The sequence below is a fragment of the Pantoea sp. ICBG 828 genome, from assembly GCF_002928355.1.
In the GTDB taxonomy this organism is placed as follows: domain Bacteria; phylum Pseudomonadota; class Gammaproteobacteria; order Enterobacterales; family Enterobacteriaceae; genus Pantoea; species Pantoea dispersa.
Genome location: NZ_POWN01000005.1, coordinates 286658 through 343669, shown reverse-complemented (window position 1 = coordinate 343669; position 57012 = coordinate 286658). Strand labels below are relative to the sequence as shown.

General features: G+C 58.8%; 54 protein-coding genes (2 of these 54 only partly in view). 29 read left to right on the top strand and 25 right to left on the bottom strand.

Annotated features, from left to right (window positions below; genetic code table 11):
• From bamC to ypfH, 5 genes are all read left to right on the top strand, one after another.
• A protein-coding gene (bamC, locus tag C1Y43_RS14460) for an outer membrane protein assembly factor BamC (RefSeq protein ID WP_104188646.1) crosses the window boundary here: on the top strand, positions 1-337 show its 3' end. It extends 695 nt beyond the left edge of the window; only the last 337 of its 1032 coding nucleotides appear in the window; the start codon falls outside the window, past its left edge; the stop codon is at positions 335-337.
• Between the two features lie 144 nt (positions 338-481).
• Positions 482-1195, top strand: a complete 714-nt coding sequence (gene purC / locus C1Y43_RS14455; RefSeq protein ID WP_031279423.1) for a phosphoribosylaminoimidazolesuccinocarboxamide synthase — start codon at positions 482-484, stop codon at positions 1193-1195.
• A 206-nt stretch (positions 1196-1401) separates the two neighbouring features.
• Positions 1402-2265, top strand: coding sequence for a neutral zinc metallopeptidase (locus tag C1Y43_RS14450; RefSeq protein WP_104188645.1), 864 nt, complete (start codon positions 1402-1404; stop codon positions 2263-2265).
• Positions 2265-4241, top strand: coding sequence for a tRNA(Met) cytidine acetyltransferase TmcA (locus tag C1Y43_RS14445; RefSeq protein ID WP_104188643.1), 1977 nt, complete (start codon positions 2265-2267; stop codon positions 4239-4241). The genes C1Y43_RS14450 and C1Y43_RS14445 overlap by 1 nt, the downstream gene beginning before the upstream one ends.
• Before the next feature lie 73 nt (positions 4242-4314).
• Positions 4315-5010: an esterase gene (gene ypfH / locus C1Y43_RS14440; protein WP_021508041.1), complete on the top strand. Its 696-nt coding sequence runs from the start codon at positions 4315-4317 to the stop codon at positions 5008-5010.
• A 67-nt stretch (positions 5011-5077) separates the two neighbouring features.
• On the opposite strand, the gene C1Y43_RS14435 is transcribed toward ypfH, so the two are convergent.
• The 3 genes from C1Y43_RS14435 to C1Y43_RS14425 are packed head-to-tail and all read right to left on the bottom strand — an operon-like array spanning position 5078 to position 6787.
• Complete coding sequence (locus tag C1Y43_RS14435) at positions 5078-5266, bottom strand: YpfN family protein (protein WP_021508042.1); 189 nt, start codon at positions 5264-5266, stop codon at positions 5078-5080.
• A gap of 23 nt (positions 5267-5289) precedes the next feature.
• A complete protein-coding gene (dapE, locus tag C1Y43_RS14430) occupies positions 5290-6417 on the bottom strand; it encodes a succinyl-diaminopimelate desuccinylase (protein ID WP_010617581.1) in 1128 nt (375 codons plus the stop codon).
• A gap of 1 nt (position 6418) precedes the next feature.
• Positions 6419-6787, bottom strand: a complete 369-nt coding sequence (locus C1Y43_RS14425) for an ArsC family reductase (RefSeq protein WP_021508043.1) — start codon at positions 6785-6787, stop codon at positions 6419-6421.
• Positions 6788-7109: 322 nt separating this feature from the next.
• Here C1Y43_RS14425 and ypfM point away from each other — a divergent pair, with 322 nt between their 5' ends.
• Positions 7110-7241, top strand: a complete 132-nt coding sequence (gene ypfM / locus C1Y43_RS24325; protein ID WP_211072994.1) for a protein YpfM — start codon at positions 7110-7112, stop codon at positions 7239-7241.
• Positions 7242-7349: 108 nt separating this feature from the next.
• Here the strand turns inward: ypfM and acrD are convergent, their stop codons facing one another.
• From acrD to narQ, 3 genes are all read right to left on the bottom strand, one after another.
• Complete coding sequence (gene acrD, locus C1Y43_RS14415; protein ID WP_104188641.1) at positions 7350-10466, bottom strand: multidrug efflux RND transporter permease AcrD; 3117 nt, start codon at positions 10464-10466, stop codon at positions 7350-7352.
• A gap of 195 nt (positions 10467-10661) precedes the next feature.
• A complete protein-coding gene (locus tag C1Y43_RS14410) occupies positions 10662-11294 on the bottom strand; it encodes a response regulator (protein WP_104188639.1) in 633 nt (210 codons plus the stop codon).
• A gap of 41 nt (positions 11295-11335) precedes the next feature.
• Positions 11336-13024 (bottom strand): nitrate/nitrite two-component system sensor histidine kinase NarQ, encoded by a 1689-nt coding sequence (gene narQ, locus C1Y43_RS14405; RefSeq protein WP_104188637.1) that lies wholly within the window; start codon positions 13022-13024, stop codon positions 11336-11338.
• A gap of 239 nt (positions 13025-13263) precedes the next feature.
• On the opposite strand from narQ, the gene C1Y43_RS14400 reads away from it, so the two are divergent.
• The 8 genes from C1Y43_RS14400 to nudK all read left to right on the top strand — a co-directional run bounded on the left by C1Y43_RS14400 (position 13264) and on the right by nudK (position 20628).
• The gene (locus C1Y43_RS14400; RefSeq protein WP_058770823.1) at positions 13264-13536 is read left to right on the top strand and encodes a DUF1471 domain-containing protein; all 273 of its coding nucleotides are present in this window, start codon (positions 13264-13266) and stop codon (positions 13534-13536) included.
• A gap of 290 nt (positions 13537-13826) precedes the next feature.
• Entirely contained in the window at positions 13827-15329 is a 1503-nt protein-coding gene (gene ansP / locus C1Y43_RS14395) for an L-asparagine permease (protein ID WP_031279802.1), read from the top strand.
• 163 nt (positions 15330-15492) lie between these two features.
• Positions 15493-15963 carry a ferredoxin-type protein NapF gene (napF, locus tag C1Y43_RS14390; RefSeq protein WP_104188636.1) on the top strand — a complete coding sequence of 157 codons (471 nt, stop codon included), beginning with the start codon at positions 15493-15495 and terminating at the stop codon, positions 15961-15963.
• Entirely contained in the window at positions 15953-16231 is a 279-nt protein-coding gene (locus C1Y43_RS14385; RefSeq protein ID WP_021508051.1) for a chaperone NapD, read from the top strand. The genes napF and C1Y43_RS14385 overlap by 11 nt, the downstream gene beginning before the upstream one ends.
• Positions 16228-18714, top strand: coding sequence for a nitrate reductase catalytic subunit NapA (gene napA, locus C1Y43_RS14380; RefSeq protein ID WP_104188635.1), 2487 nt, complete (start codon positions 16228-16230; stop codon positions 18712-18714). Before C1Y43_RS14385 ends, napA begins: the two co-directional genes overlap by 4 nt.
• Before the next feature lie 11 nt (positions 18715-18725).
• Positions 18726-19157, top strand: coding sequence for a nitrate reductase cytochrome c-type subunit (gene napB, locus C1Y43_RS14375; RefSeq protein WP_058758336.1), 432 nt, complete (start codon positions 18726-18728; stop codon positions 19155-19157).
• A 7-nt stretch (positions 19158-19164) separates the two neighbouring features.
• Entirely contained in the window at positions 19165-19749 is a 585-nt protein-coding gene (gene napC / locus C1Y43_RS14370) for a cytochrome c-type protein NapC (RefSeq protein ID WP_058758337.1), read from the top strand.
• Between the two features lie 300 nt (positions 19750-20049).
• Complete coding sequence (nudK, locus tag C1Y43_RS14365) at positions 20050-20628, top strand: GDP-mannose pyrophosphatase NudK (RefSeq protein WP_021508055.1); 579 nt, start codon at positions 20050-20052, stop codon at positions 20626-20628.
• Positions 20629-20699: 71 nt separating this feature from the next.
• On the opposite strand, the gene rbsK is transcribed toward nudK, so the two are convergent.
• From rbsK to C1Y43_RS14325, 8 genes are read right to left on the bottom strand one after another with little or no spacing between them, the layout of a single operon-like run.
• A complete protein-coding gene (rbsK, locus tag C1Y43_RS14360) occupies positions 20700-21674 on the bottom strand; it encodes a ribokinase (RefSeq protein WP_104188633.1) in 975 nt (324 codons plus the stop codon).
• A complete protein-coding gene (gene alsK / locus C1Y43_RS14355) occupies positions 21671-22567 on the bottom strand; it encodes an allose kinase (RefSeq protein WP_058758339.1) in 897 nt (298 codons plus the stop codon). Before alsK ends, rbsK begins: the two co-directional genes overlap by 4 nt.
• Positions 22564-23256, bottom strand: a complete 693-nt coding sequence (alsE, locus tag C1Y43_RS14350) for a D-allulose 6-phosphate 3-epimerase (protein ID WP_031279804.1) — start codon at positions 23254-23256, stop codon at positions 22564-22566. The genes alsK and alsE overlap by 4 nt, the downstream gene beginning before the upstream one ends.
• Entirely contained in the window at positions 23256-24305 is a 1050-nt protein-coding gene (locus tag C1Y43_RS14345; protein ID WP_104188631.1) for an ABC transporter permease, read from the bottom strand. The genes alsE and C1Y43_RS14345 overlap by 1 nt, the downstream gene beginning before the upstream one ends.
• Positions 24306-24322: 17 nt before the next feature.
• A complete protein-coding gene (locus C1Y43_RS14340; protein WP_104188629.1) occupies positions 24323-25312 on the bottom strand; it encodes an ABC transporter permease in 990 nt (329 codons plus the stop codon).
• Entirely contained in the window at positions 25305-26810 is a 1506-nt protein-coding gene (locus tag C1Y43_RS14335) for a sugar ABC transporter ATP-binding protein (protein ID WP_104188627.1), read from the bottom strand. Before C1Y43_RS14335 ends, C1Y43_RS14340 begins: the two co-directional genes overlap by 8 nt.
• 1 nt (position 26811) lies before the next feature.
• Positions 26812-27795 carry a substrate-binding domain-containing protein gene (locus C1Y43_RS14330; protein WP_058758342.1) on the bottom strand — a complete coding sequence of 328 codons (984 nt, stop codon included), beginning with the start codon at positions 27793-27795 and terminating at the stop codon, positions 26812-26814.
• Between the two features lie 12 nt (positions 27796-27807).
• Complete coding sequence (locus C1Y43_RS14325) at positions 27808-28638, bottom strand: DeoR/GlpR family DNA-binding transcription regulator (RefSeq protein ID WP_021508063.1); 831 nt, start codon at positions 28636-28638, stop codon at positions 27808-27810.
• A gap of 236 nt (positions 28639-28874) precedes the next feature.
• Between C1Y43_RS14325 and C1Y43_RS24135 the strand changes: the two genes are divergently transcribed.
• Positions 28875-29279, top strand: coding sequence for a hypothetical protein (locus C1Y43_RS24135; RefSeq protein ID WP_233209837.1), 405 nt, complete (start codon positions 28875-28877; stop codon positions 29277-29279).
• Positions 29254-30189 carry a DUF1176 domain-containing protein gene (locus C1Y43_RS14320; RefSeq protein ID WP_233209836.1) on the top strand — a complete coding sequence of 312 codons (936 nt, stop codon included), beginning with the start codon at positions 29254-29256 and terminating at the stop codon, positions 30187-30189. Before C1Y43_RS24135 ends, C1Y43_RS14320 begins: the two co-directional genes overlap by 26 nt.
• Before the next feature lie 277 nt (positions 30190-30466).
• Here C1Y43_RS14320 and ampH read toward each other — a convergent pair whose 3' ends face one another.
• The 3 genes from ampH to tal form a co-directional block, all read right to left on the bottom strand.
• Positions 30467-31636 (bottom strand): D-alanyl-D-alanine-carboxypeptidase/endopeptidase AmpH, encoded by a 1170-nt coding sequence (gene ampH, locus C1Y43_RS14315; RefSeq protein ID WP_031279806.1) that lies wholly within the window; start codon positions 31634-31636, stop codon positions 30467-30469.
• 144 nt (positions 31637-31780) lie between these two features.
• Entirely contained in the window at positions 31781-33790 is a 2010-nt protein-coding gene (tkt, locus tag C1Y43_RS14310) for a transketolase (RefSeq protein ID WP_031279807.1), read from the bottom strand.
• Between the two features lie 69 nt (positions 33791-33859).
• Positions 33860-34810, bottom strand: coding sequence for a transaldolase (gene tal / locus C1Y43_RS14305; RefSeq protein WP_021508067.1), 951 nt, complete (start codon positions 34808-34810; stop codon positions 33860-33862).
• Positions 34811-35162: 352 nt separating this feature from the next.
• Between tal and maeB the strand changes: the two genes are divergently transcribed.
• Entirely contained in the window at positions 35163-37442 is a 2280-nt protein-coding gene (maeB, locus tag C1Y43_RS14300) for an NADP-dependent oxaloacetate-decarboxylating malate dehydrogenase (protein WP_104188624.1), read from the top strand.
• Positions 37443-37542: 100 nt separating this feature from the next.
• Here maeB and hemF read toward each other — a convergent pair whose 3' ends face one another.
• Complete coding sequence (gene hemF / locus C1Y43_RS14295) at positions 37543-38463, bottom strand: oxygen-dependent coproporphyrinogen oxidase (protein WP_104188622.1); 921 nt, start codon at positions 38461-38463, stop codon at positions 37543-37545.
• A 47-nt stretch (positions 38464-38510) separates the two neighbouring features.
• Positions 38511-39368 (bottom strand): N-acetylmuramoyl-L-alanine amidase AmiA, encoded by an 858-nt coding sequence (gene amiA / locus C1Y43_RS14290; protein ID WP_104188621.1) that lies wholly within the window; start codon positions 39366-39368, stop codon positions 38511-38513.
• 209 nt (positions 39369-39577) lie between these two features.
• On the opposite strand from amiA, the gene C1Y43_RS14285 reads away from it, so the two are divergent.
• The 10 genes from C1Y43_RS14285 (at position 39578) to C1Y43_RS14240 (ending at position 48927) form a co-directional block, all read left to right on the top strand.
• Positions 39578-40003, top strand: coding sequence for a GNAT family acetyltransferase (locus tag C1Y43_RS14285; protein ID WP_021508071.1), 426 nt, complete (start codon positions 39578-39580; stop codon positions 40001-40003).
• A 114-nt stretch (positions 40004-40117) separates the two neighbouring features.
• Positions 40118-40738 carry an RpoE-regulated lipoprotein gene (locus tag C1Y43_RS14280; RefSeq protein ID WP_058770813.1) on the top strand — a complete coding sequence of 207 codons (621 nt, stop codon included), beginning with the start codon at positions 40118-40120 and terminating at the stop codon, positions 40736-40738.
• 98 nt (positions 40739-40836) lie between these two features.
• Positions 40837-41739, top strand: a complete 903-nt coding sequence (locus C1Y43_RS14275) for a Dyp-type peroxidase (protein ID WP_104188619.1) — start codon at positions 40837-40839, stop codon at positions 41737-41739.
• A gap of 220 nt (positions 41740-41959) precedes the next feature.
• Complete coding sequence (locus tag C1Y43_RS14270; protein WP_058775688.1) at positions 41960-42976, top strand: sulfate ABC transporter substrate-binding protein; 1017 nt, start codon at positions 41960-41962, stop codon at positions 42974-42976.
• On the top strand, positions 42976-43809 hold the full coding sequence (gene cysT, locus C1Y43_RS14265; RefSeq protein ID WP_058775689.1) for a sulfate/thiosulfate ABC transporter permease CysT: 834 nt from the start codon (positions 42976-42978) through the stop codon (positions 43807-43809). The genes C1Y43_RS14270 and cysT overlap by 1 nt, the downstream gene beginning before the upstream one ends.
• Positions 43809-44681, top strand: coding sequence for a sulfate/thiosulfate ABC transporter permease CysW (gene cysW / locus C1Y43_RS14260; RefSeq protein WP_104188618.1), 873 nt, complete (start codon positions 43809-43811; stop codon positions 44679-44681). Before cysT ends, cysW begins: the two co-directional genes overlap by 1 nt.
• Positions 44671-45759 (top strand): sulfate/thiosulfate ABC transporter ATP-binding protein CysA, encoded by a 1089-nt coding sequence (gene cysA / locus C1Y43_RS14255; RefSeq protein ID WP_021508077.1) that lies wholly within the window; start codon positions 44671-44673, stop codon positions 45757-45759. Before cysW ends, cysA begins: the two co-directional genes overlap by 11 nt.
• A 72-nt stretch (positions 45760-45831) precedes the next feature.
• Positions 45832-46716, top strand: a complete 885-nt coding sequence (gene cysM / locus C1Y43_RS14250) for a cysteine synthase CysM (protein ID WP_104188616.1) — start codon at positions 45832-45834, stop codon at positions 46714-46716.
• Positions 46717-46888: 172 nt separating this feature from the next.
• The gene (locus C1Y43_RS14245) at positions 46889-47569 is read left to right on the top strand and encodes a response regulator transcription factor (RefSeq protein ID WP_021508079.1); all 681 of its coding nucleotides are present in this window, start codon (positions 46889-46891) and stop codon (positions 47567-47569) included.
• A complete protein-coding gene (locus C1Y43_RS14240; RefSeq protein ID WP_021508080.1) occupies positions 47566-48927 on the top strand; it encodes an ATP-binding protein in 1362 nt (453 codons plus the stop codon). Before C1Y43_RS14245 ends, C1Y43_RS14240 begins: the two co-directional genes overlap by 4 nt.
• 244 nt (positions 48928-49171) lie before the next feature.
• Here the strand turns inward: C1Y43_RS14240 and crr are convergent, their stop codons facing one another.
• The 6 genes from crr to cysZ all read right to left on the bottom strand — a co-directional run bounded on the left by crr (position 49172) and on the right by cysZ (position 54125).
• Complete coding sequence (gene crr, locus C1Y43_RS14235) at positions 49172-49675, bottom strand: PTS glucose transporter subunit IIA (protein WP_010617547.1); 504 nt, start codon at positions 49673-49675, stop codon at positions 49172-49174.
• A gap of 42 nt (positions 49676-49717) precedes the next feature.
• The gene (gene ptsI, locus C1Y43_RS14230) at positions 49718-51445 is read right to left on the bottom strand and encodes a phosphoenolpyruvate-protein phosphotransferase PtsI (protein WP_021508081.1); all 1728 of its coding nucleotides are present in this window, start codon (positions 51443-51445) and stop codon (positions 49718-49720) included.
• A gap of 159 nt (positions 51446-51604) precedes the next feature.
• Positions 51605-51862 (bottom strand): phosphocarrier protein Hpr, encoded by a 258-nt coding sequence (ptsH, locus tag C1Y43_RS14225; protein ID WP_007889063.1) that lies wholly within the window; start codon positions 51860-51862, stop codon positions 51605-51607.
• A 178-nt stretch (positions 51863-52040) separates the two neighbouring features.
• Positions 52041-52235, bottom strand: a complete 195-nt coding sequence (locus C1Y43_RS14220; RefSeq protein ID WP_021508082.1) for a hypothetical protein — start codon at positions 52233-52235, stop codon at positions 52041-52043.
• A 16-nt stretch (positions 52236-52251) separates the two neighbouring features.
• Entirely contained in the window at positions 52252-53223 is a 972-nt protein-coding gene (gene cysK, locus C1Y43_RS14215; RefSeq protein ID WP_104188615.1) for a cysteine synthase A, read from the bottom strand.
• Between the two features lie 140 nt (positions 53224-53363).
• Positions 53364-54125: a sulfate transporter CysZ gene (gene cysZ, locus C1Y43_RS14210; protein WP_104188613.1), complete on the bottom strand. Its 762-nt coding sequence runs from the start codon at positions 54123-54125 to the stop codon at positions 53364-53366.
• 217 nt (positions 54126-54342) lie between these two features.
• On the opposite strand from cysZ, the gene zipA reads away from it, so the two are divergent.
• On the top strand, positions 54343-55326 hold the full coding sequence (gene zipA, locus C1Y43_RS14205) for a cell division protein ZipA (RefSeq protein WP_104188612.1): 984 nt from the start codon (positions 54343-54345) through the stop codon (positions 55324-55326).
• A 72-nt stretch (positions 55327-55398) separates the two neighbouring features.
• Positions 55399-57012: the 5' portion of an NAD-dependent DNA ligase LigA gene (gene ligA, locus C1Y43_RS14200; protein WP_058781777.1), read on the top strand. 405 nt of this gene lie beyond the right edge of the window; only the first 1614 of its 2019 coding nucleotides appear in the window; it begins with the start codon at positions 55399-55401; its stop codon lies beyond the right edge, outside the window.

Sequence of the window (57012 nt, the reverse complement as noted above, 5' to 3'; positions counted from 1 at the left end):
CGCGGACGACACCGGTCTGCCACTGCTGGTGCTGCGCTCACCGTTTAATGTCACCTGGCAGCGTCTGCCGGCGGCGCTGAAGCGTATGGGCATGGAAGTTACCGATGACAACCGCTCGCAGGGCAGTCTGAAAGTGACCTACAAGCAGCCGGGCAGCAGCGCGTTTGACGCCATCGGCGCGAAAGATCCGGAACTGCCAAACGGCGACTACAAGTTGCAGGTGGGCGATCTCGATAACCGCAGCAGCCTGCAGTTCATCGATCCGAAAGGACACGTACTCACCCAGGCGCAGAATGATGCGCTGGTGGCGGTCCTGCAGGGCGCGCTGAACAAATAAATGCAATAAAGGCCGGAGATTCTCCGGCCTTTTTGTTTTGGTTTTGGCATAATAGCGCCCGGCGAGGTAAACGATTGCGTCAGGCAGTCATCGCGCGGTGAAACACCGCTGAACACGGGTTCTTTCATGTTTGGAGTTAACAAGATGCAAAAGCGAGCTGAGTTGTATCGCGGTAAAGCGAAAACCGTATACAGCACCGACAATCCGGATCTGCTGGTACTTGAATTCCGCAACGATACGTCAGCAGGAGACGGTGCACGAATCGAGCAGTTTGATCGTAAAGGCATGGTGAACAACAAGTTCAACCATTTCATCATGACCAAACTGCAGGAAGCGGGCATTCCGACCCAGATGGAAGCGCTGCTTTCTGATAACGAAGCGCTGGTGAAAAAGCTGGAGATGGTGCCGGTAGAGTGCGTGGTGCGCAACCGGGCGGCCGGATCGCTGGTGAAACGTCTGGGCGTGGAAGAGGGCATGCTGCTCAATCCACCGCTGTTTGATCTCTTCCTGAAAGATGACGCCAAACACGACCCGATGGTCAACGAATCGTACTGCGAAACCTTTGGCTGGGTGAGCAAGGCTAACCTGGCGCGCATGCAGGAGCTGACCTTCAAAGCCAACGAAGTGCTGAGCAAACTGTTTGATGATGCCGGTCTGATTCTGGTGGACTTCAAGCTGGAGTTTGGTCTGTTCAAAGGTGAAGTGACGCTGGGCGACGAATTCTCGCCAGACGGCGCGCGTCTGTGGGACAAAGAGACCATGGACAAGATGGACAAAGACCGTTTCCGTCAGAGCCTCGGCGGCCTGATCGAAGCGTACGAAGAAGTGGCACACCGTCTGGGTGTCAAACTGGACTAAGCTTCTGCCGGTGTGCGTCACGGTATAACAGACGCAAACCTTTCAGCGCATGAAGGTCGCCCTGGCTGGCGGCCTTTTTTATCGTCTGTTTACGGCCTTCACGCTGCGCCCTGCGCGCAATCTCGCTCCGCTGGCATTGCATTGCTGGTACTAACCTCTGCCGCCAACTAAAATCATGCAAAAGTCATTGATAACAGGAGCAGGCCATGCGCTGGCAAGGGCGTCGTGAAAGCGACAATGTGGAAGATCGTCGCGGCGATTCGCCGGGTTTTAGTTCTGGCGGACGCCAGATTCGTCTGCCGCGCGGCAAGGGCGGCATTATTCTGCTGATTGTGGTCGCGGTCGCTGGCTATTACGGCTACGACCTCACCGCGCTGCTGGAAGGCGGTACGCCGGTGTCGCAACAGCAGCAGCGTCAGGTCAATTCGGCGCAGGATAACGAGGCGGCCAAATTCACCTCGGTGATCCTCGCCACCACCGAAGATACCTGGGGCAAATTGTTCCAGCAGATGGGCAAACAATACGCGCCGCCGAAGCTGGTGATGTATCGCGGTGCGACGCGCACTAACTGCGGTACCGGCCAGTCGGCAATGGGGCCGTTCTACTGCCCGGCCGATCAGACGGTGTATATCGATCTCTCTTTCTATGACGACATGAAAACCAAACTCGGAGCCGGGGGTGATTTTGCCCAGGGTTACGTCATCGCCCACGAAGTGGGGCATCACGTGCAGAAACTGCTGGGTATCGAACCGAAAGTGCGCCAGATGCAGCAGGGCGCCACGCAGGCGCAGGTGAACCAGCTGTCGGTGAAGATGGAGCTGCAGGCGGACTGCTTTGCTGGCGTCTGGGGTCACTATATGCAGCAGGAGAACATTCTTGAGGTGGGCGATTTGCAGGAAGCGCTGAACGCCGCCGAGGCGATTGGCGACGATCGTCTGCAGCAGCAAAGTCAGGGGCGCGTAGTGCCGGACAGCTTCACTCACGGCACCTCACAGCAGCGCTACACCTGGTTCAAACGCGGTTTTGATAGCGGCAATCCGGGCCAGTGCAACACCTTCGCCAGTAACTGATGTTGCACGCTGAACTGGCGGCGGCGATGCAGCAAGCCGGTATCCGCCGTCTGTGCGTGATTTCCGGTGAAGCTGGCTGGGCGCGCCATGAGGCGGCCACATGGCAGGCCGCACTGCCCGGTGACTGGTTAACGGTCAGCGACAGCGATGACTTCCCGCAGCGCGTCGCGCCTGCAGCGCTGCGTACCCTGCTGGGCCGGGAATTCCGGCATGCCATTTTCGATGCGCGCCACGGCTTTCATGCGGAAGCGTTCGCTGCGCTGGCCGGGACGCTGCGGGCCGGCAGCTGGCTGCTGTTACTGACGCCAGACTGGAACGCCTGGCCGGCGCAGCCCGATCGCGACAGCCTGCGCTGGGCCGATGTCGACCAGCCCATCGCCACGCCGCATTTCATCCACCATCTGCAACAGCATATCCTGCAGGATGCGCAGGTGATGCTGCTGCGTCAGTACCAGACGCCGCGCCTGCCGGCACCGCAGTCCTTCGCGCCGTGGCAGTGTCGCGCCCCCGAGCAGCAGGCGCAGATTGTCCGTCAGCTGTGCGCCATGCCACCCGGTGTCGCGGTGATCATCGCCCCGCGCGGTCGCGGCAAATCGGCGCTGGCGGGGATGCTGGCGCGCCAGACGCAAAGCGCGCTGGTGACGGCGCCGGCCAAAGCCGCGACGGAGGTGCTGGCACAGTTCGCCGCTGAGCAGTTTAGCTTTATGGCCCCGGATGCGATTCTCGCTCAGCCGCAGGAGGCTCAGCCGCTGGCAGAATGGCTGATTGTGGATGAGGCCGCGGCGATCCCCGCGCCGCTGTTACAGCAGCTGGTGCAGCGTTTTCCACGCGTTCTGCTGACCACCACGGTGCAGGGCTACGAAGGTACCGGGCGCGGTTTCATGCTGCGCTTTTGCGCCACGCTGCCGCAGGTGCGCTATTTCCAGCTGGATGAGCCGCTGCGCTGGTCGGCGCAGGATCCGCTGGAGCAGTGGCTGAGTGCGGCGCTGCTGTTTGCTGAGGCCGAAGCCTGCGACGCACCCGCGCAGACAGCGATTTTTGCCGCTACGCCCACGCAGCACGCCGACGCCTTACAGGCCGGCTATCGTCTGCTGGCGAGCGCCCACTATCGCACCTCGCCACTCGATCTGCGACGTATGCTGGATGCGCCCGGCATGCATTTCTGGCTGGCCGGGCAGCCGCAGCAGGTCACCGGCGCGCTGTGGCTGGTGGAAGAGGGCGGACTGGATGCCGCGCTGGCGCAGGCGGTGTGGGCCGGCTTACGTCGTCCGCGCGGCAATCTGGTGGCGCAGTCATTAGCGGCACATGCCGGTTTTACTGAAGCGGCGACGTTACGTTCGCTGCGCATCAGCCGCATCGCCGTGCAGGCCGCGCAGCGCCAGCGCGGCATCGGTCGCGCGCTGGTGGCGACGGCGCGGCAGCAGGCGCAGGGCGCGGACTATCTGTCGGTGAGCTTTGGCTACACCGCAGCGCTGTGGCAGTTCTGGCGCGCCTGCGGCTTTACGCTGGTGCGTATCGGTTCACAGCGCGAAGCCAGCAGCGGTTGCTATGCGGCGATGGCGATTTGTGCGCTGACGCCTGCCGGTGAAGCCCTGCAGCAGCGCGCCGCGCAGCGTCTGGCGCGCGACTGGCCTTGGCTGCAAAAGCTGATCGCGGTGCCGCTGACCCTGTCGTCCGCCGACCATCAATCCCTCAGCGCCGACGACTGGCCGCTGCTGGCCGCGTTTGCCTGGGCGCAGCGGCCCTATGAAGCCAGCTATCCGGCGCTGCAGCGGCTGGCGGGTGTCGCATCGCCACCGTTGCTGTGTGCCATACTGCAACAAAAACAAACGCTGAGTGAAGCGGCACGGCTGGCCGGCGTGAGCGGGCGTAAAGCGCTGATGCTCAGGCTGCGCGCGGAGGCGGCTGACGCACTCATCATGCTGGATGCCGCTTCCGCGCAGCACTGGCAGCAGCGCCTCGGCACATTGCAATAAATCCATTATCTCGTTCAAATTTTCCCAATATCACTTTGCCGTCAGCGGCGTATAGTGATTTGAGGAGGACGTTATGGCACTACGATATGTAATTGTTCAGCAACCGGATAACGCCGCGCAGCTGTTTTTGCTGTATCACGGCGTGAACGACAACCCCGATTCGATGGCGCAGATTGGCAGCTGGTTCGCGCAGGCGTTTCCGCAGGCGCAGGTGGTGTCGGTGGGCGCACCTTATCCGGCCAGCGCGCCGCAGGGCCGCCAATGGTATGCCGAGATACCGGAACACGACCGCTCGCAGCAGCAGGGCGTGGATGCGGTGATGCCGTCCTTTGTCGAGTCGGTGCGTCACTGGCAGCAGCAGAGCGGCGTGCGGCCGGAAGCCACCGCGCTGGTCGGTTTTTCGCAGGGCGGCACCATGGTGCTGGAAGGCGTAAAAGCCCAGCCGGATCTGGCGGGACGCGTGGTGGCCTTTAGCGGCCGCTACGTCACGCTGCCGGAGCAGGCCAGCACGCGCAACACTATCCACCTGATTCACGGCGATTATGACGAGCAGGTGCCGATGCAGCATGCGGAAGCGGCGATGCAGCGCTTAACCGCGCTGGGCGGCGATGTGACGCTGGATATCGTTGACGATCTGCCGCACGCAATTGATGAACGCAGCATGCAGCTGGCGCTGAATCACCTGCGCTATACCGTGCCGCGCCGCTATTTTGATGAGGCGCTGAGCGGGGCGAAGCCGGGCGACGATGATGTGGTGATGATGGTGTGAGACCGGCGCGCCATAAAACAAAGGTCGCCGTGCAGGGCGACCTTGTACGCTAAACGATCGGCGGCGACTACTTCTTTTTCGGCCAGTCGTCGTCATCGTCCCACTTATCGTTGAAATCGCGATGCGGTGGCAGATCCGGTTTGTTATCCATATATTTTTTATGATCGATGCGCTTCAGGTCTTTATAGACGTTCATCAGCACGCCCACCATCAGCAGAATCACAATCACCCACCAGTACTCTTTTAACCATTCCATGAGGTTTCTCCTTCAAGGTGCCATCAGGCGATCAGCTGTTCCATAATGCGCTGATACATCCGGCTCAGCAGCTGCAAATCCGAGGCTTTCACGCACTCATTGATCTTATGAATAGTGGCATTCACCGGGCCGAGCTCCACCACCTGTGCGCCCATGCGGGCAATAAAGCGCCCGTCAGAGGTGCCGCCGGTGGTTAACAGCTGCGGCTTGATCTCATTATAGTGCGCCACGGCGTTGACGACCGCATCCACCAGCTTGCCGCGTGAAGTCAGGAATGGCTGACCGGACACATTCCACTCCAGCGTATAGCGCAGCTGGTGGCGATCGAGCAGCGCCGCCACGCGATCTTTGATCATCTGATCGGTCAGTTCGGTGCTGAAGCGAAAGTTAAACTGCACGAAAAACTCGCCAGGGATCACATTGTTACTGCCGGTGCCGGCCTGCACGTTGGCGATCTGCATGCTGGTCGGCGGGAAGAATTCATTGCCCTGATCCCACTCGGTCGCCACCAGCTCGTTGAGCGCCGGCATCGCGCGATGCACCGGGTTATCAGCCAGATGCGGATACGCCACGTGGCCCTGCACGCCGTGAATGGTCAGATTGGCGGTCATCGAGCCGCGACGGCCATTCTTCACCACGTCGCCGACCACTTCGGTGCTCGACGGTTCGCCGACGAGGCAGTAATCCATACGTTCGTTGCGCGCCATCAGGCGCTCAACCACTTTTACCGTACCGTTGACGGCGCTGGCTTCTTCATCGGAAGTGATGAGAAACGCCAGCCGGCCAGCATGATTGGGATGAGCAGCAACGAAGCGCTCGGCCGCCACCACCATCGCCGCCAGCGAGCCTTTCATGTCAGCGGCGCCACGGCCAAACAGCATGCCGTCGCGAATCGACGGTTCAAACGGCGGGCTGATCCAGCGGTTGGCATCGCCCGGTGGCACCACATCAGTGTGCCCGGCAAAGGCCAGCGTTTCGCCCTGGCCGCGCGTGGCCCAGAAGTTAAGCGTATCGCCAATGTGCATCGGCTCGACGTGGAAACCAATCGCCTCCAGGCGCGCAATTAACATGGCCTGGCAACCGGCGTCATCCGGACTAAGCGAGGGGCGACGAATAAGCTGCTGAGCCAGCTCAATGACCGGACAGAACATGTTATGACTTCTCCTGGATAAAGGCGTGATAAACGGGTTCTTTGAAACCCACCAGCAATGTACCGTCTGGCGCCGCCAGCACCGGACGTTTGATCAGCGCCGGGTGCGCCAGCATCAGCGCTTTGGCGCTGGCCGCATCGCGGATGGCATCGCGTTCTGCTTCCGGCAACTGACGCCAGGTGGTGCCGCGCGTGTTCAGCAGCACGTCATACCCCAGCTGGTCGATAAAGGATTGCAGCAGCGCCGCATCCAGCCCGTCAGCGCGATAATCATGAAAATGAAAGTCGATGCCGGAAGTGCTCAAATAGTTGCGTGCTTTTTTTATGGTGTCGCAATTCTTAATTCCGTACATCACCCACTGCGCTGTCATCGCGTATTCCCGTCCTGTGTTAAATAAAGCGCGAGTTTACCATAGCGCGCTGTGGGCTGTGAGGTCAGACGCGCAGCAGCGCTGTTTTTCATCTCGCCGCGACGCCAATAAACGACGCTAATCAGGGCCAGTAAACGCTTTCACTTACCTGCGAAATTGTCGCCTGCGGCATCATTAGCGATCTAAGAATTATCTTAGGTGGTAAAAACGGGCCTGGCGGATTAAGTCCGCGCTTTTATGAGTCGCATTAACAGGTTGCTGAAATGTGCGTCAGTCCGCAGTTTCGGCAAATTCAAGCTTTCTGCGGTAGTTGCCGATAGTGATGAGAGGTGGAAACGTATTCACCTGTAGAAAAAAACGGCGTAAAATCGCCACTACAAGAAGAGAGGGTATTATGGTTGAACACGAACTGGGGAACTGGAAAGAATTTATCGAAGCGATGTTACGTAAGTAATTCGTGAAGAGAAAAGCAGGGCACTTCCCAACTTGCTGTTATTCTTACCGCACACATCAATAAAGCCGCCATTTATCATGGCGGCTTTTTATTTGTCCGGATTTAGCCTCAGTCGTGCGGCTTTGCCCGCAGCGGGAAGCGGCGGCGCACCAGCACAAAGAACAGCGGCACAAAGAAGATCGCCAGTACCGTGGCGGAGATCATGCCGCCCATCACGCCAGTACCGACCGCATGCTGGCTGCCGGAACCGGCACCGCTGCTGATCGCCATCGGCAGCACGCCGAAAATAAAGGCCAGCGACGTCATCAGAATCGGCCGCAGGCGCTGCCGCGATGCCTCCAGCGTCGACTCCAGCAGTTCACGCCCTTTGCTGTTGATCTCATTGGCGAACTCGACGATCAGGATCGCATTCTTCGCCGACAGGCCAATCACCGTCAGCAGGCCGACCTGAAAGTAGATGTCATTCTCCAGTCCGCGCAGCCAGGTGGCGACCAGCGCGCCCACCACGCCCAGCGGCACCACCAGCATCACCGAGAACGGAATCGACCAGCTCTCGTACAGCGCCGCGAGGCACAGGAACACTACCAGCAGCGAAATCGCATACAGCGCCGGTGCCTGCGAGCCGGAGAGACGTTCCTGATAGGAGGCACCGGTCCACTGGAAGCCAACGCCGAGCGGCAGCTGCGCCACCAGTTTCTCCATCTCATCCATCGCCGTGCCGCTGCTGACGCCGTTAGCCGCCTCGCCGACAATCTCCAGCGACGAATAGCCGTTGTAGCGTTCAAGACGCGGTGAACCGGTCTCCCAGTGGCTGGTGGCGAAGGCGGAGAACGGCACCATGCCGCCGCTGTTGTTGCGCACATACCATTTGTTGATGTCGCCCGGCAGCATGCGGAATTCCGGTGCGGCCTGGACGTAGACTTTCTTCACGCGGCCGCGGTCGAGAAAATCATTCACGTAGGTTGAGCCCCAGGCGGTGGTCAGGGTGTCGTTGATGGTGTCCAGCGACACGCCGAGCGCCTGCGCTTTGCGCTGGTCGACATCAATCTGCAGCTGCGGGCTGTCGTCGAGCCCGTTGTGGCGCACGCGCGACAGCGCCGGATTGTTGTCGGCCAGCGCCAGCAGCCGATCGCGCATCGCCATCAGCTCGGTGTGCCCGATGCCGCCGTGATCCTGCAACTCCATATCAAAGCCGGAGGAGCTGCCCATGCCGGTTATCGCCGGTGGACTGCTGGCGATAACGCGTGCCTCTTTGATCTTTTTGAAGGCTGCGGTGGCGCGATCGATGATGGCAAACGAGGTGCGATCGCGACCTGGCCGCTGCTCCCAGTCCTTCAGGCGCACAAACAGGCGCGCCACGTTTTGTCCGTTGCCGCCCGGACCGGCACCAATGGTGGAGAACACCGACAGTACATTGTCCTTCTCGGCAGTCAGGTAATAATCCTCAACCTTTGCCACCACCTGCGAGGTTTGCTGCAGCGTTGAGCCCGGCGGCAGTTGTACCTGAGTAAGAAATACGCCGCGATCTTCCAGCGGCAGGAAGGAGGTAGGCAGACGAATAAACAGGAACGCCATCACGCCGATAATCGCCAGGTAGAGCAGCAGCCAGCGGCCGCTCTTCAGCAGAATGCGCGCTACGCCGCGCTCGTAGCGTTCGGCGCTGGCGTTGAAGCGGCGGTTAAACCAGCCGAAAAAGCCGCGCCGGCCATGGTGCTGGCCCTGCGCCAGCGGTTTGAGCAGCGTGGAGCACAGCGCGGGCGTCAGAATCATCGCCACCAGCACCGACAGCACCATCGCCGAGACAATGGTGATGGAGAACTGGCGATAGATAGCGCCCACGGTGCCGCCAAAGAACGCCATCGGCACAAACACTGCGGACAGCACCAGCGCGATGCCCACCAGCGCGCCCTGAATCTGCCCCATCGATTTACGCGTGGCGGCACGCGGCGATAATCCCTCTTCGCTCATGATGCGCTCGACGTTCTCCACCACCACGATGGCATCATCCACCAGCAGCCCGATGGCCAGCACCATGGCGAACATGGTCAGGGTGTTAATACTGAAGCCGCAGGCGTACAGCACCGCAAAGGTACCGAGCAGCACCACCGGAACAGCAATGGTGGGAATGAGCGTGGCGCGGAAGTTTTGCAGGAACAGGTACATCACCAGAAACACCAGCAGAATCGCTTCCAGCAGGGTTTTCACCACGTCCTTAATGGAGGCTTTGACGAACGGCGTGGTTTCAAACGCCACTTTGGCTTCCAGTCCGTGCGGGAAGTATTGCGCCAGTTCGGCAACACGGGCGCGCACCAGCTTGTCGGTGTTCATCTCGTTAGCGCCGGAGGCCAGTTTGATGCCGAGACCGGATGCCGGCTGGCCGTTATAGCGGCTCAGAAAGTCATACTTTTCGGCGCCCATGGCGATGGTGGCCACGTCGCCGAGCGTCACCACTGAACCGTCGGTGTTGGTTTTCAGCGTAATCGCGCGAAACTGCGCGGGCGTCTGTAGCATCGACTGGGCGTTAACCGTGGCGTTCAGCGCCTGTTTGTCCACCGACGGCAACCCGCCGACCTGGCCGACCGCCACCTGGGTGTTCTGCGATTCGATGGCGCTGACCACATCGTCGGTGGTTAGCGCGTAGTTAATCAGCTTATTGGGATCGAGCCAGATGCGCATCGCGTATTGCGATCCGTAGGCATCGACCTGGCCGACGCCGTCGATGCGGCTGAGCGGATCCTGAATATTACTGGCAACGTAATCGGCAATATCCTGTTTATCCATGCTGCCGTCGGTGGAGACAAAGGCGATCATCAGAATGTTGCTGTCGCCGGTTTTGTTTACCGTGACGCCCTGCGATTGCACCGCCGCTGGCAGTTTGCGCAGCGCGCTCTGCAGCTGATTCTGTACCTGTTGCCGCGCTTCATCCGGGTTAGTGCCGGCGGTAAAGGTGAGGGTGATCTGCGCCTGGCCGGTGTTGCTGCTGTTCGAGGACATGTACATCAGGTTATCGATCCCCGTCATATTCTGCTCGATAACCTGGGTGACGGTGTTTTCCAGCGTCTGCGCGGATGCGCCGGGATAGTTGGCGGTGATGCGCACGTTAGGCGGCGCGAGATCCGGATACTGTTCCACCGGCAGCGAGATAATGGCCAGCGTGCCACACAGGCACAGCAAAATAGCCAGCACCCAGGCAAAAATGGGGCGGTCGATAAAAAAGTTCGACATGAAACCGACACTCCTCAGCTGCGTACTTTGTACTTGTTATTAGTAAAAGCGTGCCGCAGGCTGCGCTTCACGCTGGCGGAGTGCAAGGGCGATCCTGAAAACTCCGGCTGCTGCTTACTGTACGCGGGGCAAATTAGGGAATCGTGGATAAATTATGGAGAAAGTGTAAAAGTCGCAGCAGCTTTATGTGCGCACTCACACATTGCGACTCTCCAGCCACAGCACCGTTGCCGCAACGCGGGAACGAACTTCGAGCTTACGCAGCAGGTTGCGGATGTGTACCTTTACCGTTTCTTCGGAAATGTGCAGCGTGGCGGCAATCTCTTTGTTGGATAAGCCGCGCGCCACTTCCTGCAACACATCCAGCTCGCGCTCGGTCAGCTGTCTGAACGGATTGGCGCTGGGCTGGCGGGTCGCCAGGTATTCTGCCACCACCTCGCTGAACACGTTCTCGCCCTGTGCGCCGCGCATTACCTGCGCCAGCAGCAGTTCCGGTTCGCTGTCTTTGAGCAGATAGCCATCGGCACCGGCATCCACCATGGCGTAAATATCGCTGCGCGCGTCGGAGACCGTCAGCACCAGAATGCGTGCCGCGACGCCCTCGTGGCGCAGCGCCTTCAGCGTATCCAGCCCGGACATGCCCTTCATATTCAGGTCGAGCAGAATCACATCCGGTGCCAGACGGCGCGCTTCGGCCAGCGCTTCGGTACCGTTATTCGCCTCAGCCACCACTTCCAGACGCGGTTCCAGCGCCAGCAACTGGCGGATACCGCGACGCATCAGCGGATGATCGTCAACGATCATAATAGACAGGGAAGGGTGAGCCATAGGTTCTCCAGAGTTTCAATCCGTTTGCTAAGTGTAATGCGTTAAGCCAGCCGGTGCGCGGGGCGGGCGGGAAAACGCAGCGTGACGCAGGTGCCCTGCGCCTGCGGGGTAATCAGTAAGCTGCCGGCGAGACGCGCCGCGCGCTCGGCCATGATAGTCAGCCCGTAGTGGCCCGGCGGCTCTTCTACGCTATTGATACCGCAGCCGTCATCTTCGATGGTCAGCAGGTGCTCATCATCAGCGACACGCTGATAGCGAATCTGAATCTGCTGCGCCTGTGCGTGACGAATTGCATTGAGCAGCGCCTCGCGCGCAATCTGCAGCACGTGCACCTGCTGCTGAGCATCCAGCGTTTGCAGGCCAGGCTGATAGTCAAAGGTAATCGCCGCCTGCGACTGCTCCTGCAGCGGGCCGATCATCGCCTGCATCGCCTGCACTAAATCGGCCTGTTCAATGCTCAGGCGGAAGGTGGTGAGCAGTTCGCGCAGCTGCTGATAGGCCTCGGCCAGCGCGCGATCGAAATCGGCGATGATCGCCTGTGCCTGCGGCTGGCTGCTATCGACATTACGCCGCAGCAGCGTCAGCTGGATACGCAGAAAAGAGAGCGACTGCGCCAGCGAATCGTGCAGCTCGCGCGCAATGGTGGCGCGCTCTTCAATCAGCAGCATCTGCTGATACTGCTTCTGCGTCTGCCAGATCCACAGTGCACGCGCCAGCATGTTGGCCAGGCTGTGCATCAGCTCATCGGCCGGCGGCGCGCGGCGGGTTTGCCAGCACAGTTCGCCGAGGCGCTGCTCCTCCTGCTGCAGCGGCAGCCGCTGCCAGCTGAGATCGTCGGCGGGCACGCCGGCCTGGAAGGCGATATCCTCGCTGGCGATTTGCAGCACCTCCAGCGCTTCCCGTCGCTGCACCAGCCGCAGCAGGCCCTGGAACAGCTCGGGATTGAGCGGGCTGCCGGTGAGAATCTGCGAGCTTTCATACAGCAGCGACAGCGTGCGGTTGGCCTGGGTTAAATCTTCGGTTTTATTGCGTACCGCGCACTCCAGCAGGCGATAGTGTGAATGCAGTCGCTCCGCCATGGTGGTAAACGCCTGCGCCAGCACGCCCAGCTCGTTGGGCTGATGCACGGAAAGCGGCGGAAAACTGAAGTTGGCCTGCTCGACGTACTGACTGGCGGTGACCAGCGAATCGAGCGGACGCACTACGTTACGGCGAATAAAGCCAATGCTCCACAGCGCCAGCGCGACAATCGCCAGAAAGCCGAACAGGCTGCTGGCAGCCACCAGATGCATTTTCAGCTCGGCATAGTGCTGCACCGCCAGCACGAAGCGGTCAATCTCACTGACGTAGCCCGCCACGCGCTGCTGGTAGACCTGCGCTCGCGCCGGCTGCAGCGTCTCCTGCAGTACCGGCCAGCTGTCGCGCAGATAGCGGTAGCGGCTGCTGACTTCAATCGGCACCCACGGACGCTCCAGATGCTGCAGCGCCGGTGACTCCAGCGTCTGCTGATATTGCTGCATATGGTGCGCCAGCTGCTGCGGATCGCGCGTGCTGTCCCACGCCAGCCGGTAGATTTGCATGCGCAGCGAGCCGGCGACATTCACCGCTTCGGCATCGCGCAAACTGCTGGAGAGCGTCATCAGCGCCAGGCCGGTGGTTAACAGCGACAGCAGCACAATCGCGCTCAGCGCGCGGGCAATGGTGCGGGTAACGGGACGTTTCACTATCACAATAATAACCCTTACAAGAGCGGGGGATTATAAGTCAGCCGCAGCGCGGGTGCGAGCGCGAAATTGACACATCTGGTTACTTTTACCAGAGAAACTCACCACGTTTTACGTTTCCCTGGATTAGTCGCGTTTGGCTGGCGAAATATTGAACGCTTTTACCGCCCGCGCAGCCTGGTTTGCAATGGCTCGCCGATACTTTGACGCGTAACCCTTTTCCCGCACGACAACAGGAGCACCTCATGAAGACACGTTATGCCGTAATGACTGCTGCACTGCTTGCCAGCGCATCGTTTACTACCTTTGCCGCCTCGCCGTTGAGCGAGGCACAAACCCAGGACCTGCAAAGCAGCGGCACCGTTTCGGTGAGCGGCGTGCGGGGTTCGCTGGATGACGCCACCCGTCAGCTGTCGCAGAAAGCGGAAGAGATGGGCGCCAGCCACTATCGCGTCATCGGCATGCAGAATCCGGGCGATTCCAGCATGTGGAGCGGCAGCGCCGAGATTTACCGTTAATGCCCTTCATTATTCCCCTCTGGTAGTTTTTTCCTGTAGCCACCGATTACCGGCCACCCCACTGGCCGGTTTTTTTGTGCGTCGCGACGGATTATTACAAATCAACCCGTGCAGTCAGCCAGTATATTTTGCTTCGTTCATGCAGAACGGGTAGGATTCATCGCCGTAATTTCCCGGCTCGCCGCGCGGCATCGTTCCGCCGCTCAGGGGCCGGTTTTACCCCATTTCGCACTGCCCGGCGCAATCGATTGGTTACGCGGTGATTGATGGACAGGACAAACAGGAAAGCTATGAAATCTACAAAAAAAACGCCAGCCGAACAGCGTGCTGCGAGAAGGCGCTGGCTTAACTCTCACGACACGGGTTACCACAAAGCAATGGGTAACCGTCAGGTACAAATGATCGCCATTGGCGGCGCTATCGGTACCGGTCTGTTCCTCGGTGCCGGCGCGCGTCTGCAGATGGCCGGTCCGGCACTGGCACTGGTGTATCTGGTGTGCGGTATCTTCTCCTTCTTTATTCTCCGTGCGTTGGGCGAGCTGGTGTTGCATCGCCCTTCCAGCGGCAGCTTTGTTTCGTACGCGCGTGAATTCCTCGGGGAAAAAGCGTCCTACGTCGCGGGCTGGATGTATTTCGTTAACTGGGCGATGACCGGTATCGTCGATATCACCGCGGTGGCGCTTTACATGCATTACTGGGGCGCGTTTGGTGATGTGCCGCAGTGGGTATTTGCGCTGGGCGCGCTGGCGATTGTCGGCACCATGAACATGATCGGCGTGAAGTGGTTCGCCGAGATGGAATTCTGGTTCGCGCTGGTGAAAGTGCTGGCTATCGTGGTGTTCCTGATAGTCGGCGTGGTGTTCCTCGGCAGCGGTAAACCGCTGGACGGCAACACCACCGGCTTCCACCTGATCACCGACAACGGCGGGCTGTTCCCGCACGGTCTGCTGCCAGCGCTGGTGCTGGTACAGGGCGTGGTATTTGCCTTCGCCTCGATTGAGCTGGTGGGCACGGCGGCGGGTGAGTGTAAAGACCCGAAAACCATGCTGCCGAAAGCCATCAACAGCGTGATCTGGCGTATCGGCCTGTTCTATGTGGGTTCCGTGGTACTGCTGGTACTGCTGCTGCCGTGGAACGCCTATCAGGCCGGTCAAAGTCCGTTCGTCACCTTCTTCTCCAAACTGGGCGTGCCCTACATTGGCAGCGTGATGAACATCGTGGTGCTGAGCGCGGCGCTGTCGAGCCTGAACTCGGGCCTGTACTCTACCGGACGTATTCTGCGTTCAATGTCGATGGGCGGCTCGGCGCCGCAGTTCATGTCGAAGATGAGTAAGCAGCAGGTGCCGTACGCCGGTATCCTGGTGACCATCGGCGTGTACGTGATTGGCGTGGTGCTCAACTACTACGTTCCGTCGCAGGTGTTTGAGATCGTCCTGAACGTGGCGTCGCTGGGGATTATCTCCTCGTGGGCATTTATCGTGGTGTGCCAGATGCGTCTGCGCAAAGCCATCAAAGAGGGCAAAGCAGAAGATGTCAGCTTCAAGCTGCCGTGGGCGCCGGTTACCTCGTGGCTGACGCTGCTGTTCCTGGTGAGCGTGCTGGTGCTGATGGCGTTTGACTACCCGAACGGCACTTACACCATTGCTTCAATTCCGCTGATTGCCGTGCTGCTGGTGCTCGGCTGGTTTGGCGTGCGTAAGCGCGTGCAGGCGGAGGCGATGAAAGAGCACGAGCATCATCATGACGATCAGGATGATGCGGCGCCTAAACTGGCGGAAGACAACGCGCGTTAATCGCAGCGATGCTCACCTGCGGGGGCCAGTCGGCCCCCGTTTTTATTGCAATTCTCCTTCTCTTGATCCCGCATCGGGAATTACACCTTTCGGGTGATATAGCCCTTCATAACCTCAGGTTATTTTACGCACCATCTCTACATCCCCGCATTGAGGTGAGCCGATGGCGCTGTCGCGACGTGAACTCTTTACCGGGCAGCGCGTCATGCCTGCCGGCGGTATCGCGTTGCCGTGGTGGCGGGGAGAGAGCGGCTGTGACGGCTGCGCCCGCTGCGTACAAGCCTGCGATGGCGGCATTATCCGCATCGCCGCTGGCGAAGCGCCGCAGCTCGACTTTCTGCAGGGGGAATGCACCTTTTGCGCCGCCTGTGCCGACGTCTGCCCGCAGCCGCTGTTTCAGCCGCGCGACACTGAACCTTTTAGCCGGCGCATCCGCATCGACAGCCGCTGTATCGCTTTTCTTGGCGTTAACTGTCGCAGCTGCCAGGAGAGTTGTGAGCAGCAGGCGATCCGTTTTCGCCTGATGCCCAACGGCATCGGCCAGCCGGAAATCCTTCCGCAACACTGCACCGGCTGTGGCGCCTGTATCGCGCCGTGTCCGGTCTCAGCCACAGGACTGCATCATGACGAATAACGACAGCTGGCACGTATGTGGCCTGGTGATTCAGGCACGTCCGACCGCGATCGCGGCGGTGCGGCAGGCGCTACTGAACTTTGCCGATAGCGACATTGCGGCGGAAGATGCCGCACGCGGCACGCTGGCGCTAACGCTGGGCGCGGCCGACAGCGCCACGCTGCTGAGCAACATTGAAGCCACCCGCAACATCCCGGATGTGCTGGCGGTATCGCTGGTTTATCACCAGCAAGACGAAATTGAAGAACCCTGTAAGGAAGCATCATGAACCTGAGTCGTCGTGATTTTATGAAGGCCAATGCGGCGGCTGCTGCTGCAACGGCTGCCGGTCTCACCATTCCGACCGTGACCAAAGCGGCCACCAGCCTGGCTGAGCCGATTCGCTGGGAAAAAGCGCCGTGCCGGTTTTGCGGCACCGGCTGTGGCGTGCTGGTCGGCACGCAGAATGGCCGCGTGGTCGCCTCGCAGGGCGATCCGCAGGCGGAGGTTAACCGCGGTCTGAACTGCATCAAAGGCTACTTCCTGCCGAAGATCATGTACGGCAAAGATCGTCTGACCCAGCCGCTGCTGCGCATGACCGACGGCAAATTCGATAAGAACGGCGAGTTTACCCCGGTAAGCTGGGATCAGGCGTTCGACATCATGGAAGCGAAGTTTAAGGCGGCGCTGAAAGCCAACGGCCCGGAATCGGTCGGCATGTTTGGCTCCGGCCAGTGGACCGTATGGGAAGGTTACGCTGCATCAAAGCTGATGAAAGCGGGCTTCCGCACCAACAACCTCGATCCGAACGCGCGCCACTGCATGGCGTCTGCGGTGGTGGGCTTTATGCGCACCTTCGGCATGGACGAACCGATGGGCTGCTACGATGACATCGAGCAGGCCGATGCGTTTGTGCTGTGGGGATCGAACATGGCCGAGATGCACCCGATTCTTTGGTCACGCCTGACCGCGCGGCGTCTCAGCAATGACAACGTCAAAGTGGCGGTGCTGTCGACCTATCGCCACCGCAGCTTCGAGCTGGCCGATAACGCCATCGTCTTCACGCCGCAGAGCGATCTGGCGATCCTCAACTTCATCGCTAACTACATCATTCAGAACAATAAAGTCGATAAAACCTTCCTGCAGAATCACGTCACGCTGCGTAAAGGCGTGACGGATATCGGCTACGGTTTGCGCCCGACCAATCCGCTGCAGGCGGCGGCGAAAAATCCGGACAACGGCGAGTCGACGCCGATCAGCTTCGATGAATATGCGAAATTTGTCGCGGAATACACGGTGGAAAAAGCCAGCGCCATGAGCGGCGTAGAGCAGGATCAGCTGATCGCGCTGGCGGAGCTGTACGCCGATCCGAACGTCAAGGTGGTCTCTTACTGGACCATGGGCTTTAACCAGCATACGCGCGGCGTGTGGGCGAACAACCTGTGCTACAACATCCACCTGCTGACCGGCAAGATTTCCCGTCCGGGCACCGGACCGTTCTCGCTCACCGGCCAGCCATCGGCCTGTGGCACCGCGCGTGAAGTGGGCACGTTTGCGCACCGTCTGCCAGCCGACATGGTGGTGAACAATGACAAACACCGCGCTTTAGCTGAAAAACTGTGGAAGCTGCCGCAGGGCACGGTGCCAGCCAAAGTCGGTCTGCACGCCGTGGCGCAGGATCGCGCGCTGAAAGACGGCAAGCTGAATGCCTACTGGGTGATGTGCAACAACAATATGCAGGCCGGGCCGAACCTGACGCAGGAGCGCATGCCGGGCTGGCGCGATGCGCGCAACTTTGTCGTGGTATCCGACCCGTATCCGACCATCAGCGCCCTGTCTGCCGACCTGATTCTGCCGACGGCGATGTGGGTAGAGAAAGAGGGCGCCTATGGCAACGCCGAGCGCCGTACCCAGTTCTGGCATCAGCAGGTGAAAGCGCCGGGCGAGGCGAAATCGGATCTGTGGCAGCTGGTGACCTTTGCCAAACGCTTCCGCGTTGAGGACGTGTGGCCAGAGGCGCTGATTGCTCAGCAGCCTGAGCTGAAAGGGAAAACCCTGTACGACGTGCTGTATGCCAACGGCCAGGTGAATCAGTTCCCACTGAGCGAAGTGGCCGACGATCGCCTTAACGATGAAGCGCGTGAGTTTGGCTTCTATATTCAGAAAGGCCTGTTCGAGGAGTATGCCAGCTTTGGGCGCGGCCACGGTCACGATCTCGCACCGTTCGATACTTATCACGAGGCGCGCGGTCTGCGCTGGCCGGTAGTGGACGGCAAAGAGACGCGCTGGCGCTATCGTGAAGGTTTCGACAGCTATGTGAAAGCCGGTGAGGGGGTGCGTTTTTACGGTAAGCCGGACGGCAAAGCCACCATTTTTGCCCTGCCGTACGAGCCGCCAGCGGAAGCGCCGGATGCCGAATATGACCTGTGGTTCTGCACCGGTCGCGTGCTGGAGCACTGGCACACCGGCACCATGACGCGCCGCGTGCCGGAACTGCACCGCGCGGTGCCGCAGGCGCTGCTGTATATCCATCCGCTGGACGCCAAAGATCGCGGTTTCCGTCGCGGTGAGAAGGTGCGCGTGGTATCGCGTCGTGGCGAAACCCTCGCCACCGTGGAAACGCGCGGGCGTAATCAGCCGCCGCAGGGGCTGGTATTTATGCCGTTCTTTGATGCCGGCGTGCTGGCCAACAACATCACGCTGGACGCCACCGATCCGCTGTCGAAGCAGACCGATTACAAAAAATGCGCCGTTAAGCTGGTGAAAATCTGAGGCAGGATGCAATGAAACCTTTTATCACTCTTGTAACCGTTGCCGCCCTGATGCTGGGCGGCGTGGTGTACGCTAATAACGGCGTCGATCTCAATCAGTCACCGGAAGTGACGGCAACGCAGCAGGGCACCATTCATCAGCCCAAAGAGCAGAGCCGCAAGCCGCTGAACTATGTTAATCAGCCGCCGGTGATCCCGCACAGCGTGGAGGGCTACCAGGTGACGAAGAACGTGAACCGCTGCCTGCAGTGTCACGGCACCCAGAGCTATCTGACCACCGGCGCGCCGCGCGTCAGTCCGACGCACTTTACCGACCGCGACGGCGTGGTGAGCAGCACGGTATCGCCGCGTCGCTACTTCTGCCTGCAGTGTCACGTGCCGCAGACCGATGCCAAACCGGTGGTGGAAAACACCTTTAAGCCGGCTGACGGCTTTGGGCAGTGAGGTGACGATGAAACAGAAACTTTTACGTATCTGGCGCTGGTGGCGACGCCCCAGCCGTCTGGCGCTCGGCACGCTGCTGATTCTTGGCTTTGCTGGCGGCATCATCTTCTGGGGTGGTTTTAACACCGCGATGGAGATGACCAACCGCGAGCAGTTCTGTATTGGCTGTCACGAAATGCGCAACAACGTCTATCAGGAATATATGCAGACGGTGCACTACAACAACCGCAGCGGCGTGCGCGCCACCTGTCCGGATTGTCACGTGCCGCACGAGTGGGGGCCGAAGATGATTCGTAAGATCCAGGCCAGTAAAGAGGTGTACGCCAAGATCTTCGGCCTGATTGATACGCCGCAGAAGTTTGAAGAGACGCGTATTGAGCTGGCGCAGAACGAGTGGCGCCGGATGAAGAACAACAATTCGCAGGAGTGTCGTAACTGTCACAACTTCGATTATATGGACTTCACCGCGCAGAAAACGGTCGCCGCCAAAATGCACAGCAAAGCGGTGCAGGACGGACAGACCTGTATCGACTGCCACAAAGGCATTGCCCACCATCTGCCGGATATGAAAGACCAGCCAAACGGTTTTTAATCGCGACCCTGGCCGCGCCTGCCGGTACGGTATCAGGGTGTTAGTGCCGACCGGTTGAGGCAGCCGCAAACCACACAACATCGTAGCGGCGCGATTTATCGCGCGAAGTTAATCACTGCACAGCTGCCCGGATGCGCAATAAATTGCGCCGCTACGACACGTGCTATGAAGGTTGAAAAGGCGTAATGCTCAACTGACAGCCTTACGCCATCGCAGGCAACCTGCTCCACAATTCAGATAGTTTTCCCTGCGGCTTCGGCCTATTATCTCAGGCTCCCTCAGCTACGCAGTGGAGCGGCTATGTCGTTAAAGATCAACATCATCAAAGATAAGTTGTTGTCTGATAATTATTTCATTCTGCGCAACTATACCTACGAACTCACCCGCAGCAACGGCGACGTGGTACGTCACAAACGTGAAGTCTATGATCGCGGCAACGGCGCCACCATCCTGCTCTACAACCGTGAAAAAAACAGCGTGGTGCTGATTCGTCAGTTCCGCATCGCGACCTATGTTAACGACAACGCCAGCGGTGAGCTGATTGAAACCTGCGCCGGACTGCTGGATAACGACACGCCGGAAGATTGCATCCGTAAAGAAGCGGTGGAAGAGACCGGCTACCAGGTTGGCAAGGTCGAGAAACTGTTTGAGGCCTACATGTCTCCAGGCGGCGTGACCGAACTGCTGCACTTTTTCGCCGCTGAATACAGCGATGCGCAGCGCGCTAACGACGGCGGCGGCGTGGAAGATGAAGAGATCACCGTACTCGAGCTGCCGTTTCCTCAGGCGCTGGCGATGGTGAAAGAGGGGCGCATTCGCGACGGTAAAACCATTATGTTACTGCATTATGCGCAGCTGATGGGCTGGTTGCAGGCATAACCGCGGCGGTAATTCGCAGGGCCGGCACGAATGCCGACTCTGCCGATGCCGGGGCGCAATGCATTGCGCCACTACGCCATGTGCGTTGTTTCCGGGGCATTTAACGGCGTCACTTCACACTCCGGATGAGCCTGCATGCGCGCCAGCGCTTCGGCGTAGGAGGGCATAGAATTGGCCGCGCCGGAACGCTCGACGCACAGCGAGGCAAACGCCGCTGCAAACAGCGCCGCCTGCGGTAACGCATCGCCGGACGCCAGGCGCGCCGCCAGCGCGCCGTTGAAGGCATCGCCGGCGCCGGTGGTGTCGAGCGGCTGGGCAGGAAACAGCGGAATACGCAGCTGCTGCTCCGCGCTGGAAAGCAGTGCGCCCGCGGTGCCAAGCGTAATAATCACCTGACGCGCCCCCTTGCGGTGCAGCACTTCGGCGGCGCGCTGCGCGCTGGCAAAATCGGTCACTTTTATCCCGCTCAGCTGCATCGCTTCGGTGCTGTTGGGCGTTAAAAGATCCACCTTAGCCAGCAGCGCATCGCTGACTTTCTGCCACGGTGCCGGATTCAGAATGACAAACGTGCCGCCGGCACGCGCGTTGTCGATCATGCGCTGAATGGCGCTGAGGTTGTTCTCCAGCTGCACCAGCAGAATATCGGCGGCAGCCACGGTGGGCTGACAGCGCGCCACTTCGGCCGCGGTCACGGTGGTATTTGCGCCGGGATAGACCGAAATCATGTTCTCGGCATCATCGCCCGCCACGTAAATCAGCGCGTTGCCGGTGGGCTTCTCTTTACAGGTGAACAGCGTAATGGCGTCGAAACCGGTCTTCTCCAGATGGCGACGGGCAAACGTGCCAAAATCGTCATTACCCACCTTGCCGATATAGTGCACGCGCGCCCCGGCGCGCAGCGCGGCGGTGGCCTGGTTGGCCCCTTTGCCGCCTGGCCCCATCATGCTGTTGTGCGCCGTGAGCGATTCGCCCGGCAGGGGGAAACGGTTCATCACCGCCACCACGTCGAGGTTGAACGAGCCAAACACACACACTTTTCCTTTCATTGCGCGCTCCTGAACAGCCGTTCTGCGGCGAGGCAGGCGCCGCGACAGCCGGTGTGATCGGTGGATTGACTGAAGATGATTTTCAAACCATCCCGCGTGGCCGGCGGCCGTAAATGCTGCTGAATCTGGCTGCGCAGCTGCGCCAGCGGGAAATCTGCCATCGCCAGCACGCCGCCGCCCAGAATCAGGTACTCCGGATCGAGAATGTTCATCTCGGTGGCGATCAGCTGCGCCAGACGCTGCACAAACGCCTGCAGCGCCGGGTCAGAACCGTGATGGGTAAACAGCGCCGACATCGGCGTTTGCGCCGCATTGGCCTGCGCCCAGTGGCTTAACCAGTGGCCGGAGGTCACGGTTTCCGCGCAGCCGTGGTTGCCGCACGGGCAGGGCAGCGCGTTACCGGCCACCGGCACGTGGCCGAGTTCACCGGCTCCGCCATGTTGACCATGGTAGAAGCGGCCGTTGATCCACAGGCTGTTGCCCATGCCGGTGCCAGGATACAGACCTACCGCATTTTCCGGCAGCTGCTCCAGCTGCATTAAATCCCACAGCATCAGATGGTTAACGTCTTTATCCATCGCCACCGGCACGCCCAGTCGTTCACTCAGCAGCGCCGCTACCGGCTGGTGATCGAGCGCCTGAATGAACGGCAGTGAAATTACCTGCTGGCGATCGCGGCTGAGAATGCCCGGCAGGCCGAGCATCACACCGCTGACCGGCTGCTGCTCCAGCGTTTCCGCAATCAGCTGCCCCAGTGCGGCCAGCGCATCGGGCTGCTGCGCCCAGCTGGCGGTGGGCACTTTACGAAAGCTGCTCCAGACGCGGCCCGCCTCCATCAACTGCAGACGGGTGCCGGTGCCGCCAATGTCGATACCGAGCCAGCGTGTTGTCATGCCGACACCTGCGCCAGGCCCTGCGCTTCATCAATGCTCTCACGCATCATGTTCCACGCGGTGGCAAGGTCTTCGTGAATGTTAAACAGGCCGGAAGTACCGACAATCAGCACTTCGGCACCGGCACCGACCAGCGTGTTGTAGGTGCGCGTATTACAGGAACCGTCAATCTCAATCAGGTAGCGGTGGCCGTGCGCCTGTTTCAGCGCCTTCAGCTCCTGCACCTTCTGCACCATCTCCGGAATAAACGGCTGACCGGCATAGCCAGGATCCACCGTCATCACGGTGATTTTATCCAGCAGATGAATGTAATGATGAATAAAGGAGACCGGCGTGGCCGGGTTGAGCACCACGCCCACTTTTTTGCCGTAGCTGCGAATCAGGTTGATAACGCGGAACGCATCACGATTGATGGTTTCAGCGTGCGGGCAAATGTAATCGGCGCCGGCGTTGGCCACCGCTTCAATAAAGTCGGTCGGCTCTTCCACCATCAGATGCACATCGATCGCCACCTGGGTATGCGGGCGGATCTGCTCAATAAAGAACGGCGACAGGGTGATGTTTTTAACGTAGTGGCCGTCCATGATGTCGATGTGCAGGAAGTCAGCGCGGGAGTCCAGCACGGCCAGCTGGTGCTTGATCTCCATCAGATTCATACACATCAACGACGGGGAGACTTGAATACGCATCATACTTCCTTTTTTTCGGTCAGAGGATTAAGCGCCGCGGCCAGTTTGCTGAGCCTGACGGCACGGTGATCGTTAAAGCGCGCTTTGAGTTGTTTGAAGGCCAGCACCACCACCAGCACGGCACCCCACATCGCCAGGCTGACATGCTGGCTGATGTTCATCAGGTTGAAGCCGGTGGAGAGCACCTGCAGCGCAATCAGCGCCAGCACCACGCCGGTCACGCGGCCAAAACCGCCGTTGGGATCGGTGCCGCCGAGAATGATGGCCAGCACGGTCAGCAGCAGGTAGGCATCGCCGTAACCCATGCGCGCCGAGTTAAAGCGCGCCATCATGATCAGGCCGGCCAGCACGCACAGCAGGCTGGAGATGACGTACACCAGCATCACCATACGGTGGGTATTGATGCCGCTGAACCAGGTGGCGTTGATGTTGCTGCCGCCCATGTAGATGCATTTGCCGGCGCGGGTTTTGCCGAGGAACAGCGCCAGCAGCGCGGCGGCAACCAGGAATACCCACAGCGGCAGCGGCATGCCCAGCAGTGTGTCTGAGCCGAGCGACTGCACCACCGGCGGCATACCGCTCACCGCCGCACCTTTGGTCAGCCAGATGCCGATGCCGTTGAGCGTCATCATGGTGGCCAGCGTCACCAGAATCGGGTGCGCGCCGATGCGCGTTACCATCACGCCGGTGATCACGCCAATCACGGCGGCAATCACCATCGCGCCGACGATGGCGATAAACAGCCACAGCAGCTGCTGACCGGTACCGGCATCAGCGGGCAGGGCGCTCATCAGGGTCCAGGCGATGAACAGCGCCGTCAGGTTGGCGGTGGCGATGATGGCGAGGTTCAGGCCGCCGCTGAGGATGGCGATAAACATCGCCAGCGTTAACAGGCCCAGCTCCGGCAGCTGAAACGCCATGCTCATGAAGGTCGAGTCGGTGAGAAAGCGGCCCGGCAGCATGACGGTGAACGTGGCCAGCGCCAGCGCAATCAACAGCATCAGGCCGATGTTGGTGCCGTCCGGCCGCAGCGCAGAGAGTGATTTCATGGTGATTGCTCCTTCCGTCAGACGAAACTGACGTCGGTTTCTTTACGTTTTTTGTAATGGGTGACGGCAATCGCCACCATAATCGTGCCGCCGACCACAATGTTCATGAAGTAGTTGGAGACGCCGATCAGATTGAGGCCGTTTTTCAGGATGGCGATCAGGAATACGCCCATCAGCGTGCCGCTGACCGTGCCTTTGCCGCCCATCAGGCTGGCACCGCCCAGCACCGTCGCGGCCAGCACATCCAGCTCACCGCCGACCAGCGCGTTGGGCACCACTTCGCCCATGCGGTATACCTGCACCAGTCCGCCAATCGCCGCCATCGCTCCGAGCCAGCCGTAGGCAAACACGTGAATCAATCCCACACGGATGCCAATACGCCGCGCCGATTCCGCATCGCCGCCCACCGCATACAGCTGACGGCCCAGATTGGTTTTGTTGAGCAGCAGCGCGGTGAGGGCGGCAATCACCAGCATGATTGCCAGCGGTAAGCCAATCTGAAAACTGTTGCCCTGTACGCTAAACGGCAGCACGCTGCGCAGGGTGATCCACCAGTCCGGCAGCGAGTAGAGGCTTTTGCCGCCGGTAACCCACATCAGCAGACCAAACAGCAGCGACTGCATACTGATGGTGATGATGATCGACACCACGCGCAGCGAGGTGATCAGCAGAGCGTTGATCACGCCAAACAGCGTGCCACAGACGATAGCCAGCAGAATGCTGAGCAGCGCGTTATCAAACTGGAACTGCACAAACAGCGAGGCGATCAGGTATTGCACCACCGACGCCACGGCGGCGAAGGAGATATCGATACCGCCGGTCACCAGCACTACAAACAGGCCGAGGGCGAAAATGCCGGTAACGGCGTAGCTTTCCGCCAGATCCAGCAGGTTCTGCACTGTCAGGAAATGATCGCTGGCCAGCGAGAAGAACACCATGAAAGCCAGCAGCACCCAGGCGAGCCAGCCCTGGCTGGAGTGCGGACGTAAACGAGAGAAATCAGGCATTAATCACCTCCGCCAGCTGTTCCTGCGCCACGGTATCGGGTTGGTATTCGGCATGGATGGTGCCGTCGCGGAAGTGCAGGATGCGGTCGCAGTTGTACCAGACCTCCGGCACTTCGTCGGAAATCAGGATGATCGACAGTCCCTCTTTCGCCAGCTCGTGGATCAGCTGATAGATGCTGGCCTTGGCGCCGACATCCACGCCGACGGTCGGCGAGTCGAGGATCAGAATGCGCGGCTGGGTCAGCACCCATTTCGCCAGCACGATTTTTTGCTGGTTGCCGCCGGACAGGGTGGAGATCGCCAGGTTAGGATCGGCCACGCGCACGCCGAGCTGCTGAATCCACTGCAGGATCAGCTTGTTCTTGCGGTATTCGTCGATCAGGTGGAAACGGTTTTGCAGCTTATCGAGGATCGGCAGCACCATGTTGTCGGCCACCGACTGCTGCTGCACCAGGCCGAGCGTCAGGCGATCTTCCGAAACGTAGCCGATGCCGGCTTTGATGGCGTCTTCGTGCCCGCGAAAACGCACCGGCTTGCTGTCGAGCCAGATTTTGCCGCTGTCCGGTTTGGTCATGCCAAACAGCGACAGCGCCAGTTCGGTGCGGCCGGAGCCGAGCAGGCCGCACAGGCCCAGCACTTCACCGGCGTAGAGTTTGAAGTTAACGTCGTGATACTGACCAGCGCGCGTCAGCTTCTCCACTTCGAGAATCGCCCGATCGGCGTTGCGCGTTGGCGCTTTTAACTGGTAGTCGAGCTTCAGGCCAGTCATCAGTTCGGTCAGGTGATGCGGCGTCATCTCCCTGGCTGGCCAGCAGCCCATCTTGCGGCCGTCGCGGATTACCGTCACGCGATCCGAAATCTCCAGCACTTCATCCAGCCGGTGACTGACAAACACCACGCAGATGTTTTTGTCTTTCAGATAGCGCACGGTGCGCAGCAGCTGATTGACCTCGGTACGCGTCAGCGACGCGGTGGGTTCGTCCATGATCACCAGTCGTGCATCGGCCACCAGCGCGCGGCAAATCGCCACCTGCTGGCGCTGGGCAATCGACAGCGCGGCGACTTTCTCATTCAGATCGAGATCGAATTTCAGCTCATCAATAATGCCGCGCGCGGTGTCGCGCAGCCGGGCCTGATGGTGCCAGCCGAGCAACCCGTTGAGGTTATGCTCAAAGGCGATGTTCTCCGCCACGCTCAAATTGGGGAACAGCGACAGATCCTGGTAAATCACCTGGATACCGAAGTCGCGCGCCTGACGGGTGGTCAGACGCGGGAAACTCTGGCCGTCGCCGAGGGTGATGCGGCTGCCACTGTCCGGGGCGTGCACCCCGGAAATGACTTTAATTAAGGTGCTCTTGCCACAGCCGTTGGTGCCAGCGAGACAGTGCACTTCGCCGGCCAGCAGGGTCAGCGAGATATCGCTCAGTGCGCGGTTGCCACCAAATGTTTTCGACAGGTTGTCGAGCGCAATCAGCGTCTGTGGAGTGACCTCTTGCATGTTACAGCCCCATTTTCACCAGTTTTGGCAGGTTCTCTTTATCGAGACTTTCGGTGTTGTTACCGAGAATGGTGTGCGTCGCCTCATCCACCTTCACTTTGCCCAGCCCTTCAATGGTCATGCCGTCGGTGATCGGCTCTTTTTTCTCCATCATGTCGGCGATACGCACAAATACTTCACCGGCGGTCTGCGGATTCCAGATATAACCGCCCTTGATAGCACCGCGCTGTACCAGCGACGCGCCCTGGCCCGGACTGAAGGCACCAATGACGCACACCTGATCGATCTTGTTGCGGTTCATGACCGCGCGGCCGGCGCCAATCGGTCCCTGAGAACCAAAGGCCATAATGCCTTTCAGATCCGGGTATTTAGACATCAGCTCGTTGGTGGTGCGGATGGAGTCATCCAGCGATTCGCCGACGCCGAACTTGTCGGTCACCAGCTGCATCTTCGGATAGTGCTGTTTCTGGTAGTTGAGCGCGGCGTCGGTCCACTCCTGATGCAGTGGCACCGTCAGGCTGCCGACATACATGGCGTATTTGCCTTCTTCATGCATGCATTTCGCCAGTGCTTTCATATGGTTGATGCCGTGGGTCGGTGCATCGACCAGCTCGAAATCCCAGTTGGCGTCTTTCTGGCCGGGCGATTCGTGAGTAATCACCATGATCCCGGCTTCACGCGCGCGCTTCAGCACTGGCTCAAGCACTTTCGGGTCGTTTGGCACCACGCCGATGATATCGACCTTCTGCGCAATCAAATCTTCAATGGCGCGCACCTGCAGCGCCGGGTCAGCGGCGGTTGGCCCCACCATCCACGCGTCGATGCCGCGTTTTGCCGCTTCACTTTTGATGCCCGCTTCCATGGCGTTGAACCACGGAATACCGCCAATTTTTACCACGATGCCCATGCGGATTTTGTCAGCGGCCTGCGCGCCAGCGGCGGCAAACAGGGCAAGCAGAGAACAGGCGATAAGATGTTTTTTCATAAAGACTCCGGATTAATTTTTTATTAGCTGCATCGAATGGCTGCGTTGCGAGCAATCAATAATATTGACGCCGTTCCACGCCAGTTCTTGTTCCAGCTCTTTGTCTTTTAATTGGTCAGTGATGAGAAAATCCACATCGCGGTAATGACAAATACGCGCGAATGAGGGGCGCAGAAATTTACTGCCGTCCAGCAGCAGATGTTTTCTTTCTGCCGCTAACAACATTTGCTGTTTTAAATGTGCGTTGTTTTCGTTACCTTCGCGTAAATAACCGTCATTGCCCAAACTGCTGCAGGAAAAAAAGATCTTATTGATCTGAAATTCCCGTAGCGGCTGCTCTGCGACGACGCCGTGGAAATCTTCATAACGGTCAGAATATTCTCCACCCAGGCAGATGGTGCGGATACTGCCGCGCGCTGCAAGGGTCTGAACGATTCTGATAGAATTGGTTAACACCGTTAATTCAATATCCGGTAGCTGTCGTGCCAGATACCAGCAGGTGGTACTACTGTCGAGTAATAAACAATCACCGGGGCTGATAAAATCGAGTGCTCGTTTGGCTATCGCCATCTTGGCCTCGACGTTTTCATTCATGCGCTGGCGAAAAGATAATTCATACTCGTTAATACCGCGTGTATTTCCCTGAATGTTGGCGGCCTGTCGTTTGGCTGGTACTGCACCACCGTGACTGCGCTGTAATACGCCACGTTTCTCCAGCTGCGTTAAATCACGGCGAATGGTTTCCTGAGAAACCTGACACAGCGTGACTAATTCAGCGACAATGACCCGACCATTTAAATTAAGCTCGTCAATAATTCGCTGCTGTCTTTCAATCGGCAACATGACTTCCCTCCGATGGCTATAAATTACTGGATGCCGGAATGTGAAAATGTGGGCTGGGCACGAGTCCGCAGCGACCAACTGGCCCGGCGACATTAAGGTGATTTTCACTGGATTTTTTATGTAAATGAGATCTCTTTATTTCAAATTTGAGTGATCGCATTCACATAAATGCGCGTTATTACGCGAGGGAATGAGAGAGTCCATGCACAGCGTTGACGCTCTGCCAGCACCATAGCATGACCGCTTATGACCGTTTGCGTGTATTTGACCGTTTTGTGAAGGGGGTAAAAATTGTCCGACGAATCCGATTGAGCAGAAATCAGCCGCACCGGATGATGGAGCTGTTGCGCTATTCCACACAGATCGCCCATAAGGCGACGGCTTTTTCAGCAGTTAACTTCGCTTTTCAGGCCACTTCACAGTTTCGGCCTGATGACCGCGCATGCATTGCGCTATCATTTTCTTTCCAGGAATCGGGGATCGTTTTTTTTCATGTCGTATTGGATGAAGTCGCTGCTTTTATTGCCCTTTCTGCTGATCGCCAGCGTACAGGCCGAGCCGCTGCAAAAGTCGTTTTCCGACTGGCAGATCACCTGCAACAACGCAGCGTTCTGCGTGGCACGCAGTTTTCCTGGCGATAATGGCCTGGTAATGACGATTTCGCGTCACGCCGGGGTCAACGATCGGCCACTGCTGCGCATTGATTACGGCAGCGCCTACAGCGGTGCATTGCCGGGCGCGGCGCTCAAAGACAACCTGCTGCTCGACCAGCGCCGCCTCAATCCCGACCTCAAACACTGGACGGTGGAGCCGCATCATCTGGCCACCAGCAACGCCATCGCCATCGACGAATTTCTCGCCCAGACGCTGGATGCCAGCAATTTACAGCTCACCTATAAAGCCAGCGCCAGTATTCCGTTGCGCGGTATGAAAGCGGCGCTGCTGCTGATGGATGACGTACAGGGGCGGGTTAACGGTGCCAGCGCCTGGGTAAAGCGCGGTGATCGCGTCCAGTGGGATGTGCCACCGCCGCCCTCAATTCCACAGCTGCCGGCACCAATGCCCGCACCCACGCCGCTGACGCAGCAGGAAACCACCGGCCTGATCGATTACGGAACCTGGCGCGTCAATACCGATAACTGCTCGCTCGATCCGCTGCGGCGGGAAGTCAGCGTTGCGCCACTCACCGACAGCAAAGCGCTGCTGCTGATAAGCTGCGAAACCGGTGCCTACAACGTGATCGATCTGGCGTTTGAAGTCACACGCAGCCAGCCGTATGTGTCGCGCGGCATCACGCTCAACCTGCCGTTTACCCCGCCGTCGCGTACTGATAATCAGCTGGAACTGGTGAACGCCGAGTTCGATGCCAGTAACGGCCAGCTGTATACCTTCAGCAAAGGGCGCGGTTTAGGCGATTGCGGTGTGGCCACACGCTGGCAGTTTGATGGTAATGCTTTCGTACTGGCGGAGTATGCTGAGGAGAAGACTTGTGACGCCTGGCATAGTAGTGATGATTGGCCCACCCTCTGGATTTCACAGCCTGCGTCATAATTCGCGCTGCAGGGGCGTTGGCTGCCTTCTCTCACCCCGGTCACTTACTGATGTAAGCTCCCGGGGATTCATTCAGTTGCCGCCTTCCTGCAACACGAATTATTTAGCAGGCAAATCTGCATCATCCTTCGCACTGCAGGGGCGTTGGCTGCGGCTGTTCACCCCGGTCACTTACCTGAGTAAGCTCCCGGGGATGCCCATCCTTGCCGCCTTCCTGCAGCACGAATGATTTAGGGGAGGGTTCGCAGTAAATAACCACTAGCTGTTGGTCAAATACTTAGCGAATATTACCGATCATCATCGGTGAGCCCGTCTGGTTGCCCACCAGCTCAGCCAGCATGTTGTTGACGCCATCGCTCATTGGGGTGAAGCGGGTCAGCGGCGAGCGCGTCACCACCACAAATACGCCGACGTTGTGCTGTGGCACCATCGCCATGTAGGTGATGAAGCCGCCGCCGCCGCCGGTTTTCTGAATGATGCCCGGATGGCCCGCCTTCGGTGCCATATAAACCCAGCCCATGCCCAGCGCGTCGGCGCGTCCTGGCACGTCCATGCCTTCCACTTTAGTCAGCTGGTCGCGGCGATAAATCAGCGTTTGCAGCCGATCGATCTGCGGCGTGCGGTGATTCACCGCCGAGTTGAGGAACTGCTGCATCCAGCGTCCCATATCGTCCGGCGTGGAATACACGCCGCCGCTGCCGATGGCTGCCAGCGTGTTATTGCACGGGCTGGCCCCTTTTTCGGCAATCATCAGGCGCTGACACTGGTCCGGTGATGGCGTGAAGGTGGTGTCCTTCATGCCGAGCGGACGCGTCACCAGCTGCTGCAGCAGTGCCGGATAAGGCATACCGGCGGCTTTAGCCAGCGCGTCGCCCAGCAGATCGAAGGCGAGGTTGGAGTAAGCCGCCTGCGTGCCCGGCGCGGCTTTTAGCTGCGCACCGCGCAGCCACTGCCAGCGATCCGCTTTGGTTGGCCAGACAAACACCGGACGATGCGGTTTGCCGCCCGGCTGCTCGCGCGGCAGGCTGCTGGTGTGGGTGGCGAGATTGATCAGCCGAATCGGCTGGCCGTTGTAAGTCGGTACGCGGGCACCCGGCGGCGCGTATTTGCTCAGTGGATCGTCAAGGCGAATCTGGCCGCGCTCGGCCATCTTTACCATCACTTCGCTGGTCATCAGTTTGCTCAGCGAGGCGATACGGATCAGTGAGTCCTGCTGTGGGCGCACATTATTGCCGGGACGGGTTTCGCCAAAGCTGGCGAACACGCGCTGGTTACCGTCAATTGCTACCAGCGCCATGCCGGTCGCACCGCTGCCATAAAAGATGTGTTCGGCATAGCGATCGACAATCTGCGAAGCCAGCAGCGGATCGGGCGATACCTGCGCCGCGCTGGTAAAGGGCAGCACGGCAACCATTAAGGCCAGTAAAAAAGGAGTACGTTTTTTCAACGGGAAAGCGTCCGCTATAGGAATCGGAGGAAAACCTATAGTAATCAGTTTGCGCAAAGCGGGAAGGGGGCGGGGCGGATTTTTTTCTGTATCAGGCTGTGAAATAAAACGGCCCTCTCCCGGTAGCGGGAAAGGGCCAGACACTCAGGCAGGTTTAAGCAGCGATTCGGCGTGGCTCACCACGTTCTCGACGGTAAAGCCAAAGGCCGGGAACAGCTTGCCGGCTGGCGCCGATTCGCCAAAGGTGGTCATGCCGACAATTTTGCCGTCGATGCCGACGTATTTGTACCAGTAGTCGGCAATACCGGCTTCAACCGCCACACGCGCACGCACGGTGGAAGGCAGCACCGATTCACGATAGGCCACGTCCTGTTTATCAAACACGTCAGTGCTCGGCAGCGACACCACGCGCACCTTGTGGCCGTCGGCGCTGAGTTTCGCTTCGGCGCCCAGCGTGATCTCCACTTCGGAACCGGTGGCAATCAGGATGACGTCCGGCGTGCCGTCACAATCCTTGAGGATGTAGCCACCGCGCGCGATGTTCTCTACCTGTTGCGCGCTGCGCTCCGGCTGCAGCAGGTTCTGACGCGACAGAATTAGCGCGGTCGGACCGTGATGGCGCTCAATCGCCGCTTTCCACGCTACGGCGGTCTCGACCTGATCGCACGGTCGCCAGGTGCTGAAGTTTGGCGTCACGCGCAGGCTGGCCAGCTGTTCAACCGGCTGGTGCGTCGGGCCATCTTCGCCCAGACCAATTGAGTCGTGGGTGTAGACCATAATCTGGCGCGCTTTCATCAGGGCGGCCATGCGCGCTGCGTTACGCGCGTATTCAACGAACATCAGGAAGGTGGCGGTATAAGGCACAAAGCCACCGTGATGCGCGATACCGTTGGCAATGGCCGTCATGCCAAATTCGCGTACGCCGTAATGAATGTAGTTACCGGCGTGATCCTCTTTGATCGGCTTCGAACCGGACCAGATAGTGAGGTTGCTGGGCGCGAGGTCGGCGGAACCGCCGAGGAACTCCGGCAGCAGTTTACCGAAGGCTTCCAGCGTGTTCTGTGAGGCTTTGCGGCTGGCGATCTTCTGCGGGTTAGCCTGCAGATCGCGGATAAACTGGCTGGTTTTGTTTTCCCAGTCAGCCGGCATTTCGCCCTTCAGGCGGCGGCTGAATTCGTCCGCCAGCTGCGGATGCGCCTGCTGATAAGCCGTGAACTTCTCTTCCCAGGATTTCTCCTGCGCGGCCCCGGCTTCTCTGGCATCCCACTGCTGATAAATATCCTGCGGGATTTCGAACGGACCGTAGTTCCAGCCGAGCTGTTTACGCGTCAGCGCCACTTCCTCTTCGCCCAGTGCGGCCCCGTGCGACTCCTCTTTGCCGGCTTTGTTTGGCGAGCCAAAGCCGATCACCGTGCGGCAGATGATCAACGAAGGCTTGTCGGTGACGCTTTGCGCTTCTTTGATGGCCGCCGCGATGGCGTCCGGATCGTGGCCGTCGATGCCTTCGGCGCTGCCCACCACGTGCCAGTTATAAGCTTCAAAACGCTTGTGGGTGTCGTCGGTAAACCAGCCTTCGGTTTCGCCGTCGATGGAGATACCGTTGTGATCGTAGAAGCCAATCAGTTTGCCGAGGCCCAGCGTGCCGGCCAGCGAACAGACTTCGTGCGAGATGCCTTCCATCAGACAGCCGTCACCCATAAATACATAGGTAAAGTGATCGACGATATCGTGGCCAGGCTGGTTGAACTGGGCCGCCAGCGTGCGCTCGGCAATCGCCAGACCGACAGCGTTGGCCAGCCCCTGGCCGAGCGGGCCGGTGGTGGTTTCAACGCCCGGCGTGTAGCCAATTTCCGGGTGGCCCGGCGTTTTTGAGTGCAGCTGGCGGAAGTTTTTCAGCTCTTCCAGCGGCAGATCATAGCCGGTGAGATGCAGCAGGCTATACAACAGCATCGAGCCATGCCCGTTAGACAGAATGAAGCGATCGCGATCCGCCCAGGCCGGGTTGGTCGGGTTGTGCTTCAGGAAGTCGCGCCACAGCACTTCGGCGATATCAGCCATGCCCATCGGCATACCTGGGTGGCCGGAATTTGCTTTCTGTACCGCATCCATGCTCAGGGCGCGGATCGCGTTAGCCAACTCTCTGCGTGAAGACATAGGGTTCTCCCTTGTGATTGGGCAAAAGCGGACGGGCCGCGACCCGTCCGGCAGAAGGTGAGTTCAGGATTACAGGCGGGCGGCCAGCACGTCTTCCAGCTTCTGCTGGTCGACGGCAAACTGGCGGATACCGTCGGACAGTTTCTCCACCGCCATCGCATCCTGGTTATGCTCCCAGCGGAACTCCGCTTCGGAGAGCGGTGCCGGCTGGTGGAAGCCCTCGGTTGATGGCTCCAGTTTGCGCTCCACCGGCGCTTCGCTGTTGGCCAGCTCTTCCAGCAGGTTCGGGGAGATGGTCAGGCGATCGCAGCCGGCCAGCGCCACAATCTGCTCCACTTTACGGAAGCTGGCACCCATGATGACGGTGTTGTAACGGTGCTTTTTGTAGTAGTCGTAAATACGACGCACCGATTTAACGCCCGGATCTTCGTCGACCACATACGGGTCGAGCGGTTTGCGTGTGTTGTACCAGTCGTAGATTCGGCCGACAAATGGCGAAATCAGGAACACGCCGGCTTCGGCACAGGCGCGCGCCTGGGCGAAGGAGAACAGCAGCGTCAGGTTACAGTTGATACCGTTCTTCTCCAGCTCTTCCGCCGCTTTGATGCCTTCCCAGGTGGACGCCAGTTTGATCAGAATACGTGAGCGGTCGATGCCGTTCTCTTCATACAGGCGGACCAGTTTCTCCGCTTTGGTCACACACATGCCACGATCGAAAGAGAGGCGCGCATCCACTTCGGTCGAAACACGGCCCGGTACGCTTTTCAGAATTTCCATACCGAGGTTGATCGCCACTTTATCGCTGGCGTTGATGATTTGCGTCTCTTTGCTGCCGCCCTGTTTTTTCGCGTACTCAATGGCGTCATCAATCAGGTGTTTGTAAGCGTCGAGGCCGGCAGCTTTGAGGATCAGGGATGGGTTAGTGGTGGCATCTTCCGGATGGTAATGGCGAATGGATTCGATATCGCCGCTGTCCGCCACCACGGTGGTGAACTGTTTTAATGCATCTAGCTGGTTCATCGCTTAACTCCTTGATTAGCAATAATGTGGGCAAAACAGGCACCCGGGCAGTCATCGTCTTAGGTGCGCCCTTATCGGGGAAGGGAGGTTCCACACAGTGCAACAGACGCCGGATGAAGAAAATGCGTTTTCTCTGATTGTGACGTCGGGGCGCGTTTCTGATAGTCAGGCCTGCCTGATCGGTTCAGCTCAGCGTTTTGCCACCCTTAAGCATAGCAGGCTGTCCCAAAGCCGCAGGCGAAGCCGTGGCAATCCGTGCCCTGGCGACTGTGCGTTCTTTGAGCGCCTTCACCCTCTTTTGCGCCGCGCGTTCTTATAATGAGGGCTTTTCAGCCGTGCAAAAGGATGTCTGATGGACGATCAACTCAAGCAAAGCGCGCTCGATTTTCACCAATATCCCACCCCCGGAAAAATTCAGGTGTCACCCACTAAGCCGCTGGCGACGCAGCGCGATCTGGCACTGGCCTATTCGCCCGGTGTGGCGGCACCCTGTCTGGAAATTGCCGCCGATCCGCTGGCCGCGCACAAATACACCGCGCGCGGCAATCTGGTGGCGGTGATCTCCAACGGCACGGCGGTGCTGGGGCTCGGTAATATTGGCGCGCTGGCCGGCAAGCCAGTGATGGAAGGCAAGGGCGTGCTGTTCAAAAAGTTTGCTGGCATTGATGTGTTCGACATCGAAATCGACGAGCACGACCCGGACAAGCTGATTGAGGTGATTGCCGCGCTGGAGCCGACGTTCGGCGGCATCAACCTTGAGGACATCAAAGCGCCGGAGTGTTTTTACATTGAGCAGCAGCTGCGGCAGCGCATGCAGATTCCGGTGTTTCATGACGATCAGCACGGCACCGCCATCATCTGTACCGCGGCAGTGCTTAACGGCCTGACCATCGTGAATAAGGCGATTGCCGACGTGCGGCTGGTGGTGTCGGGCGCTGGCGCGTCGGCCATTGCCTGCCTCAATCTGCTGGTGGCGCTTGGCATGCAGCAGAAAAATATCGTGGTGTGTGATTCAAAAGGGGTGATTTACCGCGATCGCGAAGCGGACATGACGCCGACCAAAGCCGCCTATGCCGTGGAAGATAGCGGGGCACGCACGCTGGATGAGGTGATTGGCGGCGCGGATATTTTTCTCGGCTGCTCCGGTCCGAAAGCGCTGACGCCAGAGATGGTGCAGAAGATGGCACCAAATCCGCTGATTCTGGCGCTGGCCAATCCGGAGCCGGAGATCATGCCGCCGCTGGCGAAGCAGGTGCGGCCGGATGCGATTATCTGTACCGGGCGCTCGGATTTCCCTAATCAGGTGAATAACGTGCTGTGCTTCCCGTTCATCTTCCGCGGCGCGCTGGACGTCGGTGCCACCGCCATCAACGAAGAGATGAAGCTGGCTGCGGTGCATGCGATTGCCGCCCTGGCGCAGGCGGAACAGAGCGACGTGGTGGCGTCCGCTTACGACGATCAGGATCTGAGCTTTGGCCCGGAATACCTGATTCCCAAACCGTTCGATCCGCGTTTGATTGTGCAGATAGCCCCGGCCGTCGCCAGAGCGGCGATGGATTGCGGCGTGGCGACGCGACCGATTGCTGACTTTGACGCCTACCGCGAGCGGCTCACCGAGTTCGTGTATAAAACCAATCTGTTCATGAAGCCGATCTTCTCGCAGGCGCGCAAAGCGCCGCAGCGCGTGGTGCTGGCGGAAGGCGAAGAGGTGCGGGTGCTGCACGCTACCCAGGAGCTGGTGTCGCTCGGGCTGGCGAAGCCGATCCTGATTGGCCGTCCCAACGTGATTGCCATGCGTTTACAGAAGCAGGGGCTGAAAATCGAGGCCGGGCGTGATTTTGAGATCGTGAACAACGAGTCCGATCCGCGCTTTAAGGAGTACTGGAATGAATATTATCAGCTGATGAAGCGGCGCGGCGTTACGCCGGAAACCGCCCAGCGCGCGGTGATTGGCAATCCCACGCTGATCGGCGCCATCATGGTGCATCGCGGCGAAGCGGACGCGATGATTTGCGGCACCATCGGCGACTACCGCGAACATTACGACGTGGTGGAGAAGGTGTTTGGCTTCCGCGATGACGTCAAGGTCGCCGGGGCGATGAACGCGCTGCTGCTGCCGAGCGGCAACACGTTTATTGCCGATACTTATGTGAATGAGGATCCCAGCGCTGAGCAGCTGGCGGATATCACGCTGCTGGCGGCAGAAACCGTGCGGCGTTTCGGCATCGAACCGCGCGTGGCGCTGCTGTCGCACTCCAGTTTTGGCACTTCGAATGCCCCCGGCGCGCGGAAGATGCGCGAGGCGCTGGCACTGATTCAGCAGCGAGCGCCGGAACTGGAGATTGACGGCGAGATGCACGGCGATGCAGCGCTGGTGGAGAGTATTCGTCGCGAGCTGATGCCGGACAGCCCGCTGAAAGGTACCGCCAATCTGCTGATCATGCCGAACGTTGAGGCCGCACGCATCAGCTACAACCTGCTGCGCGTGTCCTGCTCGGAAGGGGTGACGGTGGGGCCGGTGCTGATGGGCATCCGCAAGCCGGTGCATGTGCTGACGCGCATCGCCTCGGTGCGGCGCATTGTTAACATGGTGGCGCTGGCGGTGGTGGAGGCGCAGACCGAGCCGTTGTGACCGGCAAGCTGGCCTGATACCCCGTCGCCCTGAAGGGCGACCCCACGGGGGCGCGTTTTATCGGGTTATTCCGCAGGGTGCGCATGAATGCGCACCTGGCTTATTTTTCCAGCCCCAGCCAGTCCTGCACCGGCAGGAAATCGCGGGTCAGTGCGGCTTCCGGGGTGTCGTCGGCGGGTTGATAATCATATTCCCAGCGCACCAGCGGCGGCATCGACATCAGAATCGATTCGGTGCGACCGCCGGTCTGCAAACCGAACAGCGTGCCGCGATCCCACACCAGATTAAACTCAACGTAGCGGCCCCGGCGATAAAGCTGGAACTGACGCTCGCGTTCGCCCCACGCCACCTGTTTACGGTTTGCCACAATCGGCTGATAGGCCTGCATGAAACCGTTGCCGACCGCCTGCATGAAATCAAAGCAGTGATCAAAATCCGGCGTGTTCAAATCATCAAAAAACAGGCCGCCAATGCCGCGCTGCTCGTTGCGGTGTTTCAGGTAGAAGTAGTCGTCACACCACTTTTTGTAGCGCGCATAGACGTCATCGCCAAACGGCTGGCACAGATCGAACGCGGTCTGATGCCAGTGCCGGGCATCTTCTGTGAAACCGTAATAAGGGGTGAGATCGAAACCGCCACCAAACCACCAGACCGGATCGGCGCCCGGCTTTTCGGCAATGAAAAAGCGCACGTTGGCGTGGCTGGTTGGCACATACGGATTTTCCGGGTGTACCACCAGCGACACGCCCATCGCTTCGAAGCTGCGGCCTGCCAGCTCCGGGCGGTGCGCGGTGGCTGACGCGGGCATCTGCTCGCCATACACATGGGAGAAATTAACCCCAGCCTGCTCGAACACCTTGCCATTACGCAGCACGCGGCTGCGTCCGCCGCCGCCGCCGGGGCGTTGCCAGGTGTCTTCGGCAAAGCTGGCGCTGCCGTCTTCCGCCGCCAGACCGGCGCAAATGTCATCCTGCAGCGCCAGCAGATAGGCTTTGACGCGCGAAATATCGGGATTGCTCATGGCTCACTCATTGCAAAAATTTGCCGCGATTCTAGCACAAAACGCTATCAGGCCTGGCGACGATCGTACTCATCAAAGTAATTGACGATACCGTCAGCAATCGCCCGGGCAATTTTCTGGCGAAACGCCGTGGTGCCCAACAGCTGTTCTTCAAGCGGGTTGGTGATAAACGAGGTTTCCACCAGCACCGACGGGATCGACGGGGATTTTAGCACCGCGAATGCCGCCTGCTCGGTGTGCTGGCTGTGCAGATGATGCACCGGGCGAATCTGGTCCAGCACGTGTTTACCCAGCGTCAGGCTGTTGCGGATGGTATCGGTCTGCACCAGGTCGAACAGGATCTGGTTAAGGTAATTATCTTTTTCCTGCACCGCCGCGCCGCCCACTTTATCGGCGTCGTTTTCGCGCTGCGACATATAGCGCGCCATGGCGCTGCTGGCACCGCGATTGGAGAGGGCGAACACCGATGCACCGTTGGCTTCCGGGCTGGTGTAGCCGTCGGCGTGAATCGACATAAACAGGTTGGCGCCGTGCTGATGCGCAATCTCCACGCGCTGATAGAGCGGAATGAAGTGGTCGCTGTCGCGCGTCAGCCGCACTTCCACCTTCGGGTGGTTCTGCAGCAGCGTACGCACGGTGTTGGCGATCTCCAGTACGATGTGCTTCTCTTCTGAGCCTTCCTGACCCACCGCGCCAGAATCAATGCCGCCGTGACCGGGATCGATCATCACGATGCGCTTGCCGCTGGTGGCCGGTTTCGGCGGTGTATGACGTGCGCTGACGGGCATTGCCGCGCGCGTTTTCTGCGCCTGGACCGCGCGCGGCGACAGCACCGCCAGCGCCAGGCCGGAGAGGATCAGCTGGCGGCGATTGGTCAGGCGCCGCAACAGTGAAATCTTGTTCATTAACATGTCCCTGAGAGTAAACCTGCCCCGTGTTATAGCTTAAGCGCCGTCCGGCGGCGACTGCCGAACCATTTCAGGACATTACTTTGTATTTCAGGCCGCGAATCGCTATTTAGCCGTTTTTTTCAGCCGTTGCGCCCTGCGAGGGTTGCGCCTGGCAAAGAATGCGTGATAATCAGCGAATTGTGCCTCATTGCAGGGTAACGCCGATGGAAATCCGCTCCTTCCGCCAGGAAGATTTTGAAGAAGTCATTACGCTCTGGGAGCGTTGCGATCTGTTACGGCCGTGGAACGATCCGGAACTCGACATCGAACGCAAAATGAACCATGACCCGGAGCTGTTTCTGGTGGCTGAGGTAGGCGGCGAGGTCGTGGGCACGCTGATGGGCGGCTACGATGGCCATCGCGGCTCCGCCTACTATCTGGCGGTGCACCCTGATTATCAGGGCCGGGGATTTGCCAATGCGCTGATGAACCGGCTGGAGAAAAAGCTGATTGCGCGCGGCTGCCCGAAAATCCATCTGATGGTGCGCGAAGAGAACGATCAGGTGGTGGCTTTCTACGAGAAGCTGGATTACGAGCCGGTCGACTCACTGCTGCTGGGCAAACGCCTGATTGAAGACCGTGAATACTGATTCCACGCGTCGCGCGGCCGGGTTTCTGCCCGCCATGCAGCAACAGCGAATAAACTTTTTGCCGGTTTGCGACTCCAACAGGCACGCCAGTCGGCACAAAAGAAAGGAGTTTGCATGAAAGTTGTTCGTCCCGCCCTGCTGGTCAGCGCCCTGGTGCTGGCCGGTTGCGCCAGTTCCGGTTCCTCTTCCTCTGCCAGCACCAGCGAAAGTCACTGGTACAATCCGCTCAGCTATCACTGGTCGGCGCTCAATCCGTTTAGCTGGTTTGGCAGTTCGCTCACCGTCACCGAGCAGGGCGTCGCCGGGCTGAACAGCAACACGGCAATGTCGGAGTCCGCCATTAGCGCCGCGCTGAACAATGATTATCAGCTGCGTCAGGGCATGCGCACGCAGAACGGGCAGGTAGTGGATTTCTGGCAGGCGCTGGATGACGGTAAGGTTAAGCTGGTGATTAATGGCCAGCGTAGCGTCGAGCGCATTGAAGTGCTCGATAGCGATGCGCGCAGCGCCGACGGCAGTAAAATCGGTGATGCGTTCAGCGATAAATTCAGCAAAGCGTTTGATAATTGCAAAATGGTTGCCGGGCTGGATGTGCGCGATGTTGAGTGCCGCGCGCCGGGTAGTCAGCATATCGCCTATATCTACAGCGGCGAGTGGCACGGTCCGACCGGGCTGATGCCGTCAGATGATACGTTAAAAAGCTGGAAAATCAGTAAGATCGTCTGGCAGCGTTAACTGGCGAAAAAATTGCGTTAACGCATCTTCTGCGCAGGGCTTTCCGGTATGATACCGGCGAAAAAACGCCGTTAACTTTTATGCCGGAGAGCATTGTCATGTCTCAGTTTCAGAGCGGGATCCTGCTGGAGCACCGCCGTTTCGCCATTTGGCTGGAAGCCCGCGCCACCGGCGACCTCGCTGCGCTGCGTCAGGGTTGCCACGCCTTTCTGCAACAGCTGGCTGCGCTGCAGCAGCAATTCCCGGACGCCGGTCTCGGTGCGGTCATCGCCTTTGGTGATGCGCTGTGGCGCGATCTGCAGGGCACCGATTCAGCTCCTGAACTCAAAGCTTTCACGCCGCTCGGCAAAGGTGCCGCACCGGCGACGCAGCGCGATCTGTTGATCCATATTCAGTCGCTGCGTCACGACGTGAACTTTTCGCTGGCGCAGGCGGCGCTGACGGCGTTTGCCGGCGCGGTCGCCATTGAAGAAGAGACTCACGGTTTCCGCTGGGTTGAGGATCGCGATCTTTCCGGTTTTGTTGATGGCACCGAAAACCCGCAGGGCGAAGCGCGCCAGCAGGTGGCGATCATTGCTGACGGCCCGGATGCCGGCGGCAGCTATGTGTTTACCCAGCGCTGGGAGCACAACCTGCCGCAGTTCAACCGGCTGGCGATTGATAAGCAGGAAGCGATTATTGGCCGCACCAAACAGGACAATGAAGAGCTGCCGGGCGATCAGCGGCCGGCGACGTCGCACCTGAGCCGCGTGGATTTGAAAGAAGAGGGCAAAGGCCTGAAGATTCTGCGCCAGAGCCTGCCGTACGGCACCGCCAGCGGACGCCACGGTCTCTATTTTATTTCGTACTGCCATCGCCTGTATAACATCGAGCAGCAGCTACTGAGCATGTTTGGCGAGCGCGACGGCAAGATGGATGCCATGTTACGGTTCACCAAACCGGTGAGCGGCAGCTACTTCTTTGCCCCTTCGCTGACGGCGCTGCAGGCGCTGTCACGTTAATCCACAGCGTTTTACCGGTGCGCCGCCGCGCGCACCACATCCCCGCTTGACGCGGCTCAGTTAATCCCGCCCTGCGCATAAACTCTGCCGCTGGCTTATGCCTTTTTAGACTTTGAAATCCCTAAACGATATATAAAACCGTTACAGCTTTCGCCAGAGTTATAAATACACTGACAGCATCTAATGACATAGGCTCGAACTCCATTTCTCAGGGTGCAGCATGACACGTTCGGTTTCGAAAAAATGGCTTGGCGGTATAGCGCTGTCGCTGAGTTTAGCGGGCGCGGCACAGGCAACAGAGCTGCTCAATAGCTCTTACGATGTGTCACGTGAACTGTTTGTTGCCCTGAATGCGCCGTTTGAACAGCAGTGGGACGCGGCGCACCCTGACGACAAGCTGACCATTAAACAGTCACATGCGGGCTCCTCAAAACAGGCGCTGGCCATTCTGCAGGGGCTGCGTGCTGATGTTGTCACGTACAACCAGGTGACCGATGTGCAGGTGCTGCACGACAAAGGCAACCTGATCCCGGCCGACTGGCAGAGCCGTCTGCCTAACAGCAGCTCACCGTTTTATTCCACCATGGCCTTCCTGGTGCGCAAGGGGAATCCAAAGCAGATTCATGACTGGGCCGATCTGGCGCGCGATAACGTGAAGCTGATTTTCCCGAATCCGAAAACCTCCGGTAACGGCCGTTACACTTATCTGGCTGCGTGGGGCGCTGCCGACCAGGCGGACGGCAAAGATCAGGCCAAAACCGAAGCGTTTATGACGAAGTTCCTGAAGAACGTCGAAGTGTTTGATACCGGCGGCCGTGGTGCCACCACCACTTTTGCCGAGCGCGGACTGGGTGATGTGCTGATCAGCTTTGAATCGGAAGTGAACAATATCCGTAACCAGTACGGTAAAGACCAATACGAAGTGATTGTGCCGAAAACCAACATCCTTGCTGAATTCCCGGTCGCGTGGGTCGATAAGAACGTCGAACACAACGGGACGGCGGAAGCGGCGAAAGCCTATCTTAACTACCTCTACACGCCGCAGGCGCAGAAAATCATCACCGGCTTTTACTATCGCGTGAACAACCCGCAGCTGATGGCGGAGCAGAAAGATCGCTTCCCGCAGACTGCGCTGTTCAATGTTAATGACGCGTTTGGCGGCTGGCCACAGGTGATGAAAACCCACTTCGCCAGCGGCGGTGAGCTGGATAAATTACTGGCAGCGGGGCGCGGCTGATGTTGGCTTCTGCACAGAAACGCGTTCTGCCCGGCTTTGGCCTCAGCCTCGGCACCAGCCTGCTGTTTACCTGTCTGATTCTGCTGCTGCCGATCAGCGCGCTGCTGATGCAGCTGTCGCAGATGACGCTGGCGCAGTACTGGCAGGTGATCAGCAATCCGCAACTGGTGGCGGCGTATAAAGTCACGCTGCTGTCAGCGGGCGTGGCCTCGCTGTTTAACGCGGTGTTTGGCATGTTGATGGCGTGGATCCTGACCCGCTATCGCTTTCCCGGCCGTACGCTGCTGGATGGCCTGATAGACCTGCCGTTTGCGCTGCCGACGGCGGTGGCCGGTCTGACGCTGGCCGGGCTGTTTTCGGTTAACGGCTGGTACGGTCAGTGGCTGGCACACTTTGATATCAAAGTGTCTTACACCTGGCTCGGTATCGCGGTGGCGATGGCTTTCACCAGCATTCCGTTTGTGGTGCGTACCGTGCAGCCGGTGCTGGAAGAGTTGGGCCCGGAGTATGAGGAAGCGGCGGAAACCCTCGGTGCCACGCCGTGGCAGAGTTTCCGGCGCGTGGTGCTGCCGGAAGTCGCGCCGGCGCTGCTGGCCGGGACCGCGCTGTCGTTTACCCGCAGCCTTGGTGAATTTGGCGCGGTGATTTTTATCGCTGGCAACATCGCCTGGAAAACTGAAGTGACCTCGCTGATGATTTTTGTTCGCCTGCAGGAGTTTGATTATCCGGCCGCCAGCGCCATCGCTTCGGTGATCCTCGCGGCGTCGTTGCTGCTGCTGTTTGCGATTAACACTCTGCAGAGCCGCTTTGGCCGCCGTCTGGGAGGTCACTGATGGCTGAGATTTCACAGATCAATCATGCCGAGCGTCAGCCGGTGAACTGGGGCAAATGGCTGCTGATCGGCATTGGCGTGCTGGTATCGATTGGCCTGCTGGTGGTGCCGATGGTCTCCATCTTCTGGGAGGCGCTGGGGCAGGGCATCGGCAAGGCCTTTAGCAACCTGCAGGATAGTGACATGCTGCATGCTATCTGGCTGACGGTGCTGGTGGCGCTGATTACCGTGCCGGTTAACCTGGTGTTCGGCACGCTGCTGGCCTGGCTGGTGACGCGCTTCACTTTCCCCGGTCGCCAGCTGCTGCTGACGCTGTTCGATATTCCGTTTGCCGTGTCGCCGGTGGTGGCCGGTCTGATGTATCTGCTGTTCTGGGGTGTGAACGGCCCGGCTGGCGGCTGGCTTGATGCGCACAACATCCAGGTGATGTTTGCCTGGCCGGGTATGGTGCTGGCGACGATTTTCGTTACCTGTCCGTTTGTGGTGCGCGAGCTGGTGCCGGTGATGCTGAGCCAGGGCAGCCACGAAGATGAAGCCGCCGTGCTGCTGGGCGCGTCTGGCTGGCAGATGTTCCGCCGCGTGACGCTGCCAAATATCCGCTGGGCGCTGCTGTACGGCGTGGTGCTGACCAACGCGCGCGCCATCGGCGAATTTGGTGCGGTATCGGTAGTGTCCGGCTCGATTCGCGGCGAAACCTATACCTTACCTTTACAGGTTGAATTACTGCATCAGGATTACAACACCGTGGGCGCTTTTACCGCCGCCGCGCTGCTGACCCTGATGGCAATTGTGACGCTGTTTCTGAAAAGCGTGGTGCAGTGGCGATTAGAGCATCAGCAGAAGCGCCAACAGGAGGAAAATCATGAGCATTGAGATTAAACACATTAATAAAGCATTTGGCCGCACGCCGGTGCTGAACGATATCTCTCTGGATATTCCTTCCGGCAAGATGGTGGCGCTGCTCGGACCGTCCGGTTCAGGTAAAACCACGCTGCTGCGCATTATCGCCGGGCTGGAGCACCAGAACAGCGGGCAGATCCATTTTCATGGCAAAGACGTCAGCCGCACGCATGCGCGCGATCGTCAGGTCGGCTTTGTGTTTCAACACTATGCGCTGTTCCGCCATATGACGGTGTTCGACAACATCGCCTTTGGCCTGACGGTGCTGCCGCGCCGCGAGCGTCCGAACAGCGCCGAAATTAAGCAGCGCGTTACCCGCCTGCTGGAGATGGTACAGCTGGCACATCTGGCCAACCGCTACCCGGCACAGCTCTCCGGTGGACAGAAACAGCGCGTGGCGCTGGCGCGTGCGCTGGCGGTTGAGCCGCAGATTCTGCTGCTGGACGAACCCTTTGGCGCGCTGGATGCCCAGGTACGTAAAGAGCTGCGCCGCTGGCTGCGTCAGCTGCATGAAGAGCTGAAATTTACCAGCGTGTTTGTGACCCACGACCAGGAAGAAGCGATGGAAGTGGCGGATAGCGTGGTGGTAATGAGTCAGGGCAATATTGAGCAGGTGGGCGCACCGGATGACGTGTGGCGCGAACCCGCGACCCGCTTCGTGCTGGAGTTCCTCGGCGAAGTGAACCGCTTTGACGGCGAAGTGCACGGCTCGCAGTTCCATGTGGGCGCGCATCGCTGGCCGCTGGGCTATACGCCAGCGCATCAGGGCGACGTGGAGCTGTTCCTGCGTCCGTGGGAAGTTGACGTGTCACGCCAGAGTAGCCTGGAGACGCCGTTGCCGGTACAGGTGCTGGAGGTCAGTCCGCGTGGCCACTTCTGGCAGCTGGTGGTTCAGCCCGTCGGCTGGCAGAGCGAGCCAATCTCGGTGGTATTTGCCGGTGAACAGACGGCGCCGATCCGCGGCGAACGGCTGTTTGTTGGTCTGCAACAGGCACGTATCTACCAGGGCACCACGCCGCTGCGCCCGGTTGCCTTTGCCGAAAGCGCCTGATATTTTTGTCACTCCTTCGGGCGGGATTTTCCCGCCCGATTTATTTGTACTCCTTTCAGCTGGAATGACACCGTGACCACTCTGGAAAACACCATCGGCAATACGCCGCTGATTAAGTTGCAGCGCCTGACGCCGGATAACGGCAGCGAAATCTGGCTCAAGCTGGAAGGCAACAATCCGGCAGGTTCGGTGAAAGATCGCGCGGCCTGGTCGATGATCCACCACGCTGAGTTGCGGGGTGAAATCCAGCCCGGCGACACCCTGATTGAGGCCACCAGCGGAAATACCGGCATTGCGCTGGCGATGATTGCCGCGCTGAAAGGCTACCGGTTACGCCTGCTGATGCCGGAGAACATGAGCCAGGAGCGTCAGGATGCGATGCGCGCCTACGGGGCTGAGCTGGTTTTGGTGACACGCGAGCAGGGCATGGAGGGCGCACGCGATCTGGCGCAGGCCATGGCGCAGCGCGGTGAAGGCAAAGTGCTGGATCAGTTTAATAATCCCGACAACCCGCTCGGTCACTATCTCACCACCGGTCCGGAGATCTGGCAGCAAAGCCACGGTCGTATGACGCATTTTGTCTCCAGCATGGGCACCACCGGCACCATCAGCGGCGTCGGGCGCTATCTGAAAGAGTTTGCCCCGGCGGTGAAAGTGATTGGTTTGCAGCCGCAGGAGGGCAGCAGTATTCCCGGTATTCGTCGCTGGCCGGCGGCCTATCTGCCGGGGATTTATCGTCCGGAACTGGTGGATGAAGTGATAGATATGGCGCAGCAGGAGGCAGAAGAGACCATGCGCGCGCTGGCGCAGCGCGAAGGCATTTTCTGCGGCGTCAGTTCAGGTGGGTCAGTGGCTGGCGCATTGCGCATCGCGACGGCGCAGCCGGGCAGTGTGGTTGTCGCCATTGTCTGCGATCGCGGCGATCGCTATCTTTCCACCGGCGTTTTTCACCGCTAGTTCCCCCGCCTGTTTCTGGCTTCGTGCGCCCTGTGACGCGGCGTACGGGCCATTTTTGTCTATAGTCTCCCTAAGCATGTTCTGACGCGGTCACTGTAAGGATCGCGTAAAACCGGCTGCTTTCCCGCGGCACTCAGGACAAAATAGCGGCAATTTTGTACGAGAGAAAAAGATGAAAATCCTGCTTGTTGATGACGATGTTGAACTTGGCACCATGCTGAGCCAGTACCTGATTGCCGAAGGTTTTGAAACCCAGCTGGTGCTGACCGGCAGCGCCGGGATTGAAGGGGCGTTATCCGGACACTACACCGCGATGATTCTCGACATCATGCTGCCGGATATGAGCGGTATTGATGTGCTGCGTCAGGTGCGGCAGAACAGCCGCCTGCCGGTGATTATGCTGACGGCGAAGGGCGACAATATCGACCGCGTTATCGGCCTGGAGATGGGCGCGGATGACTACGTGCCCAAACCCTGCTATCCACGCGAGCTGGTGGCGCGTCTGCGCGCGGTGCTGCGTCGCTTTGAAGATCAGGCACCGGTGCCGGATAAGAAAGAGGTCCTGCGCTGGGGCGATCTCAGCCTGAACCCGGCTACGCGTATCACGGAGTGGCAGGGCAAAGCTTTTGATCTCACCGCGTCGGAGTTCAATCTGCTGGATCTGCTGCTGCGCGCACCGGACCGCGTGGTGTCCAAAGATGAGCTGTCGGAAAAGGGGCTGGGCCGTCCGCGTGAAGCTTACGATCGCAGCGTGGATGTGCACATCAGCAACATCCGCCAGAAGCTGGCTGCGCTAACCGCAGACAGCGTGAATATTGAAACCGTGCGCAGCATTGGTTATCGCATTCGATGAAACACAGCTACCGTGGCCGCATGTTCTGGAAGATCCTGCTGGGCTTCTGGATTGTGTTTGTGATTATCAGCCAGCTGCTGTGGCTGGGCTTTACCTTGTCAGGAAACCGTCACGAGCCGCCGGAGATTGTGGCGGTGCGTCGGATCGTTAATCTGCAAATGGCTTCGGCGGTGTCGGTACTGGAGCGCGGCGGCCCCAGCTCGCTCGACGATATGATGGCCGACTGGGAGCCGAACGATCGCCAGTTTTTCTCGGTGATTCAGCACGCCAGACCGGCCACTACGCCGGACAATGCGCCGCCGGAGACCTTTAATCAGCCGTTTCACGGCCCGTTTCCGCAGGTGATTGTGCGCTGGGTGAAGGGCGCTGACGGTAAAGAGTATGAACTGCGCTATGACGTCAAAGGGCTGCGTGAAGACAGTTCAATGGGCGGCGGAGGCCCGCGTCGTATTCTGAATATCCCCGAGCCGATGTTTACCTTTGCCGGCGCGCTGGGGCTGCTGTTCAGTCTGCTGCTGGCGTGGAACCTGACGCGACCAATGCGTCAGCTGCGCGAGGGGTTTGCCCGCGTGTCGCGCGGTGATTTGTCGGTGCGGCTCTATCCGGTGATGCGTCGACGCCATGATGAGCTGTCGATTGTGGCCCAGGATTTTGATGCGATGGTGGAGCGGCTGGATACGCTGGTGAAAGCGCGTGAGGAGCTGCTGCATGATATCTCCCACGAGCTGCGCTCCCCGCTGGCGCGCCTGCAGTTAGCCACCGGTCTGGCGCGCCAGACGCCGGAGTCGGTAGCCTCCTCACTGAATCGCATCGACGAGGAGGCGCGCCGCCTGGATAAGATGATCGGCGAACTGCTGACGCTGTCGCGCGCTGAGCATGAGAGCATGCCTGGCGAGCAGTATTTTGACCTGACCGGCCTGCTGCATGCGGTGGTAACCGATGTGCGCTACGAAGCGCAGATCCCCGGTGTGCACGTAGATTTTCTGGTGGATGAGAACGCGGATTACACCGTGCGCGGTAATGCTGAGCTAATCCGCCGCGGCGTGGAGAACGTGCTGCGCAACGCGCTGCGTTTCTCGCATCAGGGGCAGCATATTAGCGTGCAGTTGCAGGCGGAGAATCAGTGGCTGGCGATTCGCGTGCGCGATCAGGGGCCGGGCGTGGATGATGAGAAGCTGTCGAGTATCTTCGATCCGTTCGTTCGGGTGAATTCGCCGCTGATGGGCAAAGGTTACGGGCTGGGACTGTCGATCGTGCGCAAAGTGGTTCTGGCCCATCACGGCGAAGTTCAGGCAGTGAATCGTCCGGAAGGCGGGCTGGAAGTGACGCTGCGGCTGCCGCGCTGGAAGCAGGCGTAAAGAATCATGCCAGGCGCAGGCGGTCAGGACGACCGGACAGATCGCAAAGACGGCATAAACCGTCCCTGGGCCTCGGCCCGCGCCATCCATGGCGCGGGACGCTTTGCTCCTCTGCCCGGTCGTCCTGCCCTCAATCAGGCATGGTGCGCTTTGCCAGAAGCGCTCGCCTGCAAATCATTCATCAGCGTGTGAAACAAACAAAAACGGCACCCATTGGGTGCCGTTTTCACGCAATCAGCGCGGTTTACTTCCTGATGCGGATAACCGGCGTTTCGCCCACGGTAACCTGACCGGAGAGTTTCACCAGGTCTTTGATCTCATCCATATTCGAGATCACGACCGGGGTCAGCGTGGATTTGGCTTTCTCTTCCAGCAGCGGCAGATCAAACTCGATCACCACATCGCCTTTTTTCACTTTCTGGCCTTCTTCAGCGATGCGTTTGAAGCCTTCACCTTTCAGTTCTACCGTGTCGATACCGAAGTGCACGAACAGTTCGATGCCGTTATCAGACTCGATAGAAAACGCGTGGTTGGTTTCGAAAATCTTGCCGATAGTACCATCCACTGGTGCAACCATTTTGTTGCCAGTAGGTTTGATGGCGATACCATCACCGACGATTTTCTCTGCGAATACCACATCAGGTACGTCTTCGATATTCACGATTTCGCCTGACAGAGGCGCAACGATATCGATAGTCCCTGACGCGCTCTCTGATTTATCGCCAAAAAGTTTAGAAAACAAACCCATGATCTTCTCCTAAGCAGTAATTTGGGGCCAGCGTCTCGTGGATCAGCAGAGCGTTTTTTCTTTGATGAACTTGTTCACCAGGTTCATCAAATCTTCCGCTGTGGGTTGAGCCAGAGCCTGCTCTGCCAGTGCCTTCGCATCTTCGAAATTGGTATTGCGAATGATCTTCTTGATGCTTGGGATTGAAATGGCACTCATGCTGAATTCGTCCAGCCCCATTCCCAGTAACAGTAGTGTAGCACGTTCATCACCAGCCAGCTCACCACACATGCCGGTCCATTTCCCTTCGGCATGTGATGCGTCGATCACTTGCTTGATGAGGCCCAATACAGATGGCGTCATTGGGTTATAGAGGTGTGAAATCAAATCATTACCACGATCGACCGCCAGAGTATACTGCGTCAGGTCATTTGTCCCAATACTAAAGAAGTCGACTTCTTTCGCCAGATGGCGAGCAATCACTGCGGAAGCCGGGGTTTCCACCATGATGCCCACTTCAATGGACTCATCAAAGGCTTTACCTTCTTCACGCAGCTGTGCCTTCAGCATCTCCAGCTCAGCCTTCAGGAAGCGCACTTCTTCCACCGAAATGATCATCGGGAACATGATGCGCAGTTTGCCGAAGGAAGACGCACGCAGAATGGCGCGCAGCTGGGCATGCAGAATCTCTTTGCGGTCCATGGCGATACGAATCGCACGCCAGCCGAGGAACGGGTTCTCTTCTTTTGGCAGGTTCATGTACGGCAGATCTTTGTCGCCGCCGATGTCCATAGTACGCACGATCACGGCCTGGGAACCCATCGCTTCCGCCACAGCTTTGTAAGCCTGGAACTGCTCTTCTTCGCTTGGCAGCGAATCGCGGTCCATAAACAGGAATTCAGTACGGTACAGACCTACACCTTCCGCGCCGTTGCGCTCGGCACCGGCGACATCTCGTACGGTACCGATGTTGGCGCACACTTCAACCTGGTGGCCGTCCAGCGTAATCGCTGGCAGATCTTTCAGTTTCGCCAGCTCGTGCTTCTCAGACAGATACTGCGTCTGAATCGCTTTCAGCTCTTCCTGCACATCGTCGGTCGGATTGACGTAAATCTTGTTGTTCACGCCATCGATAATCAGGAAATCACCGTTTTTTACGGTAGCGGTCACGTTGCCGGTGCCGACAATTGCAGGCAGCTCCAGCGAACGCGCCATGATCGAGGTGTGTGAAGTACGACCACCCAGATCGGTAATAAAGCCCAGCACCTTTTTCAGGTTCAGCTGTGCGGTTTCGGATGGCGTCAAATCTTTCGCCACCAGAATGGATTCGTCAGCAATGGCGCTTAGGTCAACGATATGCAGACCCAGAATGTTCTGCAGCAGACGCTTGCCGATGTCACGTACGTCAGCCGCGCGCTCTTTCAGATATTCGTCGTCGAGCTCTTCCAGCGCTTTTGCCTGGCCTTCAACCACAGAGTGGGCGGCGGCGTCAGCGGTTACGTGATCTTTTTTAATCAGGTCGATGATTTCCTGCTCAAGCTCTTCGTCTTCGAGCAGCATGATGTGACCTTCAAAGATCGCCGCTTTCTCTTCACCGAAGGTTTCACCGGCTTTCACACGGATGGCTTCAAGCTGCCCGGCTGCTTTGCTGCGACCGTCGAGGAAGCGCTGAACTTCCTGCTCAACCTGGTCGTCAGTAATCTTTTTACGGCTGATGACGATCTCGTCTTCCTTCAGCAGCAGTGCTTTGCCGAAAGCGATACCCGGTGATGCTAAAATGCCTGAAATCATAACCCTACCTTTTAATCACGATGGCTCATTGACCCAATGCGTTGCCACTGTCGCGGAGCAGTACTCTAAGGAAGCAATAACGCGGACAGGTTGTCCGCGATCAACATAATTGCACTCAATGGGGCAAAGGAGTCGGTTTAATGGCTTGCCGGAGCGGAATTACTCCAGTTCAGCCATCAGTTTGACCAGATGCTCAACCGCCTGCTGCTCGTCTTCACCTTCTGCAGAAAGCGTAACAACCGTACCCTGAGTCAGACCCAGAGTCTGCAGTTTGAACAGGCTTTTCGCGCTGGCAGATTTACCGTTAGAAGTAACAGTGATTTCAGACTGGAAAGCCTTCGCTTCTTTCACGAACTGAGCTGCAGGACGGGTATGGAGGCCGTTAGGTGCGGTAATGGTAACTTCTTGCTGGAACATTCTATTTCCCCAACTTTATCAGGTTTGGTGTTATGGATCTAAAGTCTAGCCTGGAGCCGTAACTTTAGCCTGTGTAGGTGCGCTGGTACGGCATCACGCTGACCAAAAAATGCGCTTGAATGAAAAAGTCATTTTTTCGATGACGGATCAAAACTGCTGCAATACGTCACTCTGCTGATTATGCCGTGATTCGCCGTTTCACCAAATCAGTAAATCGATTCAGCTTGATCCACTTCAAAGGCAGATTAATTTCAGGCACCGAAATAATTGGCTGCTTAAATACCAGAGCCGCATCACTGAAATCAATCTGCCCGGTGGTAAAAGTGAGATCTGCGCCACAAAAAAGCACCCATTTGGGTGCTTTTTTCATCATTTTCAGACTCTGTCGTTTACTGTTGCAGCTCTTTTTCGGTGAACAGATCGGCAAACAGTGCGGTACTGAGATAGCGTTCGCCGGAAGAGGGCAGAATCACCACAATATTTTTATTGGCGAAGGCTTCATCTTCCTGCAGCTTAAGGGCAGCCGCCACTGCTGCACCGGAAGAGATACCGGCCAGAATGCCTTCCTCTTCCATCAGCTGACGCGCGGTGCTGATCGCTTCTTCATTGGTGATGGCCACCACGCGGTCAATCAGTTTCAGGTCAAGGTTGCCCGGAATGAAACCGGCACCAATCCCCTGAATCTTGTGCGGGCCCGGTTTGATCTCTTCTCCCGCCAGCGCCTGCGCGATGACCGGGGAATCCGTAGGCTCAACGGCCACGGTGATCAAATCCTGCTTGCCTTTGGTGTTCTTGATGTAGCGGCTCACGCCGGTCAGCGTACCACCGGTGCCCACGCCGGCAATGAAGACATCTACGGCGCCGTCAGTGTCTTCCCAGATCTCCGGGCCAGTAGTCTTTTCGTGAATTTCCGGGTTGGCCGGGTTGCTGAACTGCTGCAGCAGCACATATTTGTCCGGATCGCCGGCAACAATCTCTTCTGCTTTAGCGATGGCGCCCTTCATGCCTTTTGGCCCTTCGGTCAGCACCAGATTGGCGCCCAGCGCTTTCAGCAGCTTGCGACGTTCAATCGACATGGTCTCAGGCATGGTCAGCGTCAGCTTGTAGCCGCGCGCAGCGGCGACATAGGCCAGCGCAATGCCGGTGTTGCCGCTGGTTGGCTCTACCAGCTCAACGCCCGGTTTCAGAATACCGCGTTTTTCTGCGTCCCAAATCATATTGGCACCGATACGGCATTTAACGCTGAAGCTCGGGTTACGCGACTCGACCTTCGCCAGAATGCGTCCATTACCGATGCGGTTCAGTCGAACCAGCGGCGTATGACCAATTGTCAGAGAGTTGTCTTCATAGATCTTACTCATAGCCCGTCCTTAACTGTATGAAATATTGGGAACCCTCAGAGCATACCTGTTCTGACCCCCGGCGGAAGGAAAGAAATCGTATATCTATATAGCCTGCGACCATAAGCCTGATGCAAAAATGCATAAGGCTTTTTGATGCATTATAGATGACGCGCATGCTGGCTGCGGTAGCGATCGACCCACATGGCGGTCGCGCCGCATACCGCGACCGGCATGATGGCGAGATTGAGGATCGGAATCATGGTGAACAGACTGACCAGCGCGCCAAACTGCATATTGGCGGTTTTATGCTGACGCAGCGCGTTACGCATCTGAGGAAAACTGACTTTATGGTTGTCGAACGGATAGTCGCAATATTGTATCGATAGCATCCAGGCGCTAAACAGAAACCACAACACCGGCGCCACGGTCTGGCCAAAGCCGGGGATAAAATAGAGCAGCAGCAGGCCCAGTGCGCGCGGCAAATAGTAGCCGAGCTTCTGTAACTCGCGCTTCATGATGCGCGGGAAGTCTTTCATCATGCCGAGCCAGCCACTGTCCGGCAGGGGTTTTCCGGTCAGACGTCCTTCCAGCTGCTCCGCCAGCAGGCCGCAAAACGGCGCGGCAATCCAGTTGGCGATGGTGGAGAAGAAATAGCTGAATACCAGCACAATCGAAATCACCGCCAGCGGCCACAGCAGATAGCTCAGCCACTGCAGCCAGTCCGGCACGTGCGACATCAGCTGTGGAATCCACTGGCCGAGGCGCTGAAACAGCCAGATAAACGCACCGCCCAGCAGCACAATGTTCACCAGCAGCGGGATGATGACGTAGCGGCGGATACCGGGCAGACGCACCAGTTTCCAGCCCTGGGCAAAATAATGAATACCATTCATGGATGAGACCGAATTCTCAGCGGGCATAGCGAGCCTTTCTCCTTTATGTAGCGGCGCCAACATCATAACCTGGCTTTTTATCGGTGACAGGCGCACTTTGCGCGAAAAAACAGCAAAAAAGCGTGGGGCAGCTATCTTATTTGTCAGAAAATACTGCACAGACTTGCACTTGTGTAGCTGGGCAAATACAGTTAGAGGATAAAGTTTGCCGTGGTGGCAAGGTATTGGAACAACAGAGAATACAATGATGCAGGATTTGCGTCTGATATTAATCGTTGTTGGCGCGATCGCCATAATAGCGCTGCTTCTTCACGGACTGTGGACCAGCCGTAAAGAGCGCTCTTCCGTGTTTCGCGATCGCCCGCACAAACGTCTGAAACAGCGTGAAGAAGCGGATGACGATGATCTGCTGAACAGCGAAGACGATGGCGTCGGCGAAGTACGCGTGCGTCGTCAGCGTGATGCCGAAGACGAGCCGCAGTTCGATGCGCCGGTCACCAAACCTGCTGCTCCGCGTGCGCCGGAACCGGTGCGTCAGCCGTTCCCACGCCAGGAAACGGCGTTAAGCGGCGATCCGCTGCTGGACGATGAGCCGGTACGTCAGCCTGCACCTGCGCCGCAGGCGCCGGTGGCGCAGCCCTTGCCGCAGCCGCAGCCACAACCGATTCAGGCCGATCCGCTGCTGGATAATGAACCGCTGTCCGCCACCCAGCCGGCTCCGGAGTTTACCGCCGCCGAGCCAGAGGTTAAACAACCTGAACCTGCGCCTGTGCAGGAAGCTGCACCGCAACCGCAGCCCGCTGCGCCGGGCAGTAAAAAAGAAGCGGTGCTGGTGTTGCACGTTGCCGCGCATGCCGGTGGCGCACTGAACGGTGAAGCGCTGCTGCAGGGCATTCTGCAGGCTGGCTTCCAGTTTGGCGAAATGAACATTTTCCATCGCCATCTCAGCCCGGCCGGCAGCGGTCCGGTGCTGTTCAGCCTGGCAAACATGGTCAAACCGGGTTCGTTCAATCCGGATGAAATGGGCGATTTCACCACGCCGGGCGTCTCAATCTTTATGATGGTGCCGTCCTACGGTGACGCCAATCAGAACTTTAAGCTGATGCTGCAATCGGCACAGCGCATCGCCGATGATGTCGGTGGCGTGGTGCTGGATGATGAGCGTCGCATGATGACACCACAAAAGCTGGAAACCTATAAAGCACGCATCCGCGAGGTTATTGGCTAAGCGCCGCCAGCAGTATCACCCTTTAACTAAATAACCCCCGCTTGCCGGGGGTTTTTTATCGGACGAGAGAATATGACATCGGTTCAGGAGCAGATCACCGCGCTGCGCACCACGTTACGCCACCACGAATACCTCTATCACGTGATGGATACGCCGGAAATCCCGGATGCAGAATATGACCGATTGATGCGCGAACTGCGTGAGCTGGAGAGCGCGCATCCCGATTTAATCACCCCGGATTCTCCCACCCAGCGCGTGGGCGCGGCACCGCTTGCCACCTTTGAACAGGTGCGCCACGAAGTGCCAATGCTGTCGCTCGATAACACCTTTGATGAAGCCGGATTTCTTGCCTTCAATAAGCGCGTGCAGGATCGCCTGAAAAGCACTGACGATCTCACCTATTGCTGCGAGCTGAAGCTGGATGGTCTGGCAGTAAGTTTACTGTATGAAAACGGCCTGCTGGTGCGTGCCGCCACGCGCGGCGATGGCACTACCGGCGAAAACATCACGGCGAACGTGCGCACCATTCACGCCATTCCGCTGCGCCTGCACGGCGACAATATTCCGGCGCGGGTAGAAGTGCGCGGCGAAGTTTTCATGACTGAAAGCGGCTTTGAGAAGCTGAATGAGGAAGCGCGACGCACCGGCGGCAAAGTGTTTGCCAACCCGCGTAATGCGGCGGCCGGCTCGCTGCGCCAGCTCGATCCGCGTATCACCGCGAAACGTCCGCTGACCTTCTTCTGCTACGGCTTTGGCCTGCTGGAGGGCGGCGAAATGCCTGCCAGCCACTGGCAGCGTCTGCAACAGTTTAAGGCCTGGGGATTACCGGTCAGCGATCGGATTCGCCTGGTGCACACCGCGGATGAAGTGCTGGCGTTTTATCGCCAGGTTGAGCAGGACCGTCCGTCACTCGGCTTTGATATTGACGGCGTGGTGATCAAAGTCGACTCGCAGGCGCTGCAGGAGCAACTGGGCTTTGTGGCGCGCGCACCGCGCTGGGCGGTGGCATTCAAGTTCCCGGCGCAGGAGCAGATGACGATCGTGCGCGACGTCGAGTTTCAGGTTGGACGTACCGGCGCGATTACGCCGGTGGCGCGCCTCGAACCGGTGCAGGTCGCGGGCGTGATAGTCAGTAATGCGACGCTGCACAACGCCGATGAAATCGCCCGGCTGGGGCTGCGTATCGGTGACAAAGTGGTGATTCGTCGCGCGGGTGACGTGATTCCGCAGGTGGTCAACGTGGTGGAATCCGAACGTCCGGCGGATGCGCGCGAGATTGTGTTTCCCAGCCATTGTCCGGTGTGCGGTTCTGACGTAGAGCGTGTGGAAGGCGAAGCCGTAACGCGCTGTACCGGCGGGCTGATTTGCGGCGCGCAGCGCAAAGAGGCGCTGAAGCACTTTGTCTCACGCCGTGCGATGGACGTGGACGGCATGGGCGATAAAATCATCGACCAGCTGGTGGAAAAAGAGTACGTCAAAACCCCGGCCGACCTGTTCCGTCTCACCGCCGGCAAGCTGACCGGACTGGACCGCATGGGGCCCAAATCGGCGCAAAACGTGGTGGACGCGCTGGAAAAAGCCAAATTCACCACGCTGCCGCGCTTCCTGTATGCGCTCGGCATCCGCGAAGTGGGCGAGGCGACGGCGGCCAATCTGGCGAACCACTTTGGCGAGCTGGAAAAGGTC

What these genes read in the sequence shown, in the direction of transcription:
- ptsH (WP_007889063.1), bottom strand. Translation starts at nt 51,862, where the DNA reads ATGTTCCAGCAAGAAGTTACCATTACCGCACCTAACGGCCTCCATACC.
- hemF (WP_104188622.1), bottom strand. Translation starts at nt 38,463, where the DNA reads ATGAGCAATCCCGATATTTCGCGCGTCAAAGCCTATCTGCTGGCGCTG.
- rbsK (WP_104188633.1), bottom strand. Translation starts at nt 21,674, where the DNA reads ATGAAAGGAAAAGTGTGTGTGTTTGGCTCGTTCAACCTCGACGTGGTG.
- alsK (WP_058758339.1), bottom strand. Translation starts at nt 22,567, where the DNA reads ATGACAACACGCTGGCTCGGTATCGACATTGGCGGCACCGGCACCCGT.
- cysK (WP_104188615.1), bottom strand. Translation starts at nt 53,223, where the DNA reads ATGAGTAAGATCTATGAAGACAACTCTCTGACAATTGGTCATACGCCG.
- dapE (WP_010617581.1), bottom strand. Translation starts at nt 6,417, where the DNA reads ATGTTCTGTCCGGTCATTGAGCTGGCTCAGCAGCTTATTCGTCGCCCC.
- napA (WP_104188635.1), top strand. Translation starts at nt 16,228, where the DNA reads ATGAACCTGAGTCGTCGTGATTTTATGAAGGCCAATGCGGCGGCTGCT.
- C1Y43_RS24135 (WP_233209837.1), top strand. Translation starts at nt 28,875, where the DNA reads ATGACCGCTTATGACCGTTTGCGTGTATTTGACCGTTTTGTGAAGGGG.
- C1Y43_RS14435 (WP_021508042.1), bottom strand. Translation starts at nt 5,266, where the DNA reads ATGGAATGGTTAAAAGAGTACTGGTGGGTGATTGTGATTCTGCTGATG.
- C1Y43_RS14385 (WP_021508051.1), top strand. Translation starts at nt 15,953, where the DNA reads ATGACGAATAACGACAGCTGGCACGTATGTGGCCTGGTGATTCAGGCA.
- C1Y43_RS14270 (WP_058775688.1), top strand. Translation starts at nt 41,960, where the DNA reads ATGACACGTTCGGTTTCGAAAAAATGGCTTGGCGGTATAGCGCTGTCG.
- C1Y43_RS14245 (WP_021508079.1), top strand. Translation starts at nt 46,889, where the DNA reads ATGAAAATCCTGCTTGTTGATGACGATGTTGAACTTGGCACCATGCTG.
- C1Y43_RS14240 (WP_021508080.1), top strand. Translation starts at nt 47,566, where the DNA reads ATGAAACACAGCTACCGTGGCCGCATGTTCTGGAAGATCCTGCTGGGC.
- C1Y43_RS14280 (WP_058770813.1), top strand. Translation starts at nt 40,118, where the DNA reads ATGAAAGTTGTTCGTCCCGCCCTGCTGGTCAGCGCCCTGGTGCTGGCC.
- C1Y43_RS14400 (WP_058770823.1), top strand. Translation starts at nt 13,264, where the DNA reads ATGAAGACACGTTATGCCGTAATGACTGCTGCACTGCTTGCCAGCGCA.
- cysW (WP_104188618.1), top strand. Translation starts at nt 43,809, where the DNA reads ATGGCTGAGATTTCACAGATCAATCATGCCGAGCGTCAGCCGGTGAAC.
- cysZ (WP_104188613.1), bottom strand. Translation starts at nt 54,125, where the DNA reads ATGCCCGCTGAGAATTCGGTCTCATCCATGAATGGTATTCATTATTTT.
- ptsI (WP_021508081.1), bottom strand. Translation starts at nt 51,445, where the DNA reads ATGATTTCAGGCATTTTAGCATCACCGGGTATCGCTTTCGGCAAAGCA.
- purC (WP_031279423.1), top strand. Translation starts at nt 482, where the DNA reads ATGCAAAAGCGAGCTGAGTTGTATCGCGGTAAAGCGAAAACCGTATAC.
- ansP (WP_031279802.1), top strand. Translation starts at nt 13,827, where the DNA reads ATGAAATCTACAAAAAAAACGCCAGCCGAACAGCGTGCTGCGAGAAGG.
- C1Y43_RS14445 (WP_104188643.1), top strand. Translation starts at nt 2,265, where the DNA reads ATGTTGCACGCTGAACTGGCGGCGGCGATGCAGCAAGCCGGTATCCGC.
- napF (WP_104188636.1), top strand. Translation starts at nt 15,493, where the DNA reads ATGGCGCTGTCGCGACGTGAACTCTTTACCGGGCAGCGCGTCATGCCT.
- tal (WP_021508067.1), bottom strand. Translation starts at nt 34,810, where the DNA reads ATGAACCAGCTAGATGCATTAAAACAGTTCACCACCGTGGTGGCGGAC.
- C1Y43_RS14335 (WP_104188627.1), bottom strand. Translation starts at nt 26,810, where the DNA reads ATGCAAGAGGTCACTCCACAGACGCTGATTGCGCTCGACAACCTGTCG.
- C1Y43_RS14345 (WP_104188631.1), bottom strand. Translation starts at nt 24,305, where the DNA reads ATGAAATCACTCTCTGCGCTGCGGCCGGACGGCACCAACATCGGCCTG.
- amiA (WP_104188621.1), bottom strand. Translation starts at nt 39,368, where the DNA reads ATGAACAAGATTTCACTGTTGCGGCGCCTGACCAATCGCCGCCAGCTG.
- C1Y43_RS14330 (WP_058758342.1), bottom strand. Translation starts at nt 27,795, where the DNA reads ATGAAAAAACATCTTATCGCCTGTTCTCTGCTTGCCCTGTTTGCCGCC.
- napB (WP_058758336.1), top strand. Translation starts at nt 18,726, where the DNA reads ATGAAACCTTTTATCACTCTTGTAACCGTTGCCGCCCTGATGCTGGGC.
- crr (WP_010617547.1), bottom strand. Translation starts at nt 49,675, where the DNA reads ATGGGTTTGTTTTCTAAACTTTTTGGCGATAAATCAGAGAGCGCGTCA.
- ypfH (WP_021508041.1), top strand. Translation starts at nt 4,315, where the DNA reads ATGGCACTACGATATGTAATTGTTCAGCAACCGGATAACGCCGCGCAG.
- acrD (WP_104188641.1), bottom strand. Translation starts at nt 10,466, where the DNA reads ATGTCGAACTTTTTTATCGACCGCCCCATTTTTGCCTGGGTGCTGGCT.
- C1Y43_RS14425 (WP_021508043.1), bottom strand. Translation starts at nt 6,787, where the DNA reads ATGACAGCGCAGTGGGTGATGTACGGAATTAAGAATTGCGACACCATA.
- cysA (WP_021508077.1), top strand. Translation starts at nt 44,671, where the DNA reads ATGAGCATTGAGATTAAACACATTAATAAAGCATTTGGCCGCACGCCG.
- C1Y43_RS14325 (WP_021508063.1), bottom strand. Translation starts at nt 28,638, where the DNA reads ATGTTGCCGATTGAAAGACAGCAGCGAATTATTGACGAGCTTAATTTA.
- nudK (WP_021508055.1), top strand. Translation starts at nt 20,050, where the DNA reads ATGTCGTTAAAGATCAACATCATCAAAGATAAGTTGTTGTCTGATAAT.
- napC (WP_058758337.1), top strand. Translation starts at nt 19,165, where the DNA reads ATGAAACAGAAACTTTTACGTATCTGGCGCTGGTGGCGACGCCCCAGC.
- C1Y43_RS14275 (WP_104188619.1), top strand. Translation starts at nt 40,837, where the DNA reads ATGTCTCAGTTTCAGAGCGGGATCCTGCTGGAGCACCGCCGTTTCGCC.
- C1Y43_RS14450 (WP_104188645.1), top strand. Translation starts at nt 1,402, where the DNA reads ATGCGCTGGCAAGGGCGTCGTGAAAGCGACAATGTGGAAGATCGTCGC.
- cysT (WP_058775689.1), top strand. Translation starts at nt 42,976, where the DNA reads ATGTTGGCTTCTGCACAGAAACGCGTTCTGCCCGGCTTTGGCCTCAGC.
- zipA (WP_104188612.1), top strand. Translation starts at nt 54,343, where the DNA reads ATGATGCAGGATTTGCGTCTGATATTAATCGTTGTTGGCGCGATCGCC.
- C1Y43_RS14285 (WP_021508071.1), top strand. Translation starts at nt 39,578, where the DNA reads ATGGAAATCCGCTCCTTCCGCCAGGAAGATTTTGAAGAAGTCATTACG.
- alsE (WP_031279804.1), bottom strand. Translation starts at nt 23,256, where the DNA reads ATGCGTATTCAAGTCTCCCCGTCGTTGATGTGTATGAATCTGATGGAG.
- ypfM (WP_211072994.1), top strand. Translation starts at nt 7,110, where the DNA reads ATGAGAGGTGGAAACGTATTCACCTGTAGAAAAAAACGGCGTAAAATC.
- C1Y43_RS14410 (WP_104188639.1), bottom strand. Translation starts at nt 11,294, where the DNA reads ATGGCTCACCCTTCCCTGTCTATTATGATCGTTGACGATCATCCGCTG.
- C1Y43_RS14220 (WP_021508082.1), bottom strand. Translation starts at nt 52,235, where the DNA reads ATGATGAAAAAAGCACCCAAATGGGTGCTTTTTTGTGGCGCAGATCTC.
- C1Y43_RS14340 (WP_104188629.1), bottom strand. Translation starts at nt 25,312, where the DNA reads ATGCCTGATTTCTCTCGTTTACGTCCGCACTCCAGCCAGGGCTGGCTC.
- tkt (WP_031279807.1), bottom strand. Translation starts at nt 33,790, where the DNA reads ATGTCTTCACGCAGAGAGTTGGCTAACGCGATCCGCGCCCTGAGCATG.
- maeB (WP_104188624.1), top strand. Translation starts at nt 35,163, where the DNA reads ATGGACGATCAACTCAAGCAAAGCGCGCTCGATTTTCACCAATATCCC.